The 57,671-nt window shown below is 57.0% G+C and carries 49 protein-coding genes and 1 other RNA gene (2 of these 50 cut by a window edge); 34 read left to right on the top strand and 16 right to left on the bottom strand.

The features are described from left to right. The 16 genes from rnpB to lpxC all read left to right on the top strand — a co-directional run. An RNA gene (gene rnpB, locus NAT21_RS09285) (RNase P RNA component class A) lies at positions 1-260 on the top strand (it extends 93 nt beyond the left edge of the window). Positions 261-304: 44 nt separating this feature from the next. Then, positions 305-1,252, top strand: a complete 948-nt coding sequence (gene rsmH / locus NAT21_RS09280; RefSeq protein WP_250937621.1) for a 16S rRNA (cytosine(1402)-N(4))-methyltransferase RsmH — start codon at positions 305-307, stop codon at positions 1,250-1,252. 8 nt (positions 1,253-1,260) lie between these two features. Beyond that, a complete protein-coding gene (ftsL, locus tag NAT21_RS09275; protein WP_250937620.1) occupies positions 1,261-1,596 on the top strand; it encodes a cell division protein FtsL in 336 nt (111 codons plus the stop codon). Beyond that, positions 1,593-3,317 carry a peptidoglycan D,D-transpeptidase FtsI family protein gene (locus NAT21_RS09270; protein ID WP_250937619.1) on the top strand — a complete coding sequence of 575 codons (1,725 nt, stop codon included), beginning with the start codon at positions 1,593-1,595 and terminating at the stop codon, positions 3,315-3,317. The genes ftsL and NAT21_RS09270 overlap by 4 nt, the downstream gene beginning before the upstream one ends. Next, positions 3,314-4,816, top strand: a complete 1,503-nt coding sequence (locus NAT21_RS09265) for a UDP-N-acetylmuramoyl-L-alanyl-D-glutamate--2,6-diaminopimelate ligase (RefSeq protein WP_250937618.1) — start codon at positions 3,314-3,316, stop codon at positions 4,814-4,816. The genes NAT21_RS09270 and NAT21_RS09265 overlap by 4 nt, the downstream gene beginning before the upstream one ends. Further along, the gene (locus NAT21_RS09260) at positions 4,806-6,158 is read left to right on the top strand and encodes a UDP-N-acetylmuramoyl-tripeptide--D-alanyl-D-alanine ligase (protein WP_250937617.1); all 1,353 of its coding nucleotides are present in this window, start codon (positions 4,806-4,808) and stop codon (positions 6,156-6,158) included. Before NAT21_RS09265 ends, NAT21_RS09260 begins: the two co-directional genes overlap by 11 nt. Before the next feature lie 24 nt (positions 6,159-6,182). Next, positions 6,183-7,265 carry a phospho-N-acetylmuramoyl-pentapeptide-transferase gene (gene mraY, locus NAT21_RS09255; protein WP_250937616.1) on the top strand — a complete coding sequence of 361 codons (1,083 nt, stop codon included), beginning with the start codon at positions 6,183-6,185 and terminating at the stop codon, positions 7,263-7,265. Between the two features lies 1 nt (position 7,266). Further along, a complete protein-coding gene (murD, locus tag NAT21_RS09250) occupies positions 7,267-8,619 on the top strand; it encodes a UDP-N-acetylmuramoyl-L-alanine--D-glutamate ligase (protein WP_284732675.1) in 1,353 nt (450 codons plus the stop codon). Beyond that, the gene (gene ftsW / locus NAT21_RS09245; RefSeq protein ID WP_250937614.1) at positions 8,606-9,811 is read left to right on the top strand and encodes a putative lipid II flippase FtsW; all 1,206 of its coding nucleotides are present in this window, start codon (positions 8,606-8,608) and stop codon (positions 9,809-9,811) included. The genes murD and ftsW overlap by 14 nt, the downstream gene beginning before the upstream one ends. Then, on the top strand, positions 9,808-10,896 hold the full coding sequence (gene murG, locus NAT21_RS09240) for an undecaprenyldiphospho-muramoylpentapeptide beta-N-acetylglucosaminyltransferase (RefSeq protein WP_250937599.1): 1,089 nt from the start codon (positions 9,808-9,810) through the stop codon (positions 10,894-10,896). Before ftsW ends, murG begins: the two co-directional genes overlap by 4 nt. A gap of 19 nt (positions 10,897-10,915) precedes the next feature. Continuing rightward, positions 10,916-12,328, top strand: coding sequence for a UDP-N-acetylmuramate--L-alanine ligase (murC, locus tag NAT21_RS09235; RefSeq protein WP_250938052.1), 1,413 nt, complete (start codon positions 10,916-10,918; stop codon positions 12,326-12,328). After that, positions 12,325-13,269: a D-alanine--D-alanine ligase gene (locus tag NAT21_RS09230; RefSeq protein ID WP_250937597.1), complete on the top strand. Its 945-nt coding sequence runs from the start codon at positions 12,325-12,327 to the stop codon at positions 13,267-13,269. Before murC ends, NAT21_RS09230 begins: the two co-directional genes overlap by 4 nt. A gap of 1 nt (position 13,270) precedes the next feature. After that, positions 13,271-13,981, top strand: a complete 711-nt coding sequence (locus NAT21_RS09225; protein WP_250937594.1) for a cell division protein FtsQ/DivIB — start codon at positions 13,271-13,273, stop codon at positions 13,979-13,981. Positions 13,982-14,202: 221 nt separating this feature from the next. Continuing rightward, positions 14,203-15,486, top strand: coding sequence for a cell division protein FtsA (gene ftsA / locus NAT21_RS09220; RefSeq protein WP_250937592.1), 1,284 nt, complete (start codon positions 14,203-14,205; stop codon positions 15,484-15,486). Positions 15,487-15,531: 45 nt separating this feature from the next. Then, positions 15,532-16,716, top strand: coding sequence for a cell division protein FtsZ (ftsZ, locus tag NAT21_RS09215; RefSeq protein WP_250937590.1), 1,185 nt, complete (start codon positions 15,532-15,534; stop codon positions 16,714-16,716). A gap of 158 nt (positions 16,717-16,874) precedes the next feature. After that, complete coding sequence (gene lpxC / locus NAT21_RS09210; protein ID WP_250937589.1) at positions 16,875-17,789, top strand: UDP-3-O-acyl-N-acetylglucosamine deacetylase; 915 nt, start codon at positions 16,875-16,877, stop codon at positions 17,787-17,789. Between the two features lie 49 nt (positions 17,790-17,838). Here lpxC and NAT21_RS09205 read toward each other — a convergent pair whose 3' ends face one another. After that, complete coding sequence (locus NAT21_RS09205; RefSeq protein ID WP_250937588.1) at positions 17,839-18,321, bottom strand: DUF721 domain-containing protein; 483 nt, start codon at positions 18,319-18,321, stop codon at positions 17,839-17,841. A 36-nt stretch (positions 18,322-18,357) separates the two neighbouring features. Here NAT21_RS09205 and NAT21_RS09200 point away from each other — a divergent pair, with 36 nt between their 5' ends. Genes NAT21_RS09200 through NAT21_RS09185 form a run of 4 tightly spaced genes read left to right on the top strand, consistent with a single transcriptional unit; the run spans position 18,358 to position 23,729 of the window. After that, positions 18,358-18,738, top strand: coding sequence for a hypothetical protein (locus NAT21_RS09200; RefSeq protein ID WP_250937587.1), 381 nt, complete (start codon positions 18,358-18,360; stop codon positions 18,736-18,738). Between the two features lie 15 nt (positions 18,739-18,753). Further along, positions 18,754-21,492 carry a preprotein translocase subunit SecA gene (gene secA / locus NAT21_RS09195; protein ID WP_250937586.1) on the top strand — a complete coding sequence of 913 codons (2,739 nt, stop codon included), beginning with the start codon at positions 18,754-18,756 and terminating at the stop codon, positions 21,490-21,492. Between the two features lie 34 nt (positions 21,493-21,526). Then, the gene (gene argJ / locus NAT21_RS09190) at positions 21,527-22,732 is read left to right on the top strand and encodes a bifunctional glutamate N-acetyltransferase/amino-acid acetyltransferase ArgJ (protein ID WP_250937585.1); all 1,206 of its coding nucleotides are present in this window, start codon (positions 21,527-21,529) and stop codon (positions 22,730-22,732) included. A 49-nt stretch (positions 22,733-22,781) separates the two neighbouring features. Further along, positions 22,782-23,729: a Nudix family hydrolase gene (locus tag NAT21_RS09185; RefSeq protein WP_250937578.1), complete on the top strand. Its 948-nt coding sequence runs from the start codon at positions 22,782-22,784 to the stop codon at positions 23,727-23,729. A gap of 61 nt (positions 23,730-23,790) precedes the next feature. Here the strand turns inward: NAT21_RS09185 and yacG are convergent, their stop codons facing one another. From yacG to pilB, 5 genes are read right to left on the bottom strand one after another with little or no spacing between them, the layout of a single operon-like run. Next, positions 23,791-24,006, bottom strand: coding sequence for a DNA gyrase inhibitor YacG (gene yacG / locus NAT21_RS09180; RefSeq protein WP_250937576.1), 216 nt, complete (start codon positions 24,004-24,006; stop codon positions 23,791-23,793). After that, entirely contained in the window at positions 24,003-24,611 is a 609-nt protein-coding gene (gene coaE / locus NAT21_RS09175; protein ID WP_250937574.1) for a dephospho-CoA kinase, read from the bottom strand. The genes yacG and coaE overlap by 4 nt, the downstream gene beginning before the upstream one ends. A 13-nt stretch (positions 24,612-24,624) precedes the next feature. Further along, complete coding sequence (locus NAT21_RS09170; protein ID WP_250937571.1) at positions 24,625-25,473, bottom strand: prepilin peptidase; 849 nt, start codon at positions 25,471-25,473, stop codon at positions 24,625-24,627. 27 nt (positions 25,474-25,500) lie between these two features. Then, positions 25,501-26,736, bottom strand: coding sequence for a type II secretion system F family protein (locus NAT21_RS09165; protein ID WP_250937570.1), 1,236 nt, complete (start codon positions 26,734-26,736; stop codon positions 25,501-25,503). A 2-nt stretch (positions 26,737-26,738) separates the two neighbouring features. Then, the gene (gene pilB, locus NAT21_RS09160) at positions 26,739-28,463 is read right to left on the bottom strand and encodes a type IV-A pilus assembly ATPase PilB (protein ID WP_250937569.1); all 1,725 of its coding nucleotides are present in this window, start codon (positions 28,461-28,463) and stop codon (positions 26,739-26,741) included. Between the two features lie 2 nt (positions 28,464-28,465). On the opposite strand from pilB, the gene NAT21_RS09155 reads away from it, so the two are divergent. Continuing rightward, a complete protein-coding gene (locus tag NAT21_RS09155) occupies positions 28,466-29,095 on the top strand; it encodes a pilin (protein WP_284732674.1) in 630 nt (209 codons plus the stop codon). A gap of 52 nt (positions 29,096-29,147) precedes the next feature. On the opposite strand, the gene NAT21_RS09150 is transcribed toward NAT21_RS09155, so the two are convergent. Together NAT21_RS09150 and NAT21_RS09145 are read right to left on the bottom strand one after the other, a co-directional pair. Next, positions 29,148-29,423 (bottom strand): hypothetical protein, encoded by a 276-nt coding sequence (locus NAT21_RS09150; protein ID WP_250937568.1) that lies wholly within the window; start codon positions 29,421-29,423, stop codon positions 29,148-29,150. A gap of 55 nt (positions 29,424-29,478) precedes the next feature. Beyond that, positions 29,479-30,648, bottom strand: coding sequence for a cation diffusion facilitator family transporter (locus NAT21_RS09145; protein WP_250937567.1), 1,170 nt, complete (start codon positions 30,646-30,648; stop codon positions 29,479-29,481). An 84-nt stretch (positions 30,649-30,732) separates the two neighbouring features. On the opposite strand from NAT21_RS09145, the gene NAT21_RS09140 reads away from it, so the two are divergent. The 3 genes from NAT21_RS09140 (at position 30,733) to NAT21_RS09130 (ending at position 34,503) form a co-directional block, all read left to right on the top strand. Continuing rightward, entirely contained in the window at positions 30,733-32,211 is a 1,479-nt protein-coding gene (locus NAT21_RS09140; RefSeq protein ID WP_250937566.1) for a TrkH family potassium uptake protein, read from the top strand. A 174-nt stretch (positions 32,212-32,385) separates the two neighbouring features. Continuing rightward, positions 32,386-33,642 carry a polyhydroxyalkanoate depolymerase gene (locus NAT21_RS09135; RefSeq protein ID WP_250937564.1) on the top strand — a complete coding sequence of 419 codons (1,257 nt, stop codon included), beginning with the start codon at positions 32,386-32,388 and terminating at the stop codon, positions 33,640-33,642. A 144-nt stretch (positions 33,643-33,786) separates the two neighbouring features. After that, positions 33,787-34,503 (top strand): phasin family protein, encoded by a 717-nt coding sequence (locus NAT21_RS09130; protein ID WP_250937561.1) that lies wholly within the window; start codon positions 33,787-33,789, stop codon positions 34,501-34,503. Positions 34,504-34,561: 58 nt separating this feature from the next. Here NAT21_RS09130 and NAT21_RS09125 read toward each other — a convergent pair whose 3' ends face one another. Then, entirely contained in the window at positions 34,562-36,154 is a 1,593-nt protein-coding gene (locus NAT21_RS09125; protein WP_250937559.1) for a solute:sodium symporter family transporter, read from the bottom strand. A 265-nt stretch (positions 36,155-36,419) separates the two neighbouring features. Here NAT21_RS09125 and NAT21_RS09120 point away from each other — a divergent pair, with 265 nt between their 5' ends. Together NAT21_RS09120 and NAT21_RS09115 are read left to right on the top strand one after the other, a co-directional pair. Next, positions 36,420-36,668, top strand: coding sequence for a GlsB/YeaQ/YmgE family stress response membrane protein (locus NAT21_RS09120; protein WP_250937557.1), 249 nt, complete (start codon positions 36,420-36,422; stop codon positions 36,666-36,668). Positions 36,669-36,952: 284 nt separating this feature from the next. Next, positions 36,953-38,257 (top strand): acyltransferase family protein, encoded by a 1,305-nt coding sequence (locus NAT21_RS09115; RefSeq protein ID WP_250937556.1) that lies wholly within the window; start codon positions 36,953-36,955, stop codon positions 38,255-38,257. Positions 38,258-38,322: 65 nt separating this feature from the next. Here NAT21_RS09115 and gabT read toward each other — a convergent pair whose 3' ends face one another. Then, positions 38,323-39,591 carry a 4-aminobutyrate--2-oxoglutarate transaminase gene (gabT, locus tag NAT21_RS09110; RefSeq protein ID WP_250937555.1) on the bottom strand — a complete coding sequence of 423 codons (1,269 nt, stop codon included), beginning with the start codon at positions 39,589-39,591 and terminating at the stop codon, positions 38,323-38,325. A gap of 401 nt (positions 39,592-39,992) precedes the next feature. On the opposite strand from gabT, the gene NAT21_RS09105 reads away from it, so the two are divergent. Both NAT21_RS09105 and NAT21_RS09100 read left to right on the top strand, forming a co-directional pair. Continuing rightward, positions 39,993-40,577: a C40 family peptidase gene (locus NAT21_RS09105; protein ID WP_250937554.1), complete on the top strand. Its 585-nt coding sequence runs from the start codon at positions 39,993-39,995 to the stop codon at positions 40,575-40,577. A 225-nt stretch (positions 40,578-40,802) separates the two neighbouring features. Continuing rightward, entirely contained in the window at positions 40,803-41,705 is a 903-nt protein-coding gene (locus NAT21_RS09100) for a CDP-alcohol phosphatidyltransferase family protein (RefSeq protein ID WP_250937553.1), read from the top strand. An 80-nt stretch (positions 41,706-41,785) separates the two neighbouring features. On the opposite strand, the gene phaR is transcribed toward NAT21_RS09100, so the two are convergent. From phaR to NAT21_RS09075, 5 genes are all read right to left on the bottom strand, one after another. Further along, positions 41,786-42,331, bottom strand: coding sequence for a polyhydroxyalkanoate synthesis repressor PhaR (gene phaR / locus NAT21_RS09095; RefSeq protein ID WP_250937552.1), 546 nt, complete (start codon positions 42,329-42,331; stop codon positions 41,786-41,788). 67 nt (positions 42,332-42,398) lie between these two features. Beyond that, entirely contained in the window at positions 42,399-43,142 is a 744-nt protein-coding gene (gene phbB / locus NAT21_RS09090; protein WP_284732673.1) for an acetoacetyl-CoA reductase, read from the bottom strand. A 75-nt stretch (positions 43,143-43,217) separates the two neighbouring features. Further along, positions 43,218-44,966, bottom strand: a complete 1,749-nt coding sequence (phaC, locus tag NAT21_RS09085) for a class I poly(R)-hydroxyalkanoic acid synthase (RefSeq protein ID WP_250937547.1) — start codon at positions 44,964-44,966, stop codon at positions 43,218-43,220. A 198-nt stretch (positions 44,967-45,164) separates the two neighbouring features. Then, the gene (locus NAT21_RS09080; RefSeq protein ID WP_407658230.1) at positions 45,165-46,319 is read right to left on the bottom strand and encodes a 1-acyl-sn-glycerol-3-phosphate acyltransferase; all 1,155 of its coding nucleotides are present in this window, start codon (positions 46,317-46,319) and stop codon (positions 45,165-45,167) included. After that, on the bottom strand, positions 46,316-47,245 hold the full coding sequence (locus NAT21_RS09075; RefSeq protein ID WP_250937544.1) for a recombination-associated protein RdgC: 930 nt from the start codon (positions 47,243-47,245) through the stop codon (positions 46,316-46,318). Before NAT21_RS09075 ends, NAT21_RS09080 begins: the two co-directional genes overlap by 4 nt. Before the next feature lie 270 nt (positions 47,246-47,515). Here NAT21_RS09075 and gyrA point away from each other — a divergent pair, with 270 nt between their 5' ends. The 6 genes from gyrA (at position 47,516) to rpsA (ending at position 57,352) form a co-directional block, all read left to right on the top strand. Further along, positions 47,516-50,230 (top strand): DNA gyrase subunit A, encoded by a 2,715-nt coding sequence (gyrA, locus tag NAT21_RS09070; RefSeq protein ID WP_250937541.1) that lies wholly within the window; start codon positions 47,516-47,518, stop codon positions 50,228-50,230. 153 nt (positions 50,231-50,383) lie between these two features. Beyond that, on the top strand, positions 50,384-51,469 hold the full coding sequence (gene serC, locus NAT21_RS09065) for a 3-phosphoserine/phosphohydroxythreonine transaminase (RefSeq protein ID WP_250937538.1): 1,086 nt from the start codon (positions 50,384-50,386) through the stop codon (positions 51,467-51,469). A gap of 5 nt (positions 51,470-51,474) precedes the next feature. Next, positions 51,475-52,587 (top strand): prephenate dehydratase, encoded by a 1,113-nt coding sequence (gene pheA / locus NAT21_RS09060; RefSeq protein ID WP_250937536.1) that lies wholly within the window; start codon positions 51,475-51,477, stop codon positions 52,585-52,587. Beyond that, positions 52,584-54,812, top strand: a complete 2,229-nt coding sequence (locus tag NAT21_RS09055; RefSeq protein ID WP_350355167.1) for a bifunctional prephenate dehydrogenase/3-phosphoshikimate 1-carboxyvinyltransferase — start codon at positions 52,584-52,586, stop codon at positions 54,810-54,812. Before pheA ends, NAT21_RS09055 begins: the two co-directional genes overlap by 4 nt. Continuing rightward, entirely contained in the window at positions 54,812-55,486 is a 675-nt protein-coding gene (gene cmk, locus NAT21_RS09050) for a (d)CMP kinase (protein WP_250937535.1), read from the top strand. Before NAT21_RS09055 ends, cmk begins: the two co-directional genes overlap by 1 nt. Positions 55,487-55,663: 177 nt before the next feature. Continuing rightward, positions 55,664-57,352: a 30S ribosomal protein S1 gene (rpsA, locus tag NAT21_RS09045; RefSeq protein ID WP_250937534.1), complete on the top strand. Its 1,689-nt coding sequence runs from the start codon at positions 55,664-55,666 to the stop codon at positions 57,350-57,352. 121 nt (positions 57,353-57,473) lie between these two features. On the opposite strand, the gene rnt is transcribed toward rpsA, so the two are convergent. Further along, positions 57,474-57,671: the 3' portion of a ribonuclease T gene (gene rnt / locus NAT21_RS09040; protein WP_250937533.1), read on the bottom strand. It continues 471 nt past the right edge of the window; 198 of the gene's 669 nt are visible here — the last part of the coding sequence; the start codon falls outside the window, past its right edge; it ends in the stop codon at positions 57,474-57,476.

Raw genomic sequence — 57,671 nt, 5'->3', positions numbered from 1 at the left:
CGAGCCGACGGAAAGTGCAGCAGAGAGTAGACCGCCAAAGCAGTCTGACTGCCGGTAAGGGTGAAAGGGTGCGGTAAGAGCGCACCGCGCGACTGGCAACAGCTCGTGGCATGGTAAACCCCACTCGGAGCAAGACCAAATAGGAACCCTGAGGTGTGGCCCGCACTGGGTTCGGGTAGGTTGCTTGAGGGACGTGGTGACGCGTCTCCTAGAGGAATGACTGTCCTCGACAGAACCCGGCTTACAGGCCGACTCCCTCCCATTTCCTTTCCGCAAGCCAATTTATAGCTTCGAGTACCCCTCAATGTCATCAGGCCCCGCACCGTCTCAGGACTTCATTCATAAAAGCGTCCTGCTCGACGGGGCGGTGGACCGGCTGGTGCAGGTCCCTTCCGGTACGTATATCGACGGCACCTTCGGGCGAGGCGGCCATTCCCGCGCCATCCTGGGGCTGTTGGACGATGCCGGCCGGCTGCTGGCCATGGACCGTGACCCTGACGCGCTGGCGGCGGCAGCCGAAATCACCGATCCCCGCTTTTCAATTACCCGCGGTACCTTCTCGACACTGGGCGATCTGGCTCATGAGCAGGGCCTGCATGGCAGTCTCGATGGCATTTTGCTGGATATTGGCGTGTCCTCGCCTCAACTTGATGATGGTGAGCGCGGTTTCAGCTTCATGCGTGATGGCCCGCTGGACATGCGGATGGATCCGGACAGCGGTCAAAGCGTGGCCACCTGGCTGGCGACGGCCTCCGAGCAGGACATGGCCTGGGTGATGAAAACCTACGGTGAAGAGCGCTATGCAAAGCGGCTGGCGCGTGCAATTGCCACCGAACGGCTTGAACGGCCGATCGAGACCACCCATCACCTCGCGCGCCTTCTGAAGGATGCGCACCCCGCCTGGGAAAAGCACAAGCATCCTGCCACGCGAGCCTTTCAGGCCTTTCGCATTTATATCAATGATGAGCTGGGGGAACTTGAGCGTGCGCTCGACAGCGCGCTTGAGGCGCTGGCCGTGGGCGGACGTCTGGTGGTGATCAGCTTTCACTCGCTGGAAGACCGGATCGTCAAGCGCTTCATGCGTGACAAGGCGCGCGGCGACCAGTTGCCCCGGCATTTGCCCCTGCGCGATGACCAGCTCAACAAGCGGTTGACGCTTGTCGGCAAGGCACTCAAACCGACCCGGGATGAAATAGAAATGAACCCCAGGGCCCGAAGTGCTGTCATGCGTGTAGCGGAAAAACTGGCATAAGAGGACGTATGGCGAAGCGCAGGCGCTCACAGCTACGGTATGAATTTCTCGGACAGCTCCCCTTCAGTCCGCGCTTTCGGGTGACGTATGTCGGGGTGGGTATTCTGTTTTTGCTGGTGGTTATCTCGGCATTTGTCGTGGTTTCCAGCGCACACCATACGCGGGTCCAGTATGTGCGCCTGCAAAAGATGGAGCGCCAGCATGATCAGTTGCAGACGACGTGGAGTCGTCTGCTGCTGGAGGAAAGTACCTGGTCTTCCCCCTCCCGGATCGAGGCACTGGCACGCAAGCGCCTCGATATGCATGTGCCTGATGTCAATGAAAGTAGAGTAATTCGTCCATGAGCCAGCGACGCAATCAGGCGCCTTCTTCCTCGACGCACCATGCCATGTCTCCGTGGCGGTTTCGGTTCATTGTCCTGTTGATTCTGATGGCGCTGGTGGTACTGGCCGGGCGCATCGTGTATCTGCAGGTGGTGGATCAGCCCTTTTTGAAGGGGCAGGGTGATGCCCGTACGCTCCGTGTTGAAACCATAGATGCCCATCGGGGAATGATTACCGACCGTGATGGTGAGCCGCTGGCGGTGTCCACGCCGGTAGTGACGCTCTGGGCCAATCCCCAGGAACTGCCCACGGACAAGGCCACGCTGACGCAACTGGCCCAGGCGCTGGGTGAGAGACCGGCGGATTTCATTTCGCGAGTGGATAACTACCGCAATAAATCCTTCATGTATCTCAAGCGTCAGGTAACGCCGGAGCCGGCCCAGAGCGTGCTGGATCTGCAGATTACCGGTGTATACGGCCAGCATGAGTACAAGCGGTATTACCCTACCGGCGAGGTCATGGCCCAGCTTCTGGGGGTGACCAATATCGACGACAAGGGGCAGGAAGGGCTGGAGCTGGCCTATAACGATTACCTGACCGGTACGCCCGGCAAGCGCCGCGTCCTCAAGGACCGCAAGGGGCGGCTGGTCCGTGATCTGCACCTGATTCGTGACGCTGAACCCGGCGGCAATATGCAGTTGTCCATCAACCTGCGTCTGCAGTACATGGCCTATCGCGAACTCAAGGCTGCCGTGGCCGAGCACCATGCCGATGCCGGTACACTGGTCATGATTGATGCCCGCAACGGCGAGGTGCTGGCGATGGCCAATGCGCCGTCCTTCAATCCGAACAACCGGGCCAACCTCGACCCGGCCGGGCTCAGGAACCGTGCGATTACCGATGCCTTTGAGCCCGGGTCCGTGATGAAACCGCTTGCCATGTGCGCCGGCCTTGCCTCAGGCAAGTTTACGCCGGATACCGTTATTGATACGTCGCCTGGCTGGATGGTGCTGGATCACCGCTACACCATCAAGGACAGTCTCGATTTCGGCAAACTGACCATGACCGGCATCATTACCAAGTCCTCGAACATCGGCATGACACATATGGCGCTGGCGCTACCTGACGCGGCAGTCTGGAACATGTACAACGCAATGGGACTTGGGCAGCCCCCGGAGCAGATCAATTTCCCGGGTGAAGGGGACGGCAGCCTGCCATCGCCCTTCAGCTGGTCAAAGGCCAAGCGTGCCACGCTGGCCTACGGTTATGGTCTGTCGGCATCGGCACTGCAGATCGCAGCGGCCTATACGGCCATTACCAACGATGGCGAGCGTATTCCGGCCACCCTGTTCAAACGGCGCGATCCGGTCAAGGGCAAGCAGGTGGTGTCGGCCAAAATCGCCCATCAGGTGCTCAAGATGATGGAAACGGTGGTAGAGCCCGGCGGCAGTGGTCATCGGGCGGCCGTGAACGGTTATCGGGTAGCCGGCAAGACCGGTACCGTGCGCAAGGTGGGGGCCGAGGGATATCAGCGCAAGGCGTACCGTGCCAACTTTGTCGGCATCGCGCCCGCCAGTAATCCCCGGATCATTACCATGATTTCGATCGATAACCCCAAGGGCAAGGAATTCTACGGCGGCCAGGTGGCGGCGCCGATCTTTGCCCGGGTTGCCGGCAAGGCGCTCCGACTGCTCGATGTGCCCCCGGATGACCCTCATGATACCGCGGAGGCCACACGATGAATTCAGGAAGTGACACGGTCACGCGCGCCAGTGTGTTGCAGATGCTTGAAACCCTCTGGCCGGGTAACGTCTGGCCGGTTCTGCCGGCCAGAACACGGCTGGTAACGGATTCACGCCTGCTCAGGGCCGGTGATGTCTTCCTGGCGGTGCCTGGCGTAGTCGCCGATGGACGAGACTATATCGTTCAGGCTCTGCAGGCAGAAGCTGGCCTGGTGCTTGCCCATGTGGATGACGATGCTGAAGCAGGGCCGGTTGAAGGCGATCACCGCGTGATGGCCGTAACTGACCTGAAGGGCCGGCTGGGCGTGCTGGCCAGAGGAATCCATCAGGTGTCGGACAGCCTGTTTGTGTCGGCAGTGACCGGTACCAATGGCAAAAGCTCGGTAGCCCATTACCTGGCGTCACTGACCGAAGCGGTCGCGGGGCCATGCGGGCTTATGGGTACGCTGGGCGTAGGGCGTCCAGGGCAGTTGACGGATACCGGCCTGACGACGCCGGGCATCGTGGGCATTCAGGCCGCACTGGGGGCGTTGTCAGCCGATGAGGTGACGCGGGTCGTGCTTGAGGCTTCCTCGCATGCTCTGGATCAGGACCGCCTGGCGGCCACGCCGATTCACACCGCCATATTTACCAACCTGACCCGGGATCATCTGGATTATCACGGCAGCATGGCGGCCTACGCCGCAGCCAAGGCGCGACTGTTTCGTCGACCGGAACTGGCTCTGGCGGTGGTCAATGAAGATGATCCTCTGTCGCGGCTGATGGTAGCGGGCTGCGGTCCGGCAGTTCGGGTCCTTCGTGTTGGTCATGGAGACAGCGCCGACTTCAGGGTGCTGTCACATCATCCCGAGGATACGGGGCAGTCTGCACGCGTGATGACGCCGGAGGGCGAGATCACACTATCGCTGGGGCTGATGGGGCATTTCAACCTGACCAACGCCCTGCTGGCGCTGGCCGCCGCCTACGGCCAGGCGCTGGCGCCGCTGGAGGTGCTTCTTGAGGCGATGGCGCAACTGGCGCCGGTGCCGGGCCGAATGGAGCGCATTGCCGCACCCGGGCCCATCGTGATCATCGATTACGCGCATACGCCTGATGCCTTGACCAATGCCCTTGAAGCCCTTCGGGATCACGTGCCGGGCAGGCTCTGGTGCCTGGTCGGCTGTGGTGGTGACCGGGACAGCGGCAAGCGTCCGTTGATGGCTCGCGCTGCGTGTGATGGGGCAGACCGGCTGGTGATTACCGATGATAATCCACGCAGCGAATCTGCCGCCGCGATTCGTGACGAGATGCTGGCCGGCGTGAAGGACGTGCCGGGAGTGCAGGCCGTGGCTGACCGTCGTCAGGCAATCGAGCAGGTGATTCGCGAAGCGGCCCTGTCCGATGTGATTCTGATTGCCGGCAAGGGCCACGAAACCTATCAGGAGATCGCCGGCATCAAACATCCCTTTTCCGATCACGATATCGCCAGGACAGCACTGGAGGCGCGTCATGATGCATGAACTGCGCCGGCTGGCTGACGTACTGCAGATCACAATACCCGAGGGGCTCGGTGGTACATTCAATCGCATCGTGACCGATACCCGGCGTCTTGAGCCCGGGGACGTATATGTTGCGCTGCGAGGCCAGCAGTTTGATGGCCACCGGTTCGTGGCACAGGCACTCCAGGCGGGAGCTTCAGCGGCCCTGGTCGAGCAGGCGGAAGATGATGATGTCCGTCAGCTGGTGGTGCCGGACACACGGCTGGCGCTGGGGCTGCTGGGACGGGCCTTTCGGCGTCAGTGGGGAGGCCAGGTACTGGCCGTGACCGGTAACAGCGGCAAGACCACGGTCAAGGAAATGCTGGGGGCGATCGTGTCTCGAGAGGCGCCTTCCCTGGTGACCGAGGGTAATCTCAACAACGATTTTGGCGCCCCGATGACATTGCTTCGGTTACTGCCTGATCACCGTCGTGCCGTGATCGAACTGGGGGCCAATCATACCGGTGAAATTGCCTGGACAGCGTCACTGGCCGAACCGAACATCGCGGTAGTAACCAATGTGACGGGGGCGCATGTCGGTGAGTTTGGAAGTCCGGGACTGATCGCCCAGACCAAGGGAGAGCTGGTTGCGGCGTTGCCTGATGATGGGGTCGCAGTGCTCAATCATGACGATCACTATTTTCCATTCTGGTCTGCCTGTGCCTCTCCCCGGCGAGTGGTCAGTTTTGGATTTGATCCCCGGGCGGATGTCCGGGCGGAGGCGCTGACGTGTGACGCCGATGGGCACTATGCCTTCGATCTGATGGCTCATGGCGAATGTCTCGGGCGAGTTCAGCTGGGTGTGCTCGGTCGCTACAACGTCAGTAATGCGCTGGCAGCAGCAGCAGCAGCGCAGCTGGCGGGTCTTGACGGGGATACCATCCTTGCCGGGCTGGCGTCGTTTGAATCCGGCAGGGGGCGCATGCGTGCGGTCGCCGGATGTCGAGGTACCCGGCTGCTGGATGATTCCTACAATGCCAATCCCGGTGCCATGTGTGCGGCGATAGACGTGCTTGCCTCGCTGCCGGGCCCCCGCTGGTTTTTCATGGGGGCCATGGGTGAGCTGGGAAGCACCAGCGAAGACTCCCATTATCGGGTTGGCGCGTATGCACGCAAGGCCGGGCTCGACATGATCTGCACGTTTGGAGAAGGTGCACAGCCTGCGGCGGCGGCATTTGGTTCCGAAGGGCGGCACTTTGACGACTGGGACGCGTTTGAAGCGTTTGCGTTGCAGCACTTGCCTGCCGGTGCCAGTGCGCTTGTGAAGGGGTCGCGCTCAGCGCGAATGGAGCGTCTTGTCGAGGCGCTGTCGGCAGGTCGGTAATTAGAAGCAGGTGAAAAAAATACTATGTTGCTTTTTTTGAGTGAACTGCTGTCCCACATCAACAGCAGTTTCAATGTGTTTGGTTATCTGACGCTGCGCTTGATCCTTGCCACGCTGACAGCACTGTTGATGTGCCTGTTGATAGGCCCCTGGATGATCCGTCGTCTGGTCGACGGGCAGATTGGCCAGGCCGTGCGGGACGATGGTCCCAGGTCACATCTTTCCAAGGCAGGAACGCCCACCATGGGGGGCGTCATGATTCTGGTGTCGATCGCGGTATCGACGCTTCTATGGGGCGATCTGCGCAATATCTATGTCTGGCTGGTGCTGCTTGTAACGCTGGGCTTCGGTGCCATTGGCTGGGTTGATGATTACCGCAAGGTGGTCGAGAAGAATCCTCGCGGCCTGCCGGCCAAATGGAAGTATACCTGGCAGTCCGTCATTGGCGTGATTGCCGCTGTCGTATTGTATGCCACGGCGCACTCGCCAGCCGAAACCAGCCTGATCGTGCCGTTTTTCAAGCAGATCGTGATTCCGCTGGGTGCCTTCTATATGGTGCTGAGCTACCTGGTCATCGTCGGCAGTTCCAATGCCGTCAACCTGACGGATGGCCTGGATGGTCTGGCCATCATGCCGACCGTACTGGTGGCCATGGGCCTGGCTGTATTTGCCTATGCCAGTGGCAACAGTGTCTTCGCTTCCTACCTGCATATTCCGTTCATTCTGGGTTCGGGGGAGCTGGCCATCTTCTGTGCGGCCATTGTTGGTGCCGGACTGGGCTTTCTGTGGTTCAACACGTATCCCGCTCAGGTGTTCATGGGCGACGTGGGAGCGCTGGCTCTCGGCGCTGCACTGGGTACCGTCGCCATCGTAGTGCGTCAGGAGATCGTGCTGTTCATCATGGGTGGGGTGTTTGTGGCTGAAACGCTCTCGGTCATGATTCAGGTCACTTCCTACAAGTTGACCGGCAGGCGCGTGTTCCGCATGGCGCCGCTGCATCATCACTACGAGCTCAAGGGCTGGCCCGAGCCGCGTGTCATTGTGCGTTTCTGGATCATTACCGTAGTGCTGGTGCTGCTGGGGCTGGCTACGTTGAAGGTGCGCTGAGATGATCAATCAGGTGCCTGACGGCGTAACACTGGTAGTGGGGCTGGGTGTGTCCGGCATGGCGATCGCACGTCACCTGGCCTGCGAAGACGTGCCTTTCATGATGGCCGATACGCGCGTCGCGCCTCCGGGGCTTGCGGCATTTCAGGCTGAATTTCCAGCGGTGGCTGTCTACACCGGTGAGCTGTCGGCACTGGACATGCGTCTGGCCCGCGAGGTGGTTATCAGTCCTGGGGTATCGCCGTTGACGCCAGGCCTGCCATCTCGTGTGGTGGGCGAACTGGCCCTGTTTGCTCGTCGCCGTCAACGTTTTCCGGCGTCGCGGCTGGTGGCAATTACCGGTTCCAATGCCAAGTCCACCGTGACCACGCTGGTCGGAGCCATGGCCCAGGCGCAGGGTATCAAGGCGGCGGTGGGAGGTAATCTGGGGCTGGCCGCTCTGGAGCTGCCCGAGGACGCTGATGTGTATATCCTGGAGCTGTCTTCCTTTCAGCTGGAAACCACCGAGCCGCTCCATGCCGACGTGGCCTGTTATTTGAACCTCAGCGAGGACCACCTGGACCGCCATGGGGATCTTTCAGGATATGGCCGGGCCAAGCAGCGCGTGTTCGAAGGAGCGCATCTGGCCATTGCCAACCGCCAGGATCCGTTGACCCACCCGGTGCTGCCTTCGATGCCGACGGCCTTCTTTACCCGTAAGGCGCCCCGATCCCCTGATGAATGGGGGCTGGCCGATCGCGACGGCGAACGCTGGCTGATGCACGGCGAGATTCCCCTGATCAAGGCGGCCGACGTCGTCATGCAGGGCGAGCATAATCTGACCAATGCGCTGGCAGCGCTTGCCATAGGCGAGGCCATGGGCTGGTCGATGGCCTCGATGTGCCGGGTTCTTGCAAGCTTCAAGGGGCTGCCTCATCGGATGGAGCTGATCACACATCATAAGGGGGTGGCCTGGATCAATGACTCCAAGGGAACCAATGTCGGCGCGACCCTGGCGGCTATCGACGGCCTCCGTGCCGAGTGCGATGGACAGCTGATTCTGCTGGCGGGCGGGGTTGGCAAGGGGGCGGATTTTTCGCCGCTGGCTCGCGCCCTGCGTGGCTGCGGGCAGGCCATTGTCTACGGACGTGATCGGGCGTTGCTGGAGGCGGCTCTGGCGCCCCATGTGGCTGTTCAGTGTGTGGATACGCTGGCAGAGGCCTGCCAGGCCGCTGTCGCATGTTCCCGTTCCGGTGATGTGGTGCTCTTGTCGCCCGCCTGTGCAAGCCTTGATCAGTTCGAAAATTTTGAAGCGCGCGGTGAGGCGTTTCGGCAGTATGTGACGCAGCAGGAGCAGGCTCATGAAGTGGAGTGAATGGCAGCGCCGCTGGTCTACCGAGCATCATGTCATCGATGGCTGGCTGTTGCTGTCAGCCATTTCTCTGATGACCATCGGCTGGATCATGGTGACCTCTGCGTCCACTGAGGTGGCAACCAGTCTGACCGGTAACGCGTATTACTACAGTATCCGTCATGGCATCTTCGTACTGATGGCTGCAGTATGCGGCTTTGTGGTCATGCGGGTGCCGATGGTGTGGTGGCGCCGTAATGGTCCAACACTGCTATTGATTGCAGCCATTTTGCTGGCGGCGGTGCTGGTGGTCGGGCGCGAGGTCAACGGCAGCCGCCGCTGGATATCGTTAGGCCCCATCAATCTGCAGACCTCCGAGGTGGCCAAGCTGTTCATGGTGGTTTATCTCAGTGGCTATATCGAGCGTCATCTGGTGCGGGTACGCACGACCTGGTGGGGGTTTCTGGCACCGCTGTTTCTGACCTTCGGCCTGGGTGCACTACTGATTCTTGAACCGGACTACGGAGCAACCGTGGTACTGCTGTCTACCGCCATGGGAGTGCTGCTGCTGGCCGGGGCGTCGCTGTGGCGTTTCATGCTGCTCTCCGGCGGCGTGGTCGTGCTGGGGGCCTTCATGGCGGTGGCGGAGCCGTACCGTATGCAGCGTATTACCAGTTTTCTTGATCCCTGGGCCAATCAGTACGGCACCGGCTATCAGCTGACCCAGGCATTGATTGCCTTCGGGCGCGGTGGCTGGGAAGGGCTCGGGCTGGGCAATAGCGTTCAAAAGCTGTTTTATCTGCCGGAAGCGCATACCGACTTCGTGTTTTCTGTTCTGGCGGAAGAGCTGGGCATGGCCGGCGCGGTAGGTGTCGTGATTCTGTTCGGCATTCTCATCTCGCGGGCCTTTGTGGTGGGACGCACGGCCGAAACCTCGGGACGGCTGTTTTCAGCCTATGTCTGTTATGGCATCGGGCTGGTCTTTGCGGCTCAGTCCTTTGTCAATATTGCCGTGAATATCGGCTTTCTCCCGACCAAGGGGCTGACGTTGCCACTTCTGAGTTATGGTGGTTCCAGCCTGATTGTCAGCGGTGCCATGGTAGGGCTGCTTTTGCGGGTTGATGGTGAGACGCGGGCACGTCGCCGTATTGCCGCAGATGTCAGCAAGCGCAACAGGCGTGAGGTCAAAAAGGCTGAGCAGGGAGGTCAGGCATGAGTACGCCGAGACGCGCACTAATCATGGCAGGGGGGACGGGCGGACATGTTATTCCGGCCCTGTCACTGGCCCGAGCGTTGACCGAGCTTGGGGTGGAGGTGCACTGGCTGGGCACCCCTCGTGGGATCGAAAATACACTGGTGCCTGAGGCCGGGTACCCACTGCATCATGTACGCGTGGCCGGACTGCGTGGCAATGGCGCTGCCGGCTGGTTAAAGGCGCCCTTCAAACTGGTAGCGGCGCTGCACCAGGCGCGGCAGGTGATTCGTACCGTGTCGCCTGGCATCGTGATTGGCCTGGGTGGATTTGCCAGTGGCCCTGGGGGAGTGGCCGCCCGACTCGGTGGCTGCCCGCTGGTGATCCACGAGCAAAATGCAGTGGCCGGCATGACCAACACACTGCTTTCATACCTGGCGACCCGGACGTATGCCGCCTTTCCCGGGGCATTCAAGGACCGGCGAGGAGCCATTGTTGTAGGTAATCCGGTGCGTAATGACATTGCGATGCTGGGTGAGCCGCCCCGTGAGGTTGCGGACATGACTGACCGGCCATTGCATCTGGCAATTACCGGAGGCTCTCTGGGCGCACAGTCACTCAATGACACGGTTCCCGCCGCCCTGGCGCGCCTGCCTGACGCGAAGCGTCCGCTGGTGCGCCATCAGGCCGGTCGCGGCAAGGGGGATGCGGCGCGTGCGGCTTATGAACAGGCTGGTATACAAGCCGAAGTGTCGGAATTCGTGACCGATATGGCCGCGCTTTATCAGTGGGCTGATGTGATGATCTGTCGCTCCGGAGCGCTGACCGTTTCGGAGCTGGCTGCCGCAGGGAAGCCGTCCGTGCTGGTGCCTTATCCGTTTGCCGTTGACGATCATCAGGCTGTCAATGCGCGCTTTCTGGTTGACCATGGCGCTGCGGTCATGATTCGACAGTCTTCGTTGAATGATGAGGGGCTGGCTACCACGCTTGAGACGCTGCTGTCTGCTGATGTGCTTGCCGACATGGCACACAAGGCACGCGCGCAGGCAAAACTGGAGGCCATGACCATCATGGCCAGAGACTGCATGGAGATAGGGTTTGATCAGTAATCAAGAGTCTCGCAGCGGTATGCGCCGCATTCGCCGCATCCACTTTGTCGGTATCGGCGGTTCGGGCATGTGCGGGATTGCCGAGGTGTTGAAAACGCAGGGGTTTGATGTCAGCGGCAGTGATCTCAATGCCTCGTCAGTCACCGAACATCTGATGGCGCACGGTATCCGTGTCTATATCGGTCATCAGGCCGAGCACGCGTACGACGTGGACGTCGTGGTGGTGTCCAGCGCCATTGATACGACCAACCCCGAGATTCAGCACGCCCGGGAACACCGCATTCCCATTGTCCGCCGTGCGGAAATGCTGGCGGAATTGATGCGTTTTCGCCATGGCATTGCGGTGGCGGGTACACATGGAAAGACCACCACCACCAGTCTTACCGCCACCCTTTTGGCTGAAGGCGGCCTGGATCCGACCTTTGTCATCGGGGGAAGGCTGACCAGTGCAGGAACCAATGCGCGGCTGGGTGAAGGGGATTACCTGGTGGCAGAGGCGGATGAGTCTGACGCTTCATTTTTGCACCTGCAGCCCATGACCTCGATCGTGACCAACATCGATGCCGATCACATGGCCACCTATGAAGGGGATTTTCAGCGGCTGCAGGATACCTTCCTGGAGTTCCTGCACAACCTGCCATTTTATGGCCTGGCGGTACTGTGCCTGGACGACCCGATCGTTCGGCGGCTGATGCCCCGGGTGCAACGGCAGTTTGTAACCTACGGGTTTGATGCCGAAGCCGATTACCGCATCACCGATTTCACACAGGATGCGGGCCTGGTGCGTTTTACGGTGGAGCGTCCTTCGGGTGTCCCTCTGCCGGTCTGTCTGTCGATGCCTGGCGAACATAATGCCCTGAACGCGCTGGCAGCCATTGCGGTGGCATGTGATGCCGGGGTCAGTGATGATGCTATCGTGCGAGCCCTTCGCGGATTTGCAGGGGTCGGGCGCCGCTTTCAGGTTCATGGTGACTTCGAAATCGCAGGTGGCAAGGGACAGGTCATGCTGGTGGATGACTATGGTCATCACCCGCGTGAAGTGGAAATGGTGATCAAGGCCGTACGGGAAGGATGGCCGGAGCGACGTCTTGTCATGCTGTATCAGCCACACCGCTTCAGCCGTACGCATGATCTTTATGAAGATTTCGTCAGGGTGCTTTCGAATGTGGACACCCTGCTGCTGCTGGACGTTTACAGTGCCGGCGAAGCCGCCATTCCCGGGGCAGACAGCAGGTCGCTGGCCGGCTCGATTCGCCAGCGTGGCCAGGTCGACCCGTTGTTTGTGGAGGGCAAGTCGGCCTTGCCGACGCTGCTTGAAAACGTGTTGCGTGATGGTGACATTCTGATTACCCAGGGCGCTGGGGATATCGGCAGTATCAGCACGACGCTGGCCCGGTGCCAGCTGCAGATCAGTGAAGAGGACATGACATGACGGCTCCTGAGCAGTATGGGCGCGTGGTAGTGGTGTATGGCGGTACATCTTCCGAGCGAGACGTGTCGCTCATGAGTGGTGGGGCAGTACTGGCCTCTCTCGAAAAAAACGGCATCGATGTCATTGGGTATGATCCTGCCGAGGCCGGGCTGCCCGGGCTGATCGCTCTGGCGCCGGATCGGGTCTTTATTGCCCTGCATGGCCGGGGAGGGGAGGACGGTACGCTTCAGGGCGCGCTGGAACTTCTTCATATTCCCTACACCGGTAGCGGTGTGATGGCCTCGGCGCTGGGCATGGACAAGGTTCGTACCAAACAGGTCTGGAGTGCACTGGGATTACCGACGCCGCAAAGCGAGCGGCTTGATGCATCAACCGACTGGGATGCGCTGGCAGATCGCATCGGCCTGCCGATGGTCATCAAGCCCGTCAATGAAGGCTCTACACTCGGGCTTACGATCGTGCGTAGCCGGGATGCCCTGAAGGTGGCCTGGGAGCGTTCCTGTGACTACGACCATGCTGTCATGGCTGAGCGATTTGTCGAGGGGGAGGAATATACCGTATCGGTCATTGAGCAGCAGGTGTTGCCGGCCATTCGCGTGGAAGCACCCAATGGCTTTTATGATTACGAGGCCAAGTACTTTTCCGACGAAACGCGCTACCTGCTCCCCAGCGGTCTGAGCGAGCATGACGAGGCCGAGCTGGCAGCCCTGAGTCTGGCGGCCTTCAACGCCGTCGGCTGCGAGGGCTGGGGACGTGTTGATATCATGCGTGATGCTCAGGGTGGGTTCTGGCTGCTTGAGGTCAATACTTCACCGGGTATGACCAGTCATAGCCTGGTGCCTCAGGCGGCTGCACATGTCGGGATCGATTTCGATGCGCTGGTATGCCGTATCCTTGATACGACCCTGCCTGCCTCATCCTTTTCTTCGTTGAAGGCTTAATATGGCAAGCGTGGTTTCCAATCGGTTGCTGGGGCTGGTGTTGATCGTTGCCCTGCTTGGGGCAGGGGGGCGCACGCTGTGGCTGTGGCTGGACAAGCCCATACAGCGTATTGCCATCAAGGGTGAGCTCAGGCACATCAACACGGCCTACCTCAATCAGCAGGTGTTGCCCATGGTGAAGGGGCAGACCTGGTTATCGGTTGACCTGCAGGATCTGAGAACGAAAATCATGCAGGCCGGCTGGATAAGGAATGCACGAATATCACGTCGGTGGCCCAGTACGCTGGTGGTCGATATCGATGAGCGGCGGCCGGTCGCCTACTGGAACGACGGACAGTTGCTGGGCCAGGATGGTGAGGCCTTTTCCCTCAAGGGGGTGACGAACGTGGGTCAGTTGCCGCATCTGGGAGGGCCACCGGGCAGCGGTCCGGAAGTGATTGATTACCTCGATTATCTTCAAAGGCTTCTGACGCCGCTGTCGTTATCCGTATCCCAGTTGCGACTTGAACCTCGCGGTGCGTGGCGCTTTCAGGCCAATGACAATTTCTGGGTCATGGTAGGCCAGGACGACCGGGAGCAGCGCCTGAAGAGGTTCATTGCCGCCTGGCAGCGCGACCTTGAAAGCAGGCATCGATCGATTCGTTATATTGATTTGCGCTACCCTAACGGGATAGCGGTATCCTGGCATGGTGAAAGTGCGGCGGCAGATTAATACCTGAAATGATTAAAAATGGTTCTATTACCTTAAGTTAAAACCCGTTTTCATACGTTAAATTATACAGCGACTTTGCTTACAGGTATTTCTTTCAGGCGTTAATCGCCGTATTCTCGACATAATATATGTGGTTTTCTGTTTTTTACCGTTTGCCAGGGTAGGTGCACGGTGATCTTTTTCATATTTATACCGAGCTGGACAAGGAGCAGGCCCGACCTATGGCAGGTGAATCCAATGTATCCAATATGGTTGTCGGGCTGGATATCGGGACATCCAAGGTAGTTGCCATTGTCGGGCAGCCTGCCGATGATGGCGGTGTCGAAATTGTAGGTATTGGCTCTCATCCCTCACGAGGCATGAAAAAAGGCGTCGTGATAAATATCGAATCGACGGTATTGTCCATTCAGCGCGCCATCGAAGAAGCCGAACTCATGGCTGGCTGTGATATTCATTCAGTATATGTGGGTATCGCGGGGAGTCATATCAGTTCGATGAACTCCGATGGCGTTGTGGCCATCAAGGACAGGGAAGTGTCGCCCTCGGATATCGAGCGTGTCATTGACTCGGCCCGTGCTCGAGCAATTTCCGAAGGTCAGCGCATTCTTCACGTGCTGCCTCAGGAATATGCCATCGATACTCAGGAAGGTATTCGTGAGCCGTTGGGCATGTCCGGCGTTCGGCTTGAAGCACGAGTCCATCTGGTCACGGCGGCGCTCAATGCCGTACAGAATATCGAGAAATGCGTCCATCGCTGCTCCCTTGAAGTTGATGACATCATTCTGGAGCAGCTGGCATCCAGCCATGCGGTGCTTACCGAAGATGAGCGTGAGCTGGGTGTCTGCATGGTAGATATCGGTGGCGGAACCACGGATATCGCCGTTTTTACCGAAGGCGCGATTCGCCATACGGCAGTAATTCCCATCGCCGGCGATCAGGTTACCAATGATATTGCCATGGCGCTTCGTACGCCAACGCAGTATGCAGAAGACATCAAGGTCAAATACGCCTGTGCACTGACCCAGATGGCCAGCAGTGATGAAACCATCAAGGTGCCAAGCGTGGGTGATCGTCCGGCCCGTGACCTGTCTCGTCAGTCTCTGGCGCAGGTGGTCGAGCCGCGGTACGAGGAATTGTTTACGCTGGTGCGTGAAGAACTGCGTCGCAGTGGATTCGAGGATCTGGTTGCGGCAGGTATTGTACTGACGGGGGGCACCTCCCGGATGGAAGGCGTGGTCGAACTGGCAGAGGATATTTTCCACATGCCGGTGCGTATCGCCTGCCCGCAGAATGTCAGGGGATTGGCGGATGTGGTGCGTAATCCGATTTATTCGACAGGCGTCGGGCTGCTGCTATACGGTATCAGGCATGCCCGTCAGGCGCCCCAAGGTCCGGCTCGCCAGCCCGGTGATACGTCGCGTAAATATCCCGCAGAGCGCACCCAGTCGCAGGACGCGCTTTCCGCGCTAGAGAAAGTGAAGCGCTGGTTCAAAGGAAACTTTTAATAACTTCAGGGGGCTATCGACCGATAGCCACAGGAGACGGGGCTTATGTTCGAGCTAGTGGATAACGCACCTTCAAGCAGTGCTGTCATCAAGGTTATCGGTGTCGGTGGCGGTGGTGGTAATGCCGTCAACCACATGGTCGAAAGCAATATAGAGGGCGTGGAATTCATCTGTGCCAATACCGATGCACAGGCGCTCAAACGCGTTTCGGCCAAGACTGTTCTTCAACTGGGAACGGAAATTACCAAGGGGCTTGGTGCAGGTGCCAACCCGGAAGTAGGCCGCCAGGCGGCCATGGAAGACCGTGAGCGTATTGCCGAGCTGATGCAGGGCGCGGACATGGTATTCATTACCGCCGGTATGGGTGGCGGCACCGGTACCGGTGGTGCACCGGTCGTAGCGCAGGTTGCCAAGGAGCTGGGCATTCTTACAGTAGCGGTCGTTACACGTCCGTTCCCGTTTGAAGGGCCCAAGCGCAAGCGAGTTGCCGAGGAGGGTGTCAAGGAGCTGTCCGAGCACGTTGACTCTCTTATCACGATCCCCAACGAGAAGCTTCTGACCGTGCTGGGCAAGAGCGCCAGCCTGCTGACGGCGTTTAGCGCTGCCAATGATGTGCTTCTGGGCGCGGTGCAGGGGATTGCCGAACTGATCACCAGCCCGGGTATCATCAACGTCGACTTTGCCGACGTTCGTACGGTCATGTCCGAGATGGGTATGGCCATGATGGGATCAGGCACTGCGACGGGTGAAAACCGGGCGCGTGAAGCTGCCGAGAAGGCGATTCGCTCTCCGCTGCTGGAAGATATCGATCTCAATGGCGCGCGCGGTATTCTGGTCAACATCACTGCGGGTCCGGACATGTCCATCGGTGAGTTTAATGATGTGGGTGCCACGGTGCAGGAGTTCGCTTCTCAGGATGCCACGATCGTGGTGGGCACTTCCATTGACATGGATATGACCGATGAGCTTCGTGTAACAGTAGTGGCGGCAGGTCTTGAAGGGGCCCATCAGCGTTCGGGCTCTGCTGCCGGTTCCCAGCGTTCGTCAACTGCCGGCGCACGCCGTGTCGGTGAAAGTGACGATTACCGCAGCAAGCAGCAGACCGCAGCGGCTCGTCAGCAGCCTGCTCGCGAGAAGGAAGAGGATGCCCGCGGCAAGCGGCAGAAGTCTTCCGGCGAGCTTGACGACTATCTGGATATACCTGCCTTTCTACGTCGAAAGGCAGATTGATCTACTGAAAGCCCCATGCCCTGCGCTGGGGCTTTCAGCTATCAATACCACCGGATTCACATTAATTATGCCTTTATCGAACACTGTTCGTTGTGAGGGCGCGGTTCAGCTGGTAGAATAATAAACAACCGTTTGAATTACCTTGGGTCACTTATATCATGATCTATCAAAGAACATTACAAAATACCATTCGTGCGACAGGCGTTGGCCTGCATTCCGGCAAGAAGGTGTACCTCACCCTGCGCCCTGCGCCGGTGGATACTGGCGTAGTATTTGTACGTACTGACCTGGAGCCGGCCGTACATATCAAGGCTCATCCTGAAAATGTACAGGATACTACCCTGTGCACGGCCCTGGTTCAGGGCGATGTGCGAGTTGCCACTGTAGAGCATTTGATGTCAGCCCTGGCCGGCCTTGGAATTGATAATGTCTTTGTTGAACTGAGCGCCGCCGAAGTACCCATCATGGATGGCAGTGCCGGCCCGTTTGTATTCCTGATTCAGTCTGCAGGCATTGCAGATCAGTCTGCTGCGAAGAAATTTATCCGCATCAAGAAGGAAGTATCGGTTTCCGATGGCGACAAGTTTGCAAGCTTCATCCCTCATGAAGGCTTCAAGGTCAGTCTGGCGATCAATTTTGATCATCCGGTCTTTGCCCGTCAGAAGCAGACAGCCAGCATTGATTTTTCGACGACCTCATTCGTGAAGGAAGTCAGTCGAGCACGCACATTCGGTTTCATGAAAGACCTCGAAACCATGCGTGAGCGTAACCTGGCGCTGGGTGGCAGCCTGGATAATGCCATCGTGGTGGATGATTATCGTATCCTCAACGAGGAAGGGCTTCGTTACGAAGACGAGTTCGTCAAACACAAGATTCTCGATGTCATCGGTGATCTTTACCAGACCGGCTTTAGCCTGATCGGCGAGTTCCGTGGATACAAGTCCGGTCATGGTCTCAATAACCTGTTGGTACGTGAGCTGCTGGCCACGCCCGACGCATGGGAAATGGTGACCTTTGAGGGCGAGGAAGCCACGTCTCCGATTTCCTATACATCACCTGCATTTGCCATGTGATCAAACGGTTCAAGTGACTCTTGACGCCGGCCTGCGGGCCGGCGTTTTTTTATATGTCCGTATCGGAAGGCGTTGTTCGGGCGCGGGCTGCGAGTCGCTCGATGGCGGATTTGAGGCGCGGGTCGGACACATCTTCTGCACATGCCAGCAGATTGTCTGCCGCCTCCATGCCAAGGTGTCGAGGTTGCTGAAGTGGCTTGCGGGGTACGCGCATCGGACGGACCTTGAGCTGAAACCCCATCAGCGCTTCAAACCCTTCAAGCTGGCGCATAAGCGTAACAAGGCGAGGCTGTTCATAACGCAGCCATGTCAGATGGGTGGCCTGATTGGTCATCAACGTCAGTCGTCCCTGAGAGTATCCCCCGACAAAGACATGATTTCTCATGTGCTCAGGCAGCTGTTGCTCAAGATGCAGTTGTGCCTGGCCAAGTAATCGAGCCTTTTTCATCAGCAGGGACATCGGCCCCTTGCTTGAACTACCTATCAATTTCGACACGGGCTGTGCGCGTCGGTTCTTAGCCTTTATACTCATGGCCCATCACCTCACGAGAGATGACTGCAATTTACCATGACATCCGGGCCCACTGACAGAAACGTTGGTAGCTGGCACCGGCCAGGCTCGCGCTGGCTGGCCGGCCTGCTGTTTGGCTGTTTGCTGCCACTGGGCCTTGCCCAGGCGCGGACAGACAATGTCGAAGCGCGTCACCAGTTGCAGCTTTGTTTCTGTTCCTCACTGGTTCTTCATACGCTGGCGGACCTGCGCGCGCATCAAATGCGTGTCAATTCCGTATGCAGGCCGGTGCAGGCACCCCGTTTTACTGCGCTGTTCCCGTCCTTCCTGACGTTATTGACGTCAGTCTGGTCTGTGGCGCACGACATGAGTGTCATGTCGCGTCGCGGACCACCTCGCACGCCTGTGTTATTGCCCACGTATATTTCTCTTTTATAAAGACAGGACAAACGGATGTTCACAGGTCTCGTACGTAAATTTGTAGGCAGCAAGAATGAGCGTGAGCTCAAGCGAATGCGCAAGGTTGTTGCCGGTATCAATGCTCTCGAAGAGAAGATGCAGGCGCTGAATGATGAGGCGCTGAGAGCTCGTACTCAGGAATTTCGTGACCGTATTGCCGGGGGCGAAGCACTCGACAAGCTGCTTCCTGAAGCCTTTGCGACCGTACGTGAGGCCACCATGCGCGTCATGGGCATGAGGCAGTATGATGTTCAGTTGATTGGCGGCATGGCGCTGCATGAAGGGCGCATCGCGGAGATGAAGACCGGGGAAGGCAAGACACTGGTTGCGACCCTGTCGGCATACCTGAATGCATTGCCGGGAGAAGGTGTTCACGTCGTCACCGTCAACGATTATCTGGCCTCTCGCGATGCTGAAATGCTCCGCCCCCTGTATGAATTTCTCGGCATGAGTGTCGGGATTATTCGTGCAGGTCAGGTGCCTGTCGAGAAAAAGGCAGCTTATGGCTGCGACATCGTATATGGCACCAACAACGAGTTCGGTTTTGATTATCTGCGCGACAACATGGCGTTCTCGCTGGAAGAAAAGGTACAGCGGAAACTTCATTATGCCGTCATCGATGAAGTTGACTCGATCCTGATTGACGAGGCGCGAACGCCCCTGATCATTTCAGGGCCGGTGGATGAAGATACCAACCTGTATGCAGTGATCAACAATCTGGTGAAGAGCCTGCAGCAGTGCACGGATGAAGAAGATCCTGACACGGGCGATTTCACGCTGGATGAAAAGCAGAAACAGGTCGAGCTGACCGAGAAGGGGCATCAGCATGTTGAGGAGCTGATGCAGCAGGCATCGCTGCTGTCGGAAGAAGATTCCCTTTATGCCGCGCAGAACCTCGGGTTGCTGCACCACGTACACGCTGCCCTGCGTGGCCGCCATCTTTATACTCGGGATGTGGACTACATCGTCGCCAATGATGAAATCGTCATTGTGGATGAGCACACCGGGCGCTCTATGCCCGGCCGGCGCTGGTCGGAAGGCCTTCATCAGGCGGTCGAGGCCAAGGAAGGCGTGACGGTTCAGAAGGAAAGCCAGACGTTGGCTTCGACCACATTCCAGAACTACTTCCGCCTGTACGACAAGTTGTCCGGAATGACTGGCACGGCAGACACCGAAGCATTTGAATTCCGCCAGATCTATACGCTGGATGTGCTGGTGATTCCTACCAACCGACCGTTGGCGAGAAAGGACGAAAATGATCTGGTGTACATGACCACGATCGACAAGTACCACGCCATCATCGAAGACATCAAGGGGCGTGTAGACGCGGGCCGGCCCGTACTGGTTGGTACCGCCTCCATCGAAAGCTCGGAGGCCCTGTCCAATCTGCTGCGTGACCAGGGTATTGCCCATAATGTCCTGAACGCCAAGCAGCACGCACGGGAAGCCGAGGTCATTGCTCAGGCCGGTCGCCCGGGCGCCATTACCATTGCCACCAACATGGCAGGCCGCGGTACGGATATCCTGCTCGGAGGCAGTTGGCAAAACGATATCGAAAAACTCGATAACCCGGATGAGGCCACCATTGCCGAGGTGCGAAAGGCCTGGCAGGAACGGCACGATGCGGTCATTGCTGCAGGTGGATTACACGTGATCGGCAGCGAGCGTCATGAGTCCCGGCGCATCGATAATCAGTTGCGAGGACGTTCCGGACGTCAGGGCGATCCTGGCTCCACACGCTTTTTTCTGTCGCTTGAAGACAACCTGATGCGCCTGTTCGGATCCGATCGTGTGCAGCGATTGATGGGCGCCCTGGGGATGAAGGAAGGGGAGGCCATCGAGCACAAGATGGTGTCCAATGCCGTTGAGCGAGCCCAGAAGAAGGTTGAGGGTCGCAACTTCGATATTCGCAAGCAGCTGCTTGAATACGACGACGTCAACAATGATCAGCGTCAGGTCATTTATGAGCAGCGCAATGATGTGCTCAATGCGGCCGATGTGTCAGACAATATCGTGGCGCTTCGCAACGAAGTACTTGATGACACGATTTCAAGACATGTACCGCCTCAGAGTCTGGCGGAGCAATGGGACCTTGAAGGCCTCGAGCATAGCCTGCAACAGGATTTCAATCTGGACGCACCCGTGGTTCAGTGGGCAGGCCAGGATGAGCACTTCCATGAAGAGGCGTTGCGCGAGCGGCTGCATCAACAGCTGAGCGATGCCTTTGCTGCCAAGGAGCAGGCCGTTGGTCCCGACGTCATGCGACGGTTTGAAAAACAGGTCATGCTTCAGGTTCTGGATACGCGCTGGAAGGAACACCTTCAGTCAATGGATAACCTGCGACGTGGTATTCACTTGCGGGGATACGCACAGAAGAATCCGAAGCAGGAATACAAGCGTGAAGCCTTCGAGCTGTTTCAGATACTGCTTGAAAACATCAAGGGCGATGTTGTCCGCATCCTGAGCCATGTGCAGGTTCGTCAGCCTGATGAAGTGGATGAGCTTGAGCGTCAGCGGCGCGAGAGCCTTGCCCGTGAACAGGCAGCGAGCGAGCAGACCCGCGAAAACGAGTTCATGGAAGAGGATGCCTTGAGTGAAGAGGCCCTGGCCGGTGCTGAAATGGCAGCAGGTCAGGAAACCGTCCGTCGTGATGAGCCCAAGGTGGGTCGCAATGATCCCTGCCCCTGTGGTTCAGGTAAAAAATACAAGCAGTGTCACGGCCGTTTGAGCTGATATCTGCCAGACGTTCTGGATCAAGGAGAGTAACGTGGCTGTAGGTGAAGCGAAGTTTCCTCGGTTGCCGATTATCGAGGGTATTACCCTCGGTGTGGCTCAGGCCGGGATCAAGAAGTCGGCACATGATGATCTGGTCGTCGTGGGCATCGAGGACGGTTCGCAAGTAGCGGCGGTCTTTACCAGAAATGCCTTTTGCGCAGCGCCGGTGCATGTCGCCAAACGGCATCTGGCTGATGCTGCGCCGCGCTGGTTGTTGATCAATACCGGCAATGCCAATGCGGGTACCGGCCAGGCCGGGATCAGTAATGCCCGAGCCTGTTGCGAAGGGCTGGCGGCACTGGAAGGATTGCCACCTGAAACCGTGCTGCCGTTTTCGACTGGTGTCATTGGCGAGCCGTTGTTCGTCGACCGCATCAAGGCGGCGCTGCCGCAGGCGCTGGCATCGGCAGCGCCTGATCAGTGGGACCGGGCGGCTCGCGGTATCCTGACAACCGATACCCGACCCAAGGGAGCCTGCCGCAGTCTGGATATCAATGGAGAAACCATTCATATCAGCGGAATAGCCAAGGGTTCGGGTATGATCTGTCCCAACATGGCGACCATGCTGGGGTTTGTCGCCACCAATGCCTCGCTGGGGCAGGCGGAGCTGACGGCACTGTTGAAGGAGACGACCACGTTGTCCTTCAACCGAATTACGGTTGATTCCGATACCTCCACCAATGATGCCTGTGTCTTGATTGCTACCCAAAAGACGCAACCGCTTGATGCCGAAGGGCTTGATGCCTTTCGTGCGGCACTTCTTGAGGTGATGCAGGAGCTGGCACAGGCCATTATTCGTGATGGCGAAGGCGCTACCAAATTCATTACCGTGGATGTGGTCGAGGCCGGAAGCAGTGAAGAGGCACTGGCGGTGGCGTTCAGTATCGCTCACTCGCCGCTGGTGAAGACGGCGCTTTATGCCAGTGATGCCAACTGGGGGCGCCTGTTGATGGCCATTGGCAAGGCCCCGGTAGACGGACTGGATGTCGATCAGGTCACGCTTGATCTCAATGGTGTTCGTCTGGCGGAGCACGGCGGGCGTGCCGAAGGGTACAGCGAGGAACAGGGCAGTGCAGCGGTTGCCCTTGAAGATATTACCATCCGGGTTGCACTGGGGCGTGGTCAATGCAGTGAGCGCGTCTGGACCTCGGATCTGTCGCATGACTACGTTTCGATCAATGCAGATTATCGCAGTTGATCCATTTGAAAGAGCATGTTTTGAATCACACACAGGAAGAGTTCGGATAATGCCGAAACGAAGGGTACACGTTGCTGCGGCAGCCATTTACAACGATCAGGGCCAGGTGCTGATCGCCCGTCGCCCCTCCATCGCAGATCAGGGTGGCCTCTGGGAGTTTCCCGGTGGCAAGCTCGAGGTTTACGAAACCGGGCGTGAAGCACTGAAGCGCGAACTCAAGGAAGAACTGGGGATCGAGATCGAGCACGCCCAGCCCTTGATTCGGGTGCACTACGAATATCCCGACAAGTTCATATTGCTGGATGTCTGGGAAGTACGTCAGTTCAGCGGTGAGCCCTATGGCTGTGAAGGTCAGGCAGTTCGCTGGGTAGACATCGATGGCCTGTCGCGCTATCCCTTCCCGCCGGCAAATGGGCCCATCGTGAAAGCCGTTGGCCTGCCTCATGCCTATGTCATCACCGATGAGATCGATGATGATGAAGCCTTTGTGTCCACGTTGACCCATGCCCTCGAGAACTGCAATGGGCTGCTGGTTCAGCTGCGTGCCAAGTCCCTGAGTGCGGAACGTTACCTTGAGCGTGCTCACAAGGCGCTTGAGTTGTGCCGTGCTCATGGGGCAAGGCTTGTACTGAACGGTGCTCCCGAGCTGCTCAATGAGGTGGATGCCGACGGTATTCACCTGACCAGCAAGGCGCTGATGAGTGCGCAGGAAAGAACCGTTCCCGCAGACAAGTGGCTGTCAGCGTCCACGCACAACAAGGAGCAGCTGGATCAGGCGGCACGCCTTGGGTGTGACTTTGTTACGCTGTCACCCCTGCGTGATACACCCAGTCATCCGGATGCAGTGACCATCGGCTGGCATGATTTTCAGCAGATGGTGGAGTACGCTGCCATGCCTGTCTTCGGGCTGGGAGGCACGACACTGGACGACATCGATCAGGCGCGTGCGGTGGGAGCGCAGGGTGTGGCATCCATTCGGAGTTTTTTGCCGGACTGAGCCGTATCCTGTACCGAATAAAAAAGCCCCCGCAACGGGGGCTTTTTTCATGCATGGATGATCAGCGTTCAATGCCGGCCATCAAGGCATCGATGTCGATGTTATCCATGGCGGGCTCACCGGCAATGCGATGATCTTCATTGGCCCAGGCGCCCAGATCGATCAGATGGCAGCGTTTGGAGCAAAAGGGCCGCCAGGTGCTGTCACTGTTCCAGACAACTGCCTTCTGACAATGAGGGCAATTGACGGTAAGTGGAGATGCAGGGGATGTGGTCATGATGATGCTCCTGCCAGAGTCAGGTACTGCTGATGCAATGCAGCGACCTGCCGGCGCAAATGGTGAATATCCCGCTGATTGTCGATAACGTCGTCTGCCAGTGCAAGTCGTTCCTGACGGCTCAGCTGAGCTGCCATGATGGCCTTGACCTGCGCCTCATCGGTCTGGTCCCTGGCGGTAGTACGCGCCACCTGCACCTCGGATGGCACATCAATTACCAGTATGCGGTCAGCCAGCGCCTTCTGGCTGGTTTCAAGCAGCAGCGGTGAGACCAGCAGCTGATACGCCGATGATTTGGGCGTCTCCAGAAAGGTGACCAGATGCTCTCGAATGCGCGGGTGCGTAATGGCCTCAAGCTGTCGGCGGGCTTCCGCATCATCAAACACCAGTGCTCTCAATGCTCGACGATTCAGCTCGCCGGAAGCGTCAAGCATCTGATGGCCGAAGGCCGTGCAGATTTCCTCGAGGGCGGCTTCACCCGGACGAACGATATCCCGGGCGGCCTGATCGGCATCCATCCAGGCAATATCATGCTCACCGAAGCAGCGGGCTACCGTGGTTTTTCCGGCTCCGATACCGCCGGTCACACCAATGGTCAGCGTCATGGCTGAAACATCCTTATAGGGTGTAAAGGCGCATCAGCGTATCACCAAAGAGCAGCATCACTATACCCGACATCGCCAGGTAGGGGCCGAAGGGGATCATCTTCTGGCGTGTTGAGGGTACCAGCAACTGGATGGCGATACTGACCAGAGCCCCCAGTCCTGCCGACAGGATCAGGATCAACGGCAGCGCCAGCCAGCCGGTCCATGCTCCCAGCGCAGCCAGCATCTTGAAGTCGCCATAGCCCATGCCTTCCTTCCCGGTAATGACCTTGAACAGCCAGAAAAACGACCAGAGCAGTGAATAGCCAATCATGGCGCCAAGCACGGCGCCCTGTAGTGCCTCAGGCTGCGCCACGACATGGAACAAAAGGCCCAGCCATAGCAGCGGCAGGGTCAGGGAGTCGGGCAGCAGCAGGGTTTCGGCATCGATGACAGCCAGCGTCAGCAGTATCAGCAGCGCCGCAGCAATGAACAGGCCCTCAACGCCTGGCCCATGAATGGCAATGGCCAGAATGACCAGCAATGCCGAGGCTGCCTCGACTGCAGGATAGTGCCAGCTGATGGAGGCGCCGCAGGCAGCGCAGCGTCCGCCGCGTTTGAACCAGCCCAGCAGGGGGATGTTGTCATGCCAGCGGATGGGGGTACGACATGACGGGCAGTGTGACCTGGGGTGCATCAATGAGAAACGCGTACCGGTATCGGGCGGCGTGGTTTCACGCGTTTCCATGATATCCAGTGCTTCTCTCTGCCACCGGTGCTGCAGCATTGCCGGCAGCCGCTTTATGACGACATTGAGAAAGCTGCCGAACGAGAGACCGACAAATATCAGAAACATCCAGCCTGCCAGTGAGTAAGTCAGCATAAAAAGCCTCTTGAGTGCGGGTGCCGTTTAGATGGCATTCCCCATCTCGAAAATGGGCAGATACATGGAGAGCACCAGACCGCCTACCAGTACCCCGAGAACTACGATAATCAAAGGCTCAAGCAGAGAGGTCAGCGTATCCACGCGATCCTCCACGTCCTGCTCGAAAAAATCCGCGACCTTGTTGAGCATGGCGTCCAGTGACCCGGCTTCTTCGCCGATGGCTACCATTTGCAGCGCCATGCCTCCGAACAAACCGGTATTACGCATGGCAAAATTAAGTGACTGGCCATTGACCACATCTTCGCGCATGCCAAGGATGGCCTGTTCGAACAGGCGATTGCCGGCCGCCCCTGCCGAGGTTTCCAGTGCATCAATCAAGGGAACCCCGGCAGCGAAGCTGGTGGCCAGGGTGCGGGCAAAGCGCGCCACGGCCGAGCGCTCCAGAATCGGCCCCAGCACGGGTAACTTGAGCGCGAGCCGGTCACGAGCGAGAACCAGTCGTGGCGAACGTTTGAGCATTGCTTTGAGCGTCATCAGGCCGGCGCCTGTAACCAGCAGGGCCTGCCACCAATAGGCCTGTGCCATGGCCGAGAGGTTGAGTGTCAGCTGGGTAAAGGCTGGCAGGTCGGCACCAAATCCCTTGAACATGCTTTCAAACTGGGGAACCACCTTGATCAGCAGCATGGCTGTCACCCCCAGTCCGACACTGATGACCGCGGCCGGGTAATAAAGCGCCTTGCGCACCTTTGATTTCAGTGCCTGAATCTTTTCCTTGTAGTCTGCTACGCGCTCCAGCATGCGATCCAGGGCACCGGCCTGTTCCCCGGCGGCTACCAGGTTCACGAACAGGGCATCGATCGTACGGGGGTGGGCCTCCAGGGCCTGGGCCAGACTTTTACCTTCCGAGATGTCACTGTGGAGACGATGAATCATATGGCGCATGCCGGCATGATTGGTGCTGTCCCCGATGGCTGTCAGTGATTGCAGCAGCGGGATGCCAGCCCGGATCATGGTGGCCAGCTGGCGGGTAAATACCGCAACCTGCGCGCCAGTGACGCGCTGGCCGAATGAGACAAGCTGTCGCTTTTTCTGCAACTGCTTGATCATGATGCCCTGTTTGACGAGTTGACTGCGGGCGCTTTCCTTGCCGTTCGCGACCACGATGCCCTTTTGAAGCTCGCCCCGGGCATTCTTGCCGCGCCATTGCCACTGACTGAATTGCTCGATACCCGCGCCGCGATGTTGACGTGATGTGGCCATGACTATCCCCTGGTAACCCGGTTGACTTCTTCAAGGCTGGTGACGCCTTCCATGACCTTGATCAGGCCACTGCGACGCAGGTCATGATGTCCCTCCCTTCGCGCCAGATCGGCCAGATCAATGGAGCTGCCGTCTTCCATGATCAGTCGGCTCATGGCATCCGAAATCGGTAATACTTCATAGAGTCCTACCCGTCCCTTGTACCCCTGGGTACAGCGGGCACATCCCCTGGGCCGATACAGGACCAGAGTGCGGAGGTCCTGCTCGGTGAATCCTTCTTCCTGTAGCGTCAGTTCCGGCAGGTCGACACGCTCCTTGCAGTGATCGCACAGTCGCCGCGCCAGTCGCTGGGCGATGATCAGCGAAACGGAGGTGGCTACATTGAAGGCCGCGACGCCCATGTTACGCAGTCGGGTCAGGGTTTCGGTGGCGGAATTGGTGTGTAGCGTTGACAGTACCAGGTGCCCGGTCTGTGCTGCCTTGATGGCCACTTCGGCCGTTTCGATATCACGGACTTCACCGACCATGACCACGTCCGGGTCCTGACGAAGAAAGGCGCGCAGGGCACTGGCAAAATCCAGCCCGATGCGCGGCATGACATTGACCTGGTTGATTCCCTCAAGCTTCAGCTCGACCGGGTCTTCCGCCGTGGCGATATTGCGTGTTTCGGTATTGAGAATGTTCAGGGCGGTATACAGGGTGACGGTCTTGCCGCTGCCGGTCGGACCGGTGACCAGAATCATGCCCTGTGGATGTGATAGCGCCTTTTCGAAACTGGTTTTCTGCGCCGGTAAAAAGCCCAGCTTGTCGATGCCTAGCCTGGCGCTGGACGGGTCCAGCAGGCGCATCACGATCTTTTCGCCATAGACGGTAGGCAGTGTATTGACGCGAAAATCGATCTGTTTCTTGGCCGAGACCTTGAGTTTGATGCTGCCATCCTGAGGCAGTCGCCGCTCGGAAATATCCAGCTTCGCCATGACCTTGAGGCGTGCCGCCAAACGCTGGCGCATCTGTTGCGGTGGGCGGGCGGCCTCGGTCAGTATGCCGTCGATGCGGAACCGAATCCGGTAGCTGGTTTCGTAGGGCTCAAAATGAATATCGGAAGCGTTGCGCCGTATGGCATCCAGCATCAGTTTGTTGACGAATCGAACGACCGGCGCATCATCATTCAGTGAAACGATCTGATCGTCTGCTTCGTCCTCATCCGCGATGGACAGATCATCAAACGAGCCATCGTCGTCGAGCAGCGCCATGGCGCCCTGGAAGTGGGCGTTCAGATATTCTTCCAGCCGACGTTCCAGCTGATCCGGCGGTACCAGTACGGCTTCTACCCGATGACCGGTCACGAACTGCAGTTCATCCAGCGCGTTGAGCGCTGCCGGGCTGCCCAGTGCAATGGTCAGGGAATGCTCACCCTGAATCAGCGGCAGCACGGACAGACGACGAAGCAAATCCTCCGGCAACTTGCCGGGCAGGGGCAGGCGAGCCAGTGGAACGGCATCGAGCTCCAGACACCCCAGACCGAACTCCTGCGCTGCTGCCAGAGCGGCCTGACGCCCAGTAACGTAGCTGCGGCTGATCAGGTAATCCATCAATGTTGTTTCGAGCTCGCGCGCTTTCTCACTGGCCGCCAGGGCATCTTCTTCGCTTAACAGGCCATCCTGGACCAGCCGTTTGGCCAGCCCGCGCAGGGCATTTCCAACAGGGTAGAGCGAGGAGGTGGCCATGAATGACTTCCATTCAACAGATGAGCTGGATCGAAAGTCTTTATCGGCAAGTGAAAAGACGACTGAACGCTGACCGACAAGTAATGTTAACGAACGTAAAGTTTTGCCGGGATGTGGTCGTTAGTACCAGCGATGCGGTTATGAGCATCCGTGCGCGGGGCACACATTATTCAAGCGTTTGTAAAAGGGACAGACTCATGTCAGCAAACAGGCAGGCAGGCTTTACATTGATCGAACTGATGATCGTGGTAGCCATCATCGGGGTACTGGCGGCCATTGCCGTGCCGCGATATCAGGACTATGTCGCACGCTCTGAAGCGGCAGCAGGACTGGCTACCATCAAGGGCGTGCAGACCGCCTATGAAGAGCGGGTACTCACCGGCAATACACCTTCGCTTACATCTGGGGAGGCCGGATATATAGGCATTCCTGAAACAGCCAGTGATTTGGGGGAAGTGGGATTAATTGATAATAAAGGCGGTCTGAAATTCACTTTTGGTGATGGGAGCCAGCTTAGTAAGGATGTAATTACTCTCGAACGCACTACAACCGGAGAGTGGAGCTGTACAACCAATGGGATGGAAGAGAGCTATATTCCCAGCTCATGCAAAGACTCAACTCCCAAAACATGATTTCGGTTTATACCGGAATCAAAAAAGCCGGCTTTTGCCGGCTTTTTGGTGGCTAGTACATGGCCTTTTCTTCTTCGACCACTTCCTTCAGTACCGCCAGGAACAGGCCATCTGCCGGGGAATGATGGCGGGGGTCTTCCGGGATATTGACATTGGTGGATTCGGAAATGGCATTGGCAATGCGGGCCATGGCATCCGGTTCGCCATGATGTTCCCGCGCAATTGCCAGTGAGCTTGAAAGGATGTCCGGTTCCTGCAACAGCTTTTTGATGAAGTGGCGAAGCTCGGTGATCATCCGCTGTTGCTGAATTTCCGTTGCTGTACTCATGTTGTGCTCCCCTGAGGTGATATGGGACCAAGCATACCGTGAATGGGCGCATTCATCACGGTGCAGGCTGTTCCTGCCACAGGCTGATGTGGCCAATCCATGGCAGTGCCCTGGCACAGTGTTCAAGCTGGCGGCGTTGTTCGGCCGTGACGGGGGTGCCGGCCGGTACATACAGTTCGATATCCACTTCGCGGCTTTCCATGCGGGTGACGTAGTGAAACTGCAGGTCCAGATGAGCATCCCATATGGGATGCTGACACCAGCACCGGGCCAGAGCAGCTTCGATATCACGGCGAAGGGGCAGTTCCTGACGAAATTCAACCCGGGGCGCGTCGGAGTCGTCTTCCGGGTCAATATGAAACACGATGTCATGAAGCTCCGGGTGCTCCGCGCGCAGGCGGCGAATCACCATGTTGCCGATCTCGTGACCCTCGGACACGCTGATGCGGGCATCCACGGTCAGATGGACATCCAGCATGACGGAGCCACTCTGGGTGCGCGTTCTTAAATCATGCACGTTGTGAACGCCATCAACCTCAAGGGCTACTGCCTTGATGCGCTGATGCTGTTCGGGAGGGAGTGCGGTATCCACCAGTTCACGGCTGGCCTGCCAGAGTTGCTCGCCACCGACCCTGGCGACCATTAATGACACTACGATCGCAGCCACGCTATCAAGCCAGTCGAGGCCGAACTGCAGGCCGATCAGGCCAATCAGGACAACCAGTGAGGAGAGGGCATCACTGCGTGAGTGCCATGCATTGGCTTCCAGCAGTTGTGACCGCTGTCGGCGGGCTACCTTGAGGGTGATGCGAAAGAGAATCTCCTTGATCAGCATGGATGCCACGGTCAGCGCGATGGCGCCCATGCCGGCGCTGGAAAGGGCTTCATTGGCCACAAGACGCTGGATGCTGTCCCATGCCAGCGCGCCGGCCACGGCAATCAGCATGATGCCCAGTGCAAGGGTGCCCAGGGTTTCTATGCGTCCATGGCCGTAGGGGTGGTCATTATCCGGAGCCTGACGTCCATAATGGGTGGCCAGCAGCACAAACGCATCCGTGACCAGGTCCGACAGGGAGTGAACGCCATCGGCGACCAGAGCACTGGAGTGGGTGGCGGCGCCGACCAGAATCTTGAAAAAGCCCAGCAACGTGTCAAACAGGGCGCCGATCAGGGTAATACGCTGTGCGGCATTACGATCTGTCGCGCGGGTGTCGATATCACTCATGAGGTCAAGGGTTCCTTGCTGCACCGGCGCGCACGAGCGCGTATAGTGGCGCGTTCCAACGACAGTTTGTAATAAGGGTATATCATGTCACGCCTGACCCTTTTTCAACGAGCAACCGGCGCCGGGCCGGTGCTTCGTATTCTGGCGATGCTTTTGCTGGTACTGGCCGCCATGATGGCTATACCGCTGATCATGCTGGTGGTCGAGCAAAATGATGATATGTGGGCCTTTTTGTATTCCGAAGTAATGACGCTGTCGAGTGCCGGCCTGATGTTACTGGTTACTCACCGCATCGATATTCAGCTCAAGCCACGCCAGATGTTCATTCTGACAACCATGAGCTGGGTCACCATCAGCACATATGCCAGCCTGCCCATGGTATTCGGTGCACCGCATTTGTCCATGGGCGATGCCGTATTCGAGTCGGTGTCTGCCATTACGACGACAGGGTCTACCGTACTGACAGGCATCGATAACCTGTCGGACGGCATCAAGCTGTGGCGGGGGTTGATGCAGTGGGTCGGTGGTATCGGCATCATTGTCATGGCCATTGCCATTCTGCCTTTCCTGCAGGTTGGCGGGATGCGCCTGTTTCAGACCGAGTCCTCGGACTGGTCCGACAAGATCCTGCCTCGCTCCGGCGGGGTCGCCAAATCGATCGGTGTGGTTTATCTGGTCATCAGCCTGATTGCCGTCCTGACCTATTGGCTGGCGGGCATGACACCACTGGATGCGGTGGTGCATGGCATGAGTTCGGTAGCCACCGGCGGCTTTTCAAACTACGACAGCTCCTTCGGCGTCTATGCCGACAAGCCCTGGATCATGTGGATGGCGGATGTCTTCATGCTGATGGGCGCGGTACCGTTTGTGCTCTATATCCGAATGTTCAAGGAACGCCATTACGGTGCCTTCTGGAAGGATCAGCAGGTGCGTGGCATGTTGCTGATGCTGGGATGGGTCATTATCGGCCTGACCCTGTATCGGGTGGCGCGGGGTGTGCCGTTCTTTGATGCCCTTACTCAGGTGGCCTTCAATGTGATCTCGGTGGTGACGACTACCGGATATGCGTCGGATGATTACACCCTGTGGGGGCCGCTGGCGGTAGCGGGCTTTTTCTACCTGACCTTTATAGGCGGTTGTTCCGGGTCGACCAGTGGGGGGATGAAGATCTTCCGCTTTCAGGTGGGGATTATCATGCTCATCAATCAGCTGCGCCATCTGGTACATTCCAATGGTGTGTTTTCCCAGCGCTATAATGGCCGCATGCTGACCGATGAGGTGGTCCGCGCTGTTATTGCCTTTTCATTCTTCTTTTTCTTTACCGTGGCGTTGATCGCTCTGGGGCTGGCCATGATGGGGCTTGACCTGATCACGGCCCTGTCCGGTGCCGCTACTGCAGTGTCCAATGTGGGGCCGGGGCTGGGAGATACGATCGGGCCCGCAGGCAACTTTTCCTCCCTGCCGGAAGCGGCCAAATGGCTGTTGAGTTTCGGCATGCTGATGGGCCGTCTGGAAATCCTGACCGTGCTGGTACTGGTGACGCCGATGTTCTGGCGAAAATAGCAGGCTGTCCATTTGCTGATCATGCGCCCCGTGCAACCCACGGGGCGTTTTTATTGGGCACATGTCTAAGGCAATTACCGAGGCCTTTCGTTGCTGCACTGCACAAAATGCGTCACAGTATGCTGGTAATGCCTACTGGCAGTTTACTTTTGCCTGACACACAGGGGACTTCCCATGTTGTATCAATTCTATGAATTTCAGCGATCGATGTTTTACCCGGTATCGGCCATGTCCAATGTCATGGCACAGGTGCTGACGGATTCACGCTATAGCTTTTCTCACCTGCCCTGGTCCAACCGTGCAGCCGCAGGTCTTGAATTGATGCATCGGCTGGGCAAGGACTATGAAAAGCCGGCTTTCAACATTACTACGATTGAAAAGAACGATTCCATCGTGCCGATCGTTGAAGAAGTGGTCGAAGACAAGCCGTTTTGTCGACTGATCCGTTTCAAGCGCTATGCCGATAATGCCGAGCTTGCTCATGCATTTGAAAACGAGCCGCGGGTGCTGTTGTGCGCACCGCTTTCAGGCCATCACTCCACCTTGCTGCGTGATACCGTGCGCCAGTTCCTGCATGACACCAAGGTGTACATTACGGACTGGAAGGATGCTCGCATGGTGCCGCTGGATGAGGGTAACTTTCATCTGGATGATTATGTGGATTACATCCGCGACTTCATTCGCACCATTGGCACCGATAATCTGCATGTGATTTCAGTATGTCAGCCTACTGTTCCTGTACTGGCAGCCCTGTCTCTGATGGCGGCGGATGATGAGCCGCTGCCCAATACCATCACGATGATGGGAGGGCCGATCGATGCCCGTAAAAGCCCGACGGATGTCAACTCTCTGGCCACCAACAAGTCGATGCGCTGGTTTGAGGATAACGTGATCTATCGTGTCCCCGGCTCTTATCCGGGGGCCGGTCGAGAGGTTTATCCGGGGTTCTTGCAGCATGCCGGATTTCTGGCGATGAACCCGGACCTTCACCTCAAGTCGCACTGGGATTTCTATGAGCATCTGCTCAGTGGAGATGATGAGGACGCCGACAGCCATCGTCAGTTTTATGATGAATACAACGCCGTGCTGGATATGCCTGCACAGTATTACCTCGATACCATTCGAGTGGTTTTTCAGGAGTATGGTCTGGCACGCGGTACCTGGACAGTACGCGGTCAGGTCGTCGACCCCTCCCGCATCAGGGGGGCCGCACTGATGACGGTCGAAGGTGAGCGCGATGACATATCAGGAGATGGTCAGACGTTTGCGGCACATGAGCTTTGCACGGGTATCGATACAAAGCGTCATCATCACATCATGCTGGAAGGGGCCGGCCACTACGGCATTTTTTCCGGTCGGCGCTTTCGTACCCGGCTGTATCCGCAGTTGCTCGAGTTCATTAAATGTTACGCAGATACGAATCAGGCTTGACAGTTTTGTGCGGTGCAGCAATACTGTGTTTGTGCACTGCACAACTAATGCAAGGGAATCTGGCGACACCCGTCAAAGTTCGCAAGGTTCTACGTGTCATCTAGTCACCAGGTAACCGGTGGAACCACCGAACGGAGAAGCATTATGTATACCATGAACAACCCTGAAAAAATGAAAGACATGTATCGAGATCAGCTGGACTCCATGATGGGCTTTTCCCGTCAGTGGATGAAAGGCGTCGAGCAGTTGACCGAACTGAATCTGCGTACCACGCGTGACATGATGGAGCAGGGGTCCGACATGACTCGCAAGATGCTCTCGGCTCGTGAAGCGCAGGAAGTGTTCAATCTGCAGACCGTCATGTTCCAGCCATTTTCCGAGCGCAGCATGGCCTATACGCAAAATGCCTACCGCATCATGTCTGGTGTGCAGTCTGACGTGATCAAGTCAGCCGAGGAAAAAACCTCGCAGCGTGTCCAGGCGGTTCAGGGCTATATCGATGATATGGCGCGTAATGCGCCGGTAGGCTCCGAGTCCACGGTTTCCATGGCCAAGTCTGCAACCACTGCTGCCAATAGTTTCTACGACACCATGCAGAAGATGGTGCGCCAGACAATTGAAAATGCGGAGCGTAACTTTGAAGCGGCGACCAGCACGGCTCATGACCAGGCGCGCAAGGCGACTGAAATGAGTTCCAGGTATGCCAGCGAGGCTCAGTCTGCAGTGAAGGAATCGGCGCAGACTGCAGAAGCGCAAATGGCTACAGCCAGCCGCACGGCTGAAGCCACGGCCAAGGATGCCAGCGCTCAGGCCCAGAAGGCTGCAGAAGCCTCCAAGAATGCAGCATCCTCCAGAAAATAACGGGGATGAATGTTAAAAAGCCCGGCCAATGGCCGGGCTTTTTCATGCCTTGAAGTAATCAGGCAAAGGAGATGTAGATTGTCAGAACACAGACCACGAGGAAAATGCCGAAAGGTACAGCGCCTTTCCAGGGAGTAAGATCGACCTCACCACTGTCCTGTTGAATCCAGGCTTCCGAGGTGGGTGCGAGCTTGCCAATGATCAGCATCATGACGATCAAAAGGGCAAATACCAGACCAATGAAATGGAAGTCATGGATGTAATCCAGCAGGCCGGTGAACGGCGGAACGAAATACACCAGGAAAATGGTAACGCAGCCCAGAATCAGGGCCAGCTTGGCAGCAATCGGGGGAACATGACGGGTCAGAAGACCTACTACGACGACAGCCAGAATGGGAATGAAGTAGAGGGCATTCATTTTCTGCAGGTAGACGAACAGGCTTTCCTGCCCGGCCAGCAGTGGAGCAATGGTCATTGCCGCAATGGCCATGATCCAGCCAAAGACCTTGCCTGACTTTACTACTTCCTCATCGCTTGCGTCCTTGCGCAGTATCTCCTTGTAGATACCGAGACTGAACAGCGTCGTAGTGCTGTTGAGGGCCGAGTTGAACGAGGACAGGATCGCACCCACCATGACGGCAGCAAAGAACCCGGTCAGATAGGGCGGTAGTACATTGAAGACGAGATGGCCGTAGGCTGCATCGGCCTTGATGCCCTGGTTGGCATAGAGATAAAAGGCAATCATACCGGGAATAACCAGATACAGCGGGCCGAACAGTTTCAGAAATCCGGTGAGAAGCACGCCTTTTTGGCCCTCGGCCAGACTGCTGGCGCCAAAGGTGCGCTGAATGATCTGCTGGTTGGTACACCAGTAGAAAACGTTCAGGAGAATGACACCGGTGAACAGGGTGTGAAATGGCACGGACTGTTCATTGTTGCCCATGGAGTTGAAGCGCTCGGGCGTGGCTTCCTTCAGTATGCGCCAGCCTTCAAAGGCGCCATTGCCATCACTGACGGCCTGAAGACCAAAGTACACAATCATGAATCCGCCGATCAGAAGGCCTATGCCGTTGATGGTATCGGACACCGCGACGGTGCGAAGACCACCGAACAGCGCATAGATTGCCCCGATCAGCCCTACCAGCCAGACCGTTCCCCACAACAGGGTGGTATTGGATTCGATGCCGGTAAGGCCCTGAAGGTCCAGCATGCCCAGAAGGCCTACCGCACCGGAGTAAAGCACTATCGGCAGCAGGATAACGGCATAGGCCAACAGGAAAATAATATTGGTGATCAGCTGTGTGCCCTTGTCGAAACGGATTTCCAGCAGCTGAGGAACGGTGGTGATGCCGCTTTTCAAAAAGCGTGGCAGAAAGAACAGGGCCATCAGAACCATGGCAATAACCGCCACGACTTCCCAGGCCATGACGCTGAAACCATCCACGAAAGCGGCACCGTTCAACCCAACCATTTGTTCGGTGGACAGGTTGGTCATCAGCAGTGAGCCAGCGATCAGGGGAAAGGACAGACTCCTGCCGGCCAGGAAGTATCCCTTGGAGTGACGGTGGTCATCATTTCGCGTCATCTTCCATGTGATGGCTGCTACCACCAGTGTGAATAGCAAAAACGACAATATGGTAATTGCGTGCATGGTGAGAAAAAGTCCTTGCCAGATTTATAATGGTTATTGGCGCGCAAACGCGCATGTTCACCCTCGAACCATGGCGAGTTTATTACGCTTTCAGAAAAGTGCTATTGGCCAATTGTCTGACATAGCTTTTCTCATGTATGTCAAAACACCTTCTTTGCGGTACTGCTGGCATAAATACCCATGTCTTCTATAATCCAACCACTCGCTGAGGGAAAAGCGTGATGTAAGGTTTTATACATCCTTGTCTGCATCAAAGGAGGGCGCAATGGGGATTATTCTGTGGCTGATTATTGGCGGTCTGGCAGGCTGGATTGCAGGCAAGATCATGCGGGGCGGCGGCTTTGGTGTTGTAGGTAACATCGTGGTCGGTATTGTCGGTGCGGTGATCGGTGGTGCAATGATTGGTTTGCTGGGCCTGTCGTCCAACGGTGGCATCATAGGGTCTCTGGTGACCGCAGTGATAGGTGCCGTGGTACTGCTTTGGGTCGTTTCGTTGATCAAGCGAAAAGGGTGATTGACCCCGAATCAAGCAGGAAAGCATGTAAAAAAGCGCCTTTGACGGCGCTTTTTTAATGCCTGTAGATCGCGTATGGGCTTCAAGAGCCGGCTTGCCGGATGCTTCGCACAAGCCCGGTACGAGGCATTTCAAGCGCAACCCCGGCTCTTCCCTTAATGACGCCGATTAAGCGAAATTAAACAGCTTTTTTCAACCCCTTAAGGCACTATAGGCGCCATCCAGGGGTGCGACAGGCATCGTCATGACTTGATCGTACATCGATTTTATAACAGGGAAGGGCGATGGCACGTTGCATCGCTGATGGTCGCATTATGAAAAAGGAACGCTTCATAGGGCTTGAGTGGATGCGGTTTCTGCTCGGCCTTTATATCGTTATCTTTCACACCATGCATTATTACCCGGAAGCCAGGGGCTGGGGGAACTACGTCTCGCAGGTTGGTTTCTTCTCGACCAGTGCGTTTTTTGTTCTGTCAGGGTTCCTGCTGGCGCATGTCTATCTCAACGATAATAACGAGATGCGAGAGCCCGCCAGAAGCTTCATGATCAAGCGGTTTTCGAACCTCTATCCTATCCATATCGGCTCGTTTCTCCTGACCATTGCCGTGATGTCGATCATTCCGTATCTGGCCATCCTGCCCGAGGATGCCAAGACCTCGGCGCTGTTTACCATTTATGACGTGAACAATGATCTAGGGCAGACAGATCCCAATGCACTACATCACTTCATGAGTGGCGGCGAGGCGACGCTGAATGTTGTTTTGAACCTGCTGCTTTTGCATGCATGGAATCCGTTGTATCTAACCTTCAACCCGCCGTCCTGGTCGATTTCCACGCTGTTTTTCTTTTATCTGGTATTTCCCTTTGTGGCACCTCGTCTGATGCGTGTCCGCCGTTCATGGCGAGCACTGGCCGTGACGATGGGGATTTATCTGATTCCGCCATTACTGGTTATTGCCTTTACGGATTACGGTATGCCGGAAACCGGTATTTTACATCGTAACCCTATCATTCGGTTGCCAGAGTTTCTGGCGGGCATCCTGCTGTGCGGTTTATACGCGCGCAGACGATCCCAAGGGCGTACGTTAACGCGAAATAATATATGGATGCTGGTGGGTATTATTGTGGTATCCATTACCGCAGCGGAACTACTATTGCCCCGAGCGCACGCCTGGTATTACCTGATGCATAATGGCCTGTTGTTGCCGGCGCAGTTGTCACTGATTTATTTGTGCCTGCTTGTCCCCATGCCTCGTCGTGAGTGGGTGCGTCGGCTGGCTGGGCGGCTGGGCGGGGCATCGCTGCCGATGTTTGCCTTGCACGTGCCGCTATACATTATTTTCTCTCGCGTAGAGCGGGTATTATCCGGTGATCCGGCCATGTGTCTTTCAAGCTTCAGGGGCTGCCTGGACGCTGCCGGCGGCATTACCATCTGGCTGTATCCCGTGTTTTTGCTCATGACGGTTATCCTGTGTGTTATTTTCCAAGAGCAGTTCGTAGTACGTGTCCGCAACTGGCTGCAGCGCCATTTGCTTCATCGTGAGCGCAAAAGTACGCATGCTGACAAAATGGCTCGCCCCGAGGAGTGATGCGTGCCGGTTTTGCCAGCACAAAAAAAGAGGCCCATAAGGGCCTCTTTTTGCAGAACGTTTTTTTAGTGCAGCATACCGAGACAGTGCTCAATGATATCCAGCCCTTCATTCAGCAGTTCATCCCTGGCTGTCAGCGGGACCAGAATTCGAATGGTATTGGCGTAGAAGCCACATGACAGCAGGATCAAACCCTGCTCAGCTGCCGTTTTCGTCAACTTCCTGGTCAGCTCGGGATCTGGTTCGCCAGCGTCATTGACCAGTTCAAAGGCTGCCATGGCGCCCGTGTTGCGGCTGTGCGCCACCCATGAGAACTGCTCTTCCCATTGATTGAAACGTTGTGCCAGATGTTCACCCATGGCCGTGCTTCGGGCCAGAATGTTTTCTTCTTCAATGGCTTCGATAACGGCCAGCGCCGCAGCACATGAGAGTGGGTTGCCGCCATAGGTGCCACCCAGTGAGCCCGGGCCCGAAGCGTCCATTAAATCGGCCTTGCCGATTACCGCTGCCAGTGGCATGCCATCTGCCAGGCTTTTGGCCGTGGTGATGATATCCGGCACTACTCCGGTATGTTCGATGGCGAACAGTTTGCCGGTACGTGCAAAGCCGCTTTGTACCTCGTCGGCAATCAGGGCAATTCCGTGCTCATCGCACAGATCACGCAGTGCCTGCATGAAGGCCGGCGAAGCCTGATAAAAACCACCCTCGCCCTGAACGGGCTCGATGATAATGGCCGCCACCCGGTGTGCGGGTACGTCGGTCTTGAACAGTCGATGAATGGCTGCAAGGCTGTCCTCGTCACTGATGCCATGAGCGGGAACAGGGAAGGGCGCGCGGAAAACATCTCCCGGCATTGGGCCAAAGTCATGCTTGTAAGGCAGCACCTTGCCGGTCAGGGCCAATGTCATCATGGTGCGACCATGGAAGCTGCCATCAAAGGCGATAACGGCACTTCGGCCTGTGCCGGCTCGCGCTATCTTCACGGCATTTTCAACCGCTTCGGCGCCGGAGTTGACCAGGAGGGCTCGCTTGTCACCATCGCCGGGCATCATTTCACACAGTTTCTGGCATAGTTGCACATAAGGCGCGTAGGGCATGACGGTGGCACAGGTGTGCATGACCTTGTCCAGCTGTGCCTTGACGGCCTCAACGACCTTCGGGTGCCGGTGACCCAGATTCAATACGCCAATGCCGCCGCCAAAATCGATGTAGCGATTACCTTCCACGTCCCAGATTTCTGCATTTTCCGCACGTTCGGCAAACGCGGGAATCATGTGAGGTGCGCCTCTGGCCACATAAGCCTGTTTCAGCTCGCTCAATTGCTTGTTGTTCATTACCGACTCCTGCGTCTGACACTGATCGAATGAGGACGTGAAGTGCCTCCGGCCCTGTGGTGTCTGTTTGTAGTTGGACGGGCAGGGATAAGAGGCGCTGCTTAACCACTATATTAGGGTCGGTGCTGTCCAGTAAATAAAGCATTTGTTTAAAATATTGGATATTCGGTGCGGTTCTGCCGTCAAGACAAAACCTTAATTGAAGAAAATGCACCAAATATGCAGGCTGACGCGGTTTGGATTGCGTCAATTATGCCGATACGTGCATTATGCGTGTCACGTTCGGCACAATTCGATGCACTCGACTGTTTCATCGATTCTGATCAGTGCCGTGTAGAACATGATTTTTTATATCAGACCGACACTCTATCGCAGGTGTTGGCGTTACCAGGATAATCGTAATGTGGCGATGGATCAGCGGATGTGTACTGGCCGGTTTTCTGGCTGGATGTGCAACACAGCAGAGCAGCCCTCAAGCGCACTATTATGATGTAGCCATGCCGTCGATCACGGCGCCCAAGGCCAATGCAAGGGCCAAACAGAAAAAACCGGATGCACAGACATCGCCCGTGGTCCAGTGGTCCACGATTCGCGACTCCCTGATGTCGGAATACGATGAGTGGTCCGGGACACCTTATCGTTACGGAGGTGAGTCGCGAAGCGGTATCGACTGTTCGGCGCTGGTGCAGCAGATTTTCAGTAACAGCTTTGATATTGATCTGCCCCGTACCACGCTGGGGCAGGTGCTTGAGGGAGACAAGATCAGCAAGACAGCCCTTAAACCTGGTGATCTCGTCTTCTTCAGGCCCTACCGTGGTGACCGGCACGTTGGCATTTATGTCGGTGATGGCTATTTCATGCACGCTTCAAGCTCCAGTGGCGTGCGACTTTCCCGGCTGGATAATCCTTACTGGACTCGCCATTACTGGCAGGCTCGTCGTACCGTTACTCCCAAGGATATACCGGCCCGCCTGGCCATGAAGTAAGCGCATGACGGGCCTGATGCTTCCTGAGGTGTCAGACCCGTCGTTATCCCTTCTTTTATCCCATCCTTCTAATTCCTGTTGCCTAATGTTAAGGCGCGTTATTTTTTATTTTTTAGTTAAAAAGAATGACGAGCAAGTATAAAATTGTGCCGAACCGGTTTGTTTTGATGCGTAAGTACCAGAGTTGACTATTCTGCACAGCACATGCCACAGGAAGGCTGCAACATGTCCCGTATTCAAGGATCACAGGGAATTCCTCCTTCAGGAGGATGGGTGCGTATGTTCGACAACTGGTTTCATGCTCGTATTCAACGTCCATTGCATTGGGTCGCACGTCACCTGGTGGCGTGGAATATTACACCGACCAAGGTTTCCATTTTCGGTTTTGTGGTCGGCCTGCTTGCCATCCCGGCCCTGTGGCTCGGTGAACCGGCATGGGCTGTTGGTGCGATAGTCGTCAATCGTCTGATGGATGCGTTGGATGGTGCCATCGCACGATGGGCAGATGTCAGTACGGCGTCAGGACGTTTTCTGGAAACGACGCTGGACAGCCTGTTTTACGCAGCCATGCTGGCCGCCGTATTCTTCATGTACGTCTCAGTGCCCATGCCGGCCATCATCACCCTCATGCTGGGCGTGGCTGCGCTGAGTATTGGTGCACGCGCCTTTCACGCGACAGCACCGGCCCTTAATGCACGCACCAGAAGCAGGTCCCGCTCGGTAGCACGTTTCAGTGGCCTGTTTGGTCACATCGCTCTGACCTGCTTCCTCTCTGCGGTATGCCTTTATCCAGAACATGCCACTGTCATGACCTGGAGTGGTGGTGCCCTTACATTGCTGGCGGCATTCATACAGGTTGTGGTTGGCTACAACAGCCTGAACCGGGCTGAGCACGGCTTCAAGGCGCCTTTGACGCTGGTGCGTGATGACGCTGGTGCGCGCCGTCCGCCCATGGTGACCGGGTCTTCTACAGCGCCATCTACTCCTGTTTCATCAGCGCCGGCGCCTCGTGTGGTATGTCTGACACGCAAGCGTGCCCAGCAGATGAAGGAACAAAGTGGTGGTGAGCAGGCTTCGCGTCGCATTGATTCCGATTCGGCCCGGGTGCTGGATTTCCCGCAGCGTTGAATTGCTTCCCTGCTTGCCCCATGCAAAAGGCCCCTCGAACGAGGGGCCTTTTGCATGGGGCAAGCAGGGAAATGCTGGTTCTATTCGTGGCTGCCTTCATCACTGTCATCGTTGCGTCGAGCCGGGCGAAACGGAGCTGTCCAGAATGACTGCATCTGCTCCATGAAGGCTTTGGACTGCCGAAGATTTGTATCCATCAGTTCACGTACAAATGCAGGCTGTATGCGTCGCATGGTTTCCCATGCTTCCTGTGCCTGTTGCGGGCTGTATGCGTTGATGCCCTGACCTGCGATCTGCTGCTGAAAATCGTTGAGATATCCCAGATGATGTTCCAGATATTCGCCCATTGGGCCCTGCATGGCATGTCCGTAGAAACGAATCAGCGATTGCAGCATGTCGCTGTTGAACAGGGGTTCACCGGCGCTTTCTTCTTCGAGAATAATCTGCAGTAGAATACTTCGTGTAATGTCGCTGCCGCTTTTGGCATCAATGACGGTAATGTCTTCGTGAGCCAGAATCAGTGATTTGACTTGCGACAGCGTGATATAGCTGCTGGCTGTCGTGTCATAAAGGCGTCTGTTTTGATATTTCTTGATCAGACGGGGAGCGGTATTTTTTTCTGTCATGAGGTGTCCATGCAGGAAAGCCCGACGGCGCCGGGCTTTATCAGTATTATTGCAGTTGCCCCATAGGCTAACTCATGTGCAGGCCGCCGTTAAGCGAGAACTCTGCGCCGGTTGAATAGGCCGCTTCGTCGGAAGCCAGCCAGCTGATAATGGACGCTATCTCTTCCGGGTTGCCCAGGCGTTTGGTCGGGATGCCATTGGTGATCTTTTCCAGAACGTCCTCTCGAATGGCGGAGGTCATATCGGTTTTGATGTAGCCTGGCGACACGGTATTGACCGTAATGTTCCTGGACGCGACTTCCTGTGCCAGCGCCTTGGTAAAGCCATGGATGCCGGCCTTGGCAGCGGAGTAATTGGTTTGTCCAAACTGGCCTTTCTGACCGTTGACTGAGGCGATGTTGATGATGCGTCCCCATTGGCTTTCCAGCATGTCATCGATGACCTGTTTGGTCGTATTGAAAAGACCGGTCAGATTGGTATTGATCACAGCGTTCCAGTCTTCAGGAGACATTTTCTTGAACACGGCGTCTCGGGTGATACCGGCATTATTTACAAGAACGCTGATCGGGCCGATTTCCTCACGCACCTTGAGGAAGCTTTCCCGGGCCGATTCCCATTGGTTGATATTGCCTTCACTGACCTCGAACTCGTAACCTTCCGCCTTCTGATCTGCCAGCCATTTTTCCTTGCGGCTTGAATTCACGCTGCAGCCGACAACGACCCTGAAGCCATCCTTGTAAAGGCGCTGACTGATGGCGGTTCCGATCCCGCCCATTCCGCCGGTTACAAATGCAATGCGCTGTTGTGCCATGATATCAACTCCCTTCAATCAAGAATTCAACCGTATGGTATGTGTGTTGAGTAGGTACATATTCATCGCCAGGTTTCAGGCTCTGGCACGAACATAGCGCCCCGGTGCTTCTTCGATCGGACGATATGTACTGTTTCCTGCTTTTTTCGGACAGGCTTTCTGTTTGCCGGCAAAGGTACTCAGCCACTCTGACCAATCGTTCCACCAGCTTCCAGGCAGCTCCTGAGCCTGCGCAAACCATTGTTCGGGGTCATCCGGAAGGGAAGGGTCATTTGCCAGCCAGTGGCAGCGCTTGTTCTTGACCGGGGGGTTGATGACACCGGCTATATGGCCCGAAGCACCCAAAACAAAGCGAGGTGTACCACCAAGCACGCAGGCACTGTTGTAAACACTTTGCCAGGGCACGATATGATCGCTCCGCGAGGCGTAAAGATATGCCGGGACGTCCAGGTGGGTCAGATCCAGCGGTTCATTGCAGACAGTGACGGCGCCCGGCGTTTTCAGATCGTTTTGCAGGTAGGCATGGCGCAGGTACCAGGAAAACATGGGCCCTGGCAGGTTGGCGCCGTCGCTGTTCCAGTAAAGCAGATCGAACGGCGGAGGAGTGGCTCCCTTGAGATAGTTGCCAACTACATAATTCCAGACCAGATCGTTGGGCCGTAAAAATGAAAAGGTGTTGGCCAGCTCGGACGCCTTGAGAAGGCCTGGTGCCCCGCCGCCTTGACCGCCGATGGTCTGTTCGCGCCAGCGGATCTGCTGTTCGTCGATGAATACATCGAGAATGCCGGCTTCGCTGAAATCGAGCATGGATGTCAGCAGTGTCATACTGCTGGCTGGTCTGCTCCCACGAGACTGGAGTACCGACAATGCGCAGCTCAGCAGGGTGCCCCCGATACAGAATCCAAGGGTATTGAGCTTTTTGGTGCCGCTGATGTCCGTGACCACATTGATGGCATTGATTACGCCTTCATCGACATAATCATCCCACTGCTTGTGAGCCAGGCTTTGGTCTGCATTTCGCCAGGATATCAAAAAGACCTGATGCCCCTGGTCCAGGGTGTAGCGTACCAGGGAATTGGCCGGCTGCAGGTCGAGAATGTAAAACTTGTTGATGCAGGGCGGTACGATCAGCAGGGGGGTCTCATGTACCTTCTGCGTGGTGGGGGTATATTGAATGACCTGAATGAGGTCGTTTTCATATACGACATGCCCGGGCGTCTGGGCCACGTCACGGCCAACAACAAAGGCATCTTCATCGGTCTGGGAAATTCGACCGCGCGCCAGATCGGCCCAGAAATTCTCCATGCCACGCCGCAGGCTTTCACCTCCGGTTTTTTCAATCTGCTCCAGTGCCTCGGGGTTGGTACCCAGATAGTTGTTGGGAGCACTGGCAGCTACCCATTGTTCGACACAAAAGCGGATGCGGGTGCAGGTCTTGGCATCACCGGTCAACGCGTCGGCAAGACTCATTACAAAGCGGGCGTTTAAAAGATAGAGCGCTGCTATGGAGCCGTAGCCTGGTTGTTGCCAGGCGGGTCCGGAAAAGCGGGGATCTTCAAGTGCCGGAATACTGGCCATCAGTACATTTTGCCAGAGTTGGGTCAGCTCCAGGGTGTATTGACTGCTGAGGCTCATCAGCTTGTCCGGAGGTACTCGCGGAAAGTCAGGGTGCTTTTCCCGTGGTGTCACATCTTCCATGCCGGGCAATCCTGCAAACCATTTCTGGATCGTGTCCGTGCTGAACAGCGGGATATCGAATCCTGCCAGATTTGGGGCGCCGAACGGATTGAAAAATGCATTAAACGGAGACTGTCTGGTGGGCATCTTTAAAGGCTCTCGGCAATAAGCGTCCCGCTTCGTTTGAAGGAAACTATTAAATAAGTTTTTTCCTATGGAAAGTGTAGACCCAGGCTTCAGGGCTGCAAGGTGGTAAAAGAATTTCTTTGGTAGGGGAGAACAATCGGTGTTTTTACATAAAAAAAGGACGCCTTTTAAGCGTCCCTTTTAAATTGATGATCATCGCTACAGGCGGCCGGCCTTGTTAAGTACCGGGTTGGCATACTGCATCAGCCACCAGGGCCTGAGTGCCTCGGGGACATCGTCAAGGCGCGCCTTGAATCGCAGTCGATCGGCCGGGGTGATGTGTTGATGATTGACCAGTTCGGGCGCAGTACCAAGTGCCTCAAGAGCCAGATAGTGGCTCGGGAACAGGGTGTAGTGTTCAAGTACCTGGGCATCAATGACGGCTGCAATGGCCTCGGCGCTGTCAGGAAGATCTTTCAGTGGGGTGCCGAAAACCAGTCTGACGCGTCCCTTGTGGCCAGAGATACCTGCTGCGATGGACATGATGTCTTCAAAGGGCTTTTTCTGATAGGGCTGGCCTTCGTCTGCCGCCTTGAGCTCACGCGCCTTTTGAATGTCACATGGATCGAATTCATAGCTGATCGAGATCGGCACTACATGCAGCTCTGATACAGCACGCCCTACACTGCACTCCTTGTCCTGCTGGCGGCCGGCCATGCTGAGCATCTTGATGATGGCGCTGTCTGTCCGGTCTATCCCGTTTTTGGCGCGACCTTCACGCTGTGCCATCCATACAGGATGATTATCACTGACAATGGAATGACGGATGTAGCCTGACAGCATCTGGTAAGCGGCCAGCATGGCACGCTTGCCCTTGGCGGAGCGAGGCACCACAAAGCTTTTATTGAGGCGCATCAGGTCGGTCACGTAAGGCTTCTGCAGCAGATTGTCCCCGATGGCGATGCGCACGGTGTCACGTCCCTGCTGATACAGGGCGTAATTGACAAAGGCCGGGTCGAGGGAAATATCCCGGTGATTGCCGATAAAGAACCAGGCCTGACTGCCATCAAGCTTTTCCAGCCCTTCCACTTCGAAATGGTCGGTACTGCGCTTGATCATCTGATCCATGTAGTAGGCGATATGCTGTTGAAACGCCTTGACGCTATTGACGTCCTTCAGTTTTCGCTTGAGGCCCAGGCTCACCAGCCGCCTTGCAAGCCAGGGAGAATAGCGAGACAGCCGGGGAAGCCGGTAACGTGTAATGGTTCCCAGAAATTCGTCACATTCCGTCAGACGCTTGATGACGGGAGCGACCTCATCGTCATGATAAGGGCGAATGCTGGCATACGGGTCTTCTGTCGTGTCAGTCATCATGGCGTGGCAGGAGGTGTCTCTGTTTCACCGCCCAGCCAGTCTATCAGCTGGCCGAGTGTGGAAGTCAGGGTATGGGCCATCAGTGAGAACTCGGTATCGAGCTTGAGGATCGGATCTTCATCGTCCGTACTGTCATTGGCCTCATCCACCAGGTTATCGCTGAAACGAATGGACTTGATGGCAAGATCCTCATGAAGCGTGAAACTCATCTGGCCTTCCGTGGACAGCCGAAGCTGGCTGACGCGTCGGCCGGCATCGAGCGCTGCCTGCACTTCCTCGCCCTCGAGATCGACCTGGCGGCCGCGGAATACCCCTTCTTCCTCGCTGGCAGCGCGCAACTCGATCTGATCGCCCAGCAGCAGGGTGTCCGGGCGAGTTTCAGGTTTGGTTAGCCACTCCGTCATGGTCCTGCCTGGCGGTATCGAAACGGTCACGGGCGTGACCTTGAGGCTGCCCAGGGACTGGCGGAGCACGTCAAGGGTGTCTTCGGCCCGCTTGACGCTGGCGCAGTGCACGCCGATCAAACGGCGTCGTGTATCCCACCAGACATCGATCCGGGTAGATCGGGTGAAGGCCTGGGGCAACAGTTCCTCTACCAGCTTTTCCTTGATGGCAAGCCTGTCACGGCGTGTGACGGCGTATCCCTGACGAGCTTCCTGCTCAAGGCAACGCTCTTCCAGCAGTTCCTTGACCACTGATGAGGGCAGCAGGCGCTCCTGACGGCTAAGTGTCAGCAGGCGATGGCCCTGAATTTCGTGTACCAGCGAGCGGCCGTGACGACCTGCCGGACAAGACCAGCCGGCGCGTTTGGCTTCGTGGGGCCCCACCGGCCTGAAGGCCTGAGCGTCGAGGGCGTCTTCCAGCGCGTCGAGCGGTATAACCTGCTCGTCATGCAGGCGATAAAGATGTAAATGCTTGAACCACATGATGACCTTCCCTTTGAGAGCGCCATATTATGTCGAAGGAAAGCGCGCTCGGCCAGCGTTGTGGTTTGCCGAAGATGATCCATACGTCGCAACGCGAGCGTGCCGCCACGACCTTCGAATATGATACACTCGTCGCGTTTGCCAACCGTCTTGGGCGTCGGTAGACGTTGTGCCGTGACGAGATCATGTTACCAGGCAGCCAGCTTACTGTGTGAGCCCTAGCTTGCGGTGCTGCGCCTGCCGAACGCTGTATAAAGGATTCGACGACCCATGGGTGAGATCGCCAGAGAAATTCTGCCAGTCAATATCGAGGATGAGCTCAAGCAGTCGTACCTTGATTATGCGATGAGTGTCATTATCGGGAGGGCCCTGCCTGATGTGCGCGATGGCCTCAAGCCGGTTCACCGCCGTGTTCTGTTTGCCATGCACGAGCTGGGTAATGACTGGAACAAGGCTTACAAGAAGTCTGCACGTGTAGTAGGGGATGTGATCGGTAAGTATCACCCGCACGGTGACAGCGCCGTCTACGACACGATCGTGCGTATGGCGCAGACCTTCTCGATGCGCTACGTGCTGGTCGATGGCCAGGGGAACTTCGGGTCGATCGACGGCGATAGTGCCGCGGCCATGCGTTATACCGAAGTACGCATGGCGCGTCTGTCCCACGAACTTCTTTCCGACCTGGAAAAGGAAACGGTTGACTGGGTCGACAACTACGACGGTACCGAGCGCATTCCCGCCGTACTGCCGACACGGGTGCCCAATCTGCTGGTCAACGGTGCCTCGGGCATTGCTGTCGGCATGGCGACCAATGTGCCGCCGCATAACATGACGGAAGTCGTGGATGCCTGTCTGGCCCTGATTGATAACCATGAGCTCACCATTGATGACCTCATGGAATATATTCCCGGCCCTGATTTTCCGACAGGAGCCATCATCAATGGCCGCGCTGGTATCATCGATGCATACCGCACCGGACGTGGTCGAATCTATGTGCGTGCACGCCACACCGTTGAGTATCACGAAAAGACCGGGCGCGATCATATCGTGATCACCGAGCTGCCTTACCAGGTCAACAAGGCACGTCTGATCGAAAAGATTGCCGAACTGGTCAAGGAAAAACGCATCGAGGGCATTGCCGAGCTGCGTGATGAGTCTGACAAGGATGGCCTGCGCGTCGTGATTGAAGCCAAGCGGGGCGAAAGTGGCGATGTCATCGTCAATAACCTGTTTGCACAGACGCAGCTTCAGACCGTATTCGGCATCAACGTGGTGGCGCTGGATAACGGACAGCCCCGTACCCTGAACCTCAAGCAGATGCTTGAGGCATTCATCCGTCACCGTCGTGAGGTGGTGACCCGCCGTACGTTGTTTGAACTTAGAAAGGCGAAGGACCGGGGGCATATCCTTGAGGGCCTGACTGTTGCCATTTCAAACATCGACAGTGTCATCGAGATGATCAAGGCCTCGCCATCGGCTTCAGAGGCGAAGGAGAAGCTGATTGCAGCCGTCTGGTCGCCGGGGCAGGTGCTTGACATGCTCGACCGCGCCGGTGCATCGGCCTGTGAGCCGGATGACATGCCGCCCGGGTTCGGTCTTTCCGACAGCCGCACCGAATACCGGCTTACTCCGGTTCAGGCGCAGGCCATCCTCGAGCTTCGCCTTCACCGCCTGACCGGTCTTGAAACCGAAAAGCTGCTGGATGAATACAAGACCATCCTTGACCGTATTGCCGAGCTTACCCGCATTCTGGCCTCTGCTGACCGGTTGATGGAAGTCATCCGTGAGGAGCTAGAAGCTGTCCGGGCCCAGTATGGTGATGAGCGGCGTACGGAAATCCAGACGAGCCGGCTTGATCTCACCATCGAAGACCTGATCAACGAAGAGGATATGGTCGTGACCATGTCCCGCTCCGGCTACGTCAAGACGCAGCCGCTGTCGGATTATCAGGCTCAGAAGCGTGGCGGGCGCGGCAAGTCGGCCACGGTCATGAAAAACGAAGATGTGATCGAGCACCTGCTGGTGGCTTCCACACACGATACGGTTCTACTGTTTTCGGATCGTGGCAAGGTGTACTGGCTCAAGGTCTACGAAATGCCTCAGGCAAGTCGTGGTTCGCGCGGTCGTCCCATGGTCAACCTGCTGCCGCTGGATGATGGCGAGTGGATTACGGCCATACTGCCGGTGCGTGAATACCGCGAAGACAGCTATATCTTCTTTGCCACGGCCAACGGTACGGTCAAGCGCACCACGCTGGACCAGTTCTCCCGGCCACGCAGTTCCGGGCTGATTGCCCTGGACCTTGAAGACGGTGATCGGCTGGTCGGCGCGTCCATTACTTCGGGCAGTGATCATGCCATTCTGTGCTCCTCCAATGGCAAGGCCATTCGCTTCGATGAAAACGATGTCCGCGCCATGGGTCGTACCGCACGCGGTGTGCGTGGTATGCGACTGCTGGGTGATGCTCGAGTGATCAGCCTGATTATCCCGGGCTCCACGGTTATTGATGCTGCTGCAGACGCCGAGGATGCTGATGAAACGGTAGCCGTACCGTCAGCGCAGGATGGCCAGTCCGAGCAGATTTATATCCTGACCGCATCTGAAAACGGTTATGGCAAGCGCACTCGTCTTGAGGAGTTTCCGTTGCGGGGTCGAGGCGGGCAGGGCGTGATTGCCATGCAGACCTCGGAGCGAAACGGCGCTCTGGTCGCAGCCATTCAGGTGGCGGAGCAGGACGAGATGATGATGATCACCAATCGCGGTACCCTGGTACGTACGCGTGTCAGTGAGGTCTCGATCAGCTCCAGAAACACTCAGGGGGTTACCCTGATTCGTACGGCGACCGATGAGCAGCTCGTGTCCACCGTGCGCCTGGACGAGCTGGATGTTGAAGAGCCGTCAAGCGAGACGATCGAGTCGGAAGAACAGGCTGATACTTCGGTTTATGAGCAATCCTCGATGGACACTCCTGACGCGGATGACTGATGGTTTGCCTCGGGGCTATTTCCCGAGGCGCTGTTGGGCACCGTGCATCGGGCACGTGTATTAACTTGATCTGCAATGCAGGTCCGTGACCTGCATTGCTTCCGTTACAGGGGAGGGCCGCCGTGCCCTCCCGGTTTGAAGGACGCACGTCAGATGACTCGACACTATAATTTCTGTTCAGGCCCGGCCACGCTGCCTCTCGCGGTACTTGAGCGCGCTCAATCCGAGATGCTCGATTATCGTGGGAAGGGGCTTTCCGTGATGGAGATGAGCCATCGCAGCAGCGATTACATGGCAATTGCAGAAAAGGCCGAAGCGGATTTCCGCGACCTTCTTGGGGTGCCGGACAATTATAGTGTGCTGTTCATGCAGGGTGGCGCGGCAACGCAGTTCTCGGCCAGTGCGCTTAACCTGACCGGCAGGGGCGGTACGCCCAACTTTCTTGATACCGGCATCTGGTCGCGCAAGGCGATGGCTGAAGCCGAGCGCCTGACAGGGGCGCACCTTGCTGGAGGCAGCAAGTCCAATGGCTATACGGCCACGCCGGCGTCGGACAGCATCCAGCTCAGCGATGATGCGGCCTATCTGCACTTTACCGATAACGAGACCATCGGCGGTGTTCAGTTTGATCGCCTGCCCGAGGTGAATGTACCTCTGGTCTGTGACATGTCGTCTTCCATTCTATCTGTCCCGCTGGATATTTCCCGCTATGGCGTGATCTATGCCGGCGCCCAGAAAAATATCGGCCCGGCCGGCCTGACTCTGGTGATTGTGCGTAATGATCTTCTGGAGCAGGCGCAGGACAGCATTCCGTCCATGTTGTCCTGGAAGGTCATGGCTGAAAACGGCTCGATGTATAACACTCCCCCTACCTATGCCTGGTACCTTGCCGGTCTGGTCTTTGAGTGGCTGAAGGAGCAGGGCGGAGTAGAGGCAATGGCTGTCGTCAATCGCCGGAAGGCAGAGAAGGTGTATCGTGCCATCGATGGTAGTCGCCTTTATGACAACCCGATTGCTGTGGGTAGTCGCTCCATCATGAATATACCGTTCACGTTGAAGGATGAGGCTCTGAATGATCCTTTCCTGCGGGAAAGTGAAGCTGCAGGACTGTTGACGCTGAAAGGGCATCGCAGTGTGGGTGGCATGCGGGCCAGCATTTACAACGCCATGCCGGAAGAAGGCGTGGATGCGCTGGTAGATTTCATGGCAGCCTTTGAACAACGTCACTGGAAAGGGTAAACCGTATGTCGGATCACATGCCTTCACAGGATAGCGAGACGCTGGACACGCTTCGGCAGCGTATTGATCGGCTCGATCAGGATATTCTGAATCTGATCAGTGAGCGCGCCCGCTGTGCGCAGGACGTGGCCAACGTCAAGCTGGCTGAAAACCCCGATGCCATCTTTTATCGTCCCGAGCGGGAAGCAGGAGTGTTGCGTCGGATCATGGAGCTCAACCAGGGGCCGCTCAGCAACGAGGAAATGGCGCGCCTTTTCCGCGAAATCATGTCGTCCTGTCTGGCGCTTGAGCAGCCGGTGCGCGTGGCTTATCTGGGGCCGGAAGGTACCTTTACCGAGCAGGCTGCCCTGAAACACTTCGGGGGCAGTGCAGTGCATGTGTCCACCAATGCCATCGATGAAGTCTTCCGTGAGGTTGAGGCTGGTGCGACCCATTACGGGGTCGTGCCGGTGGAAAACTCCACTGAAGGTATCGTCAGCCACACGCTGGACTCGTTCATGGCTGCCTCGCCATCGCTCAAGATCAACGGTGAAGTCGTTCTGCGGATTCACCAGCATCTGCTGGTTTCCGAACGTACGCGGCGGGATCAGATCTCTCGTATTTACTCGCACAGCCAGTCGCTCGCTCAATGCCGTAAATGGCTTGATGCTCATTATCCGCACGCCGAGCGTATTGCCGTGTCGTCCAATGCTGAAGCCGCGCGCCTGGTGAAAAGCGAATGGCATAGTGCCGCCATCGCCGGAGACATGGCGGCCAAACGCTACGGGCTTGAGCGGGTAGCTGAAAAGATCGAGGACCAGCCGGACAATTCAACCCGTTTCCTGATCATCGGAACCCACGATGTACCACCGAGCGGTGACGACAAGACATCCATTGTGGCCGCGATGCGGAACAAGCCCGGTGTACTGCATGATCTGCTGGAGCCTTTCCAGCGCCATGGCATCGACATGACTCGTCTCGAGAGTCGGCCTTCCCGCAATGGCGCCTGGAGCTATGTCTTTTTCATAGACTTCAAGGGGCACCAGAATGATGAAAAGGTCCGGGCTGCTCTGGATGAGGCTCAGGCCTGTGCTGCCGAACTCAAGGTGCTGGGGTCCTATCCGGTGGGGGTGTTGTGACAGCCTTTGTGCCAGCGAGTGCACTCGACCGGGAAACCGTGCTTGTCATCGGGCTGGGACTGATGGGGGCTTCGGTGGCGGCCGGTCTGAAGGCTGTCGGTTTTGGTGGGCGCGTGCTGGCAAGTGACCGGCGCGAGGCTGATGTTCAGACCGGTCTGTCGATGGGGATCATCGATGGCAGTGGACCGCTTGATGAGCTGATTCCCCAGGCAACGCTGGTGGTTATTGCCGTGCCGGTGCTTGCCATTGAATCCGTGCTGGAAGCCATGGCTCCGTTATGGCGCGATGATCTGGTTGTAACGGATGTCGGTAGTACCAAGCAGGCCGTGCGACAGTCGGTGGCGCGGGTGTTTGGATATATACCGCCGAACATGATACTGGGGCACCCCATTGCCGGGTCCGAGCGCAGTGGCGTGACGGCGGCGCAGGCAGGCCTCTTTGAGCGTCACAAGGTTATTGTGACACCAGAGGCAGATAGCTGTCGTTCGGCGCTGGCCAGAGTACATGCGTTGTGGCAACGGCTGGGGGCGGATGTGCTCGAGATGGGCGTTGAGCGCCACGATGATGTGCTTGCCCGTACCAGTCATCTGCCGCATCTACTGGCATTCTCGCTGGTGGATACGCTGGCGCGCCAGGATGAGCGACTGGACATCTTCCGTTATGCCGCGGGCGGATTTCGCGATTTTACTCGAATTGCCGGTAGTGACCCGGTGATGTGGCGTGATGTGTTCAGGGCCAACAAGACAGCAGTGCTGGGCGCGCTCGATGAGTTTGAGCAGGGAGTGTCACGGCTTCGTCAGGCGATCGAGGCGGACGATGATGATGCCATGCTGGGGGCCTTCTCACGGGCGAGCCATGCGCGACATTATTTTGAAACGTTGTTGAATCAAGCGAGCTATCAGTCAATGGAACAACGCAATATTACCTATCGTGCGAGCGCTGGCGGTCATGTGCAGGGCCGTATTCGCGTACCGGGCGACAAATCGATGTCTCATCGGTCCATCATGCTTGGGGCGCTGGCTGACGGTGTTACCGAGGTCGACGGGTTTCTCGAGGGCGAGGACAGCCTGGCCACGCTGCAGGCATTTCGCGAAATGGGTGTGGTGATTGAAGGGCCTCATGATGGTCGCGTCGTGATTCATGGTGTGGGTATGCATGGCCTTCAGGCGCCGGCTGGCGCGTTGTATGTAGGAAATTCGGGAACCGCCATGCGTCTTTTTGCCGGTCTGCTGGCTGGCCAGGCATTTGATACCGAGCTGACCGGTGACGCTTCGCTGACACGTCGCCCCATGGGGCGGGTGGTTGATCCGCTGCGTCTGATGGGAGCACACATCGAGGCGAGCGAGGGTGATCGGCCGCCGCTGCGTATCAAGGGGGGGCAGGTGCTTCAAAGGCTGGATTACGATTTGCCCATGGCAAGCGCACAGGTCAAATCCTGCATTCTGCTGGCAGGTATGTATGCCGAAGGTGAGACCCGGGTGCGCGAGCCAGCCCCGACTCGCGACCATACGGAAAGGATGCTTAACGGGTTTGGCTATCCGGTAGAGCGCAGCGGCAATGAGGCGCGCCTTGCAGGTGGTGGTCGCATGACCGGTGGGCCGATTGATGTGCCGGCAGATATCTCATCTGCTGCCTTTTTCCTGGTGGCGGCGTCCATTACTCCTGGCGCAGATCTTGTGCTGGAACACGTTGGTGTGAATCCTACGCGTACCGGTGTGATTGCCATTCTTCAGGCGATGGGTGCTGACCTGCGTCTTGAAAATGAACGGGAAGTCGGGGGTGAGCCGGTAGCAGATATTCATGTTCGCTACGCGCCACTCAAGGGTGTTGATATCGACCCGAATCAGGTTCCTCTGGCCATTGATGAGTTCCCTGTTCTGTTTATCGCCGCTGCCAATGCGGAAGGTAAAACACGTCTGCGCGGCGCCGAAGAGCTTAGGGTCAAGGAGTCGGACCGTATCCAGGCCATGGCTGATGGGATGGCCGTGCTGGGTATTGAGCATACGGTACTGGAAGATGGTATCGATATTGTTGGCGGTCAGTATGGCGGGGGTACGGTAGATAGCCTGGGAGATCATCGTATTGCCATGGCGTTCAGCGTGGCCGCACTTTGCGCCAGTGAAGCCATCACGATTCATGACTGCGCAAACGTTGCGACGTCCTTTCCGGATTTTCTGTCGCTGTCAGCATCCATCGGGATGCGTGTGCAGGCCGAGGAGGCGTAATGAGCTACCCGGTTATTACGCTCGATGGGCCAGGCGGTGCGGGCAAGGGCACTATCAGCCGCCTTGTGGCCGAAGCACTTGGCTGGCATTTGCTGGATTCCGGTGCCATCTACCGGCTTGCCGCGCTGTCCTGTCGCCGGCAGGGGGTGGCGCTGGATAATGAGGGTCGGGTAGCTGAGCTCGCTCGGGCTCTCGATATTGCCTTTGAGCCGGAGGAGGCTACCACTCGTGTCCTGCTCGGTGGCGAAGATGTCAGTTGTGCGATTCGAACCGAGCAGGCAGGAGGTGATGCCTCCCGTGTGGCTTCCCTGCCATCGGTTCGGCAGGCCCTGCTGGATCGTCAGCGTCATTTCGCCATGTCACCGGGGCTGGTAGCCGACGGGCGCGACATGGGGACCGTGGTTTTCCCGACGGCGGCACTCAAGATATTCCTGACCGCCAGCGCCGATGAGCGGGCGCAGCGCCGGTGGCGTCAGTTGCAGGAGGCAGGCATACATGCTAGCCTGCCCGATCTTCTGAAAGAGATTCAAACGCGTGATGCCCGGGACATGGAACGCAGTACGTCACCACTGGTGCCGGCTGAAGATGCCATCGTCCTGGATACCACGTCGAGTTCCATCGAGGATGTCGTGTCACACGTCATGAGCCTTGCCCAGGCGCGGCAACTGACGTAACGCCTACCTTGTTCGAAGGCCCCGGTACAGTGTCATGGGGTGAGCATGTACGTATCAGAAAACATGTTCACGTCTAACCAGCGCTAACACTCCCGGGGATTTTATACTGGCCCGTGCTTGCTGGTGGTGCGGAGAGCAGGCGGTTAATGCCGCTTCACGTTGAGACATAGGAACATCATGAGCGAAAGTTTTGCTGAACTATTTGAGCAGTCCCTTCAGGACATCAACATGGAACCCGGTGCCATTGTCATGGCTACAGTGGTTGATGTTGACGGTGACTGGATCACGGTTAACGCCGGTCTGAAATCCGAAGGCCAGATTCCGGCTGCTCAGTTCAAAAACGACAATGGTGAACTGACAATTAGTGTGGGCGATGAAGTCAAGGTCGCTCTGGAAGCCGTTGAAGACGGTTTCGGCGAGACTCGTCTGTCCCGCGAAAAAGCCAAGCGCGCTGAAGCCTGGAAAGAGCTTGAAGCTGCGTTCGAGGATGATGCTGTCGTCAAGGGCATCATCAATGGCAAGGTCAAGGGCGGTTTCACTGTCGACGTCAATTCCATCCGTGCCTTCCTGCCGGGTTCACTGGTAGATGTTCGTCCGGTTCGTGACACGACTCACCTTGAAAACAAGGAACTTGAGTTCAAGGTCATCAAGCTTGATCCGAAGCGCAACAACGTCGTTGTATCACGTCGTGCGGTTCTGGAAGCTGAAAACAGTGCAGAGCGTGAAGCGCTTCTCGCTACCCTTCAGGAAGGCCAGCAGATCAATGGTATCGTCAAGAACCTGACTGACTACGGCGCCTTTGTTGATCTGGGTGGTGTTGATGGCCTCCTGCACATTACCGACATGGCCTGGAAGCGTATCAAGCATCCGAGCGAAATCGTTGCCGTTGGTGATGAAATCAACGTCAAGGTGCTGAAGTTCGATCGTGAGCGTAACCGTGTTTCCCTGGGTCTCAAGCAGCTGGGTGAAGATCCGTGGGTCAACATCAAGGCGCGCTATCCGGAAGGTACACGTGTTGAAGCACGCGTCACCAATCTGACCGACTACGGCTGCTTTGCCGAGCTGGAAGAAGGCGTTGAAGGTCTGGTTCACGTATCCGAAATGGACTGGACCAACAAGAACATTCATCCGTCCAAGGTTGTTCAGGTCGGTGATGACGTAGGTGTCATGGTTCTTGATATCGATGAAGAGCGTCGTCGTATTTCCTTGGGTATCAAGCAGTGCACGCCGAACCCCTGGGAAGAGTTCAACACGCACTTCAACAAGGGCGATCGCGTCACTGGTACCATCAAGTCCATTACTGATTTCGGTATCTTCATCGGTCTGGACGGTGGCATCGACGGTCTTGTTCACCTCTCCGACATTTCCTGGTCCGAGACGGGTGAAGAAGCGGTTCGCAACTACAAGAAGGGTGATGAAGCTGAAGCACTCATCCTGTCCATCGATCCCGAGCGTGAGCGTATCTCTCTTGGCATCAAGCAGATGGAAAGCGATCCGGTATCCGAGTACCTGGCCGTGAACGACAAGGGCGCTCTCGTAACGGGTCGCGTTGTTGAAGTTGATGCCAAGGAAGCGCTTGTCGAGCTGGCAACTGATGTTGTTGCAGTGCTGAAGGCTTCTGAAATCAGCGCTGACCGTGTTGAAGACGCACGTAATGTGCTGAACGAAGGCGATAGCGTCGAAGCACGTATCGTTAACGTTGACCGCAAGAACCGCGTCATCAACCTGTCTGTCAAGGCGAAGGATCAGTCTGATACGCGCAAGACCATGCGTACCATGCGTGATCAGGACAGCACTGCTGATACAGCATCAGGCCCGACTACCATCGGCGATCTGATCAAGCAGCAGATGGAGCAGGATTCCTGATCAGGGAATGACTGCCGCTAAAAAGCCGCCCTTCGGGGCGGCTTTTTTTATGTCTGCTTGATTGTGTCAGAATCGGTCTGTGGCTCGGCATAACCATGGTAACCATAGGTCCGTGGCGGTATCAGCCTTCGTCATCCATACGCTGTTCAGTGAGTGCCTGTTCCCATCCGCCAAGGTCCTTGAACCGATTGACCATGGCGCAGAAAAGGTCGGCAGTACGCTCTGTATCGTATCGGGCGGAATGAGCTGACTGGCTGTCAAAGGGAATACCTGCAGCGCGACAGGCGCGTGCCAGAACCGTCTGGCCGTACACGAAGCC

The sequence above is a fragment of the Larsenimonas rhizosphaerae genome (assembly GCF_023700005.1).
GTDB lineage: Bacteria > Pseudomonadota > Gammaproteobacteria > Pseudomonadales > Halomonadaceae > Larsenimonas > Larsenimonas rhizosphaerae.
The sequence above is the reverse complement of the archived record's forward strand: the minus strand, read 5'-3'. Positions and strand labels throughout refer to the sequence as shown.

Coding starts and splice junctions, on each gene's coding strand:
- NAT21_RS09075 (WP_250937544.1), bottom strand. CDS start 47,245: ATGTGGTTCAAGCATTTACATCTTTATCGCCTGCATGACGAGCAGGTT.
- coaE (WP_250937574.1), bottom strand. CDS start 24,611: ATGACGCTGACCATTGGTGTGACCGGCGGTATCGGAGCCGGAAAAACC.
- NAT21_RS09200 (WP_250937587.1), top strand. CDS start 18,358: ATGACATCCGGGCCCACTGACAGAAACGTTGGTAGCTGGCACCGGCCA.
- NAT21_RS09270 (WP_250937619.1), top strand. CDS start 1,593: ATGAGCCAGCGACGCAATCAGGCGCCTTCTTCCTCGACGCACCATGCC.
- NAT21_RS09185 (WP_250937578.1), top strand. CDS start 22,782: ATGCCGAAACGAAGGGTACACGTTGCTGCGGCAGCCATTTACAACGAT.
- NAT21_RS09115 (WP_250937556.1), top strand. CDS start 36,953: ATGGCACGTTGCATCGCTGATGGTCGCATTATGAAAAAGGAACGCTTC.
- NAT21_RS09100 (WP_250937553.1), top strand. CDS start 40,803: ATGTCCCGTATTCAAGGATCACAGGGAATTCCTCCTTCAGGAGGATGG.
- ftsL (WP_250937620.1), top strand. CDS start 1,261: ATGGCGAAGCGCAGGCGCTCACAGCTACGGTATGAATTTCTCGGACAG.
- lpxC (WP_250937589.1), top strand. CDS start 16,875: ATGATCTATCAAAGAACATTACAAAATACCATTCGTGCGACAGGCGTT.
- NAT21_RS09140 (WP_250937566.1), top strand. CDS start 30,733: ATGTCACGCCTGACCCTTTTTCAACGAGCAACCGGCGCCGGGCCGGTG.
- NAT21_RS09125 (WP_250937559.1), bottom strand. CDS start 36,154: ATGCACGCAATTACCATATTGTCGTTTTTGCTATTCACACTGGTGGTA.
- gyrA (WP_250937541.1), top strand. CDS start 47,516: ATGGGTGAGATCGCCAGAGAAATTCTGCCAGTCAATATCGAGGATGAG.
- NAT21_RS09135 (WP_250937564.1), top strand. CDS start 32,386: ATGTTGTATCAATTCTATGAATTTCAGCGATCGATGTTTTACCCGGTA.
- NAT21_RS09130 (WP_250937561.1), top strand. CDS start 33,787: ATGTATACCATGAACAACCCTGAAAAAATGAAAGACATGTATCGAGAT.
- ftsA (WP_250937592.1), top strand. CDS start 14,203: ATGGCAGGTGAATCCAATGTATCCAATATGGTTGTCGGGCTGGATATC.
- serC (WP_250937538.1), top strand. CDS start 50,384: ATGACTCGACACTATAATTTCTGTTCAGGCCCGGCCACGCTGCCTCTC.
- pilB (WP_250937569.1), bottom strand. CDS start 28,463: ATGGCCACCTCCTCGCTCTACCCTGTTGGAAATGCCCTGCGCGGGCTG.
- NAT21_RS09080 (WP_407658230.1), bottom strand. CDS start 46,319: ATGATGACTGACACGACAGAAGACCCGTATGCCAGCATTCGCCCTTAT.
- phaC (WP_250937547.1), bottom strand. CDS start 44,966: ATGCCCACCAGACAGTCTCCGTTTAATGCATTTTTCAATCCGTTCGGC.
- NAT21_RS09225 (WP_250937594.1), top strand. CDS start 13,271: ATGGCAAGCGTGGTTTCCAATCGGTTGCTGGGGCTGGTGTTGATCGTT.
- yacG (WP_250937576.1), bottom strand. CDS start 24,006: ATGACCACATCCCCTGCATCTCCACTTACCGTCAATTGCCCTCATTGT.
- mraY (WP_250937616.1), top strand. CDS start 6,183: ATGTTGCTTTTTTTGAGTGAACTGCTGTCCCACATCAACAGCAGTTTC.
- ftsZ (WP_250937590.1), top strand. CDS start 15,532: ATGTTCGAGCTAGTGGATAACGCACCTTCAAGCAGTGCTGTCATCAAG.
- phaR (WP_250937552.1), bottom strand. CDS start 42,331: ATGACAGAAAAAAATACCGCTCCCCGTCTGATCAAGAAATATCAAAAC.
- NAT21_RS09205 (WP_250937588.1), bottom strand. CDS start 18,321: ATGAGTATAAAGGCTAAGAACCGACGCGCACAGCCCGTGTCGAAATTG.
- secA (WP_250937586.1), top strand. CDS start 18,754: ATGTTCACAGGTCTCGTACGTAAATTTGTAGGCAGCAAGAATGAGCGT.
- ftsW (WP_250937614.1), top strand. CDS start 8,606: ATGAAGTGGAGTGAATGGCAGCGCCGCTGGTCTACCGAGCATCATGTC.
- NAT21_RS09145 (WP_250937567.1), bottom strand. CDS start 30,648: ATGAGTGATATCGACACCCGCGCGACAGATCGTAATGCCGCACAGCGT.
- NAT21_RS09155 (WP_284732674.1), top strand. CDS start 28,466: ATGACTTCCATTCAACAGATGAGCTGGATCGAAAGTCTTTATCGGCAA.
- NAT21_RS09265 (WP_250937618.1), top strand. CDS start 3,314: ATGAATTCAGGAAGTGACACGGTCACGCGCGCCAGTGTGTTGCAGATG.
- pheA (WP_250937536.1), top strand. CDS start 51,475: ATGTCGGATCACATGCCTTCACAGGATAGCGAGACGCTGGACACGCTT.
- NAT21_RS09105 (WP_250937554.1), top strand. CDS start 39,993: ATGTGGCGATGGATCAGCGGATGTGTACTGGCCGGTTTTCTGGCTGGA.
- murD (WP_284732675.1), top strand. CDS start 7,267: ATGATCAATCAGGTGCCTGACGGCGTAACACTGGTAGTGGGGCTGGGT.
- rpsA (WP_250937534.1), top strand. CDS start 55,664: ATGAGCGAAAGTTTTGCTGAACTATTTGAGCAGTCCCTTCAGGACATC.
- phbB (WP_284732673.1), bottom strand. CDS start 43,142: ATGGCACAACAGCGCATTGCATTTGTAACCGGCGGAATGGGCGGGATC.
- rsmH (WP_250937621.1), top strand. CDS start 305: ATGTCATCAGGCCCCGCACCGTCTCAGGACTTCATTCATAAAAGCGTC.
- NAT21_RS09150 (WP_250937568.1), bottom strand. CDS start 29,423: ATGAGTACAGCAACGGAAATTCAGCAACAGCGGATGATCACCGAGCTT.
- NAT21_RS09230 (WP_250937597.1), top strand. CDS start 12,325: ATGACGGCTCCTGAGCAGTATGGGCGCGTGGTAGTGGTGTATGGCGGT.
- NAT21_RS09170 (WP_250937571.1), bottom strand. CDS start 25,473: ATGCTGACTTACTCACTGGCAGGCTGGATGTTTCTGATATTTGTCGGT.
- NAT21_RS09260 (WP_250937617.1), top strand. CDS start 4,806: ATGATGCATGAACTGCGCCGGCTGGCTGACGTACTGCAGATCACAATA.
- murC (WP_250938052.1), top strand. CDS start 10,916: ATGCGCCGCATTCGCCGCATCCACTTTGTCGGTATCGGCGGTTCGGGC.
- murG (WP_250937599.1), top strand. CDS start 9,808: ATGAGTACGCCGAGACGCGCACTAATCATGGCAGGGGGGACGGGCGGA.
- NAT21_RS09165 (WP_250937570.1), bottom strand. CDS start 26,736: ATGGCCACATCACGTCAACATCGCGGCGCGGGTATCGAGCAATTCAGT.
- gabT (WP_250937555.1), bottom strand. CDS start 39,591: ATGAACAACAAGCAATTGAGCGAGCTGAAACAGGCTTATGTGGCCAGA.
- cmk (WP_250937535.1), top strand. CDS start 54,812: ATGAGCTACCCGGTTATTACGCTCGATGGGCCAGGCGGTGCGGGCAAG.
- NAT21_RS09120 (WP_250937557.1), top strand. CDS start 36,420: ATGGGGATTATTCTGTGGCTGATTATTGGCGGTCTGGCAGGCTGGATT.